The 41,887-nt window shown below is 42.6% G+C and carries 40 protein-coding genes, 1 pseudogene and 1 riboswitch (1 of these 42 only partly in view); of the genes and pseudogenes, 14 read left to right on the top strand and 27 right to left on the bottom strand.

Annotation, left to right across the window (positions count from 1 at the left end):
• Positions 1 to 290, top strand: a pseudogene (locus LPA49_RS11355) (IS4 family transposase); the annotation flags it as partial.
• A gap of 84 nt (positions 291 to 374) precedes the next feature.
• Here LPA49_RS11355 and rpoS read toward each other — a convergent pair.
• The 11 genes from rpoS to LPA49_RS11300 are packed head-to-tail and all read right to left on the bottom strand — an operon-like array spanning position 375 to position 7,947.
• The gene (gene rpoS / locus LPA49_RS11350; protein WP_036970803.1) at positions 375 to 1,358 is read right to left on the bottom strand and encodes an RNA polymerase sigma factor RpoS; all 984 of its coding nucleotides are present in this window, start codon (positions 1,356 to 1,358) and stop codon (positions 375 to 377) included.
• 57 nt (positions 1,359 to 1,415) lie between these two features.
• The gene (locus LPA49_RS11345) at positions 1,416 to 2,240 is read right to left on the bottom strand and encodes a peptidoglycan DD-metalloendopeptidase family protein (RefSeq protein WP_036970808.1); all 825 of its coding nucleotides are present in this window, start codon (positions 2,238 to 2,240) and stop codon (positions 1,416 to 1,418) included.
• A gap of 41 nt (positions 2,241 to 2,281) precedes the next feature.
• Positions 2,282 to 2,860 (bottom strand): YqaA family protein, encoded by a 579-nt coding sequence (locus tag LPA49_RS11340; protein ID WP_065978037.1) that lies wholly within the window; start codon positions 2,858 to 2,860, stop codon positions 2,282 to 2,284.
• A gap of 11 nt (positions 2,861 to 2,871) precedes the next feature.
• Positions 2,872 to 3,510, bottom strand: coding sequence for a protein-L-isoaspartate(D-aspartate) O-methyltransferase (locus LPA49_RS11335; protein WP_036970812.1), 639 nt, complete (start codon positions 3,508 to 3,510; stop codon positions 2,872 to 2,874).
• Positions 3,500 to 4,264 carry a 5'/3'-nucleotidase SurE gene (surE, locus tag LPA49_RS11330; protein WP_036970815.1) on the bottom strand — a complete coding sequence of 255 codons (765 nt, stop codon included), beginning with the start codon at positions 4,262 to 4,264 and terminating at the stop codon, positions 3,500 to 3,502. Before surE ends, LPA49_RS11335 begins: the two co-directional genes overlap by 11 nt.
• Entirely contained in the window at positions 4,265 to 5,293 is a 1,029-nt protein-coding gene (truD, locus tag LPA49_RS11325; RefSeq protein ID WP_230236554.1) for a tRNA pseudouridine(13) synthase TruD, read from the bottom strand.
• Positions 5,290 to 5,772, bottom strand: coding sequence for a 2-C-methyl-D-erythritol 2,4-cyclodiphosphate synthase (gene ispF, locus LPA49_RS11320; RefSeq protein WP_036970817.1), 483 nt, complete (start codon positions 5,770 to 5,772; stop codon positions 5,290 to 5,292). The genes truD and ispF overlap by 4 nt, the downstream gene beginning before the upstream one ends.
• On the bottom strand, positions 5,769 to 6,470 hold the full coding sequence (gene ispD, locus LPA49_RS11315; protein WP_230236552.1) for a 2-C-methyl-D-erythritol 4-phosphate cytidylyltransferase: 702 nt from the start codon (positions 6,468 to 6,470) through the stop codon (positions 5,769 to 5,771). The genes ispF and ispD overlap by 4 nt, the downstream gene beginning before the upstream one ends.
• Complete coding sequence (ftsB, locus tag LPA49_RS11310; RefSeq protein ID WP_036970819.1) at positions 6,460 to 6,750, bottom strand: cell division protein FtsB; 291 nt, start codon at positions 6,748 to 6,750, stop codon at positions 6,460 to 6,462. The genes ispD and ftsB overlap by 11 nt, the downstream gene beginning before the upstream one ends.
• A gap of 22 nt (positions 6,751 to 6,772) precedes the next feature.
• Positions 6,773 to 7,405 (bottom strand): hypothetical protein, encoded by a 633-nt coding sequence (locus LPA49_RS11305; RefSeq protein ID WP_051501825.1) that lies wholly within the window; start codon positions 7,403 to 7,405, stop codon positions 6,773 to 6,775.
• A 59-nt stretch (positions 7,406 to 7,464) separates the two neighbouring features.
• Positions 7,465 to 7,947 (bottom strand): DUF2947 domain-containing protein, encoded by a 483-nt coding sequence (locus LPA49_RS11300; RefSeq protein WP_036970820.1) that lies wholly within the window; start codon positions 7,945 to 7,947, stop codon positions 7,465 to 7,467.
• A gap of 61 nt (positions 7,948 to 8,008) precedes the next feature.
• On the opposite strand from LPA49_RS11300, the gene LPA49_RS11295 reads away from it, so the two are divergent.
• The 3 genes from LPA49_RS11295 to LPA49_RS11285 are packed head-to-tail and all read left to right on the top strand — an operon-like array spanning position 8,009 to position 10,338.
• The gene (locus tag LPA49_RS11295; protein ID WP_065978071.1) at positions 8,009 to 8,248 is read left to right on the top strand and encodes a DUF1653 domain-containing protein; all 240 of its coding nucleotides are present in this window, start codon (positions 8,009 to 8,011) and stop codon (positions 8,246 to 8,248) included.
• Positions 8,249 to 8,300: 52 nt separating this feature from the next.
• Entirely contained in the window at positions 8,301 to 9,149 is an 849-nt protein-coding gene (locus tag LPA49_RS11290) for a MoxR family ATPase (protein WP_036970821.1), read from the top strand.
• 1 nt (position 9,150) lies between these two features.
• The gene (locus LPA49_RS11285) at positions 9,151 to 10,338 is read left to right on the top strand and encodes a VWA domain-containing protein (RefSeq protein ID WP_036970823.1); all 1,188 of its coding nucleotides are present in this window, start codon (positions 9,151 to 9,153) and stop codon (positions 10,336 to 10,338) included.
• A gap of 105 nt (positions 10,339 to 10,443) precedes the next feature.
• Here LPA49_RS11285 and LPA49_RS11280 read toward each other — a convergent pair whose 3' ends face one another.
• From LPA49_RS11280 to tkt, 4 genes are all read right to left on the bottom strand, one after another.
• A complete protein-coding gene (locus LPA49_RS11280) occupies positions 10,444 to 11,616 on the bottom strand; it encodes an NRAMP family divalent metal transporter (RefSeq protein WP_230236556.1) in 1,173 nt (390 codons plus the stop codon).
• A gap of 258 nt (positions 11,617 to 11,874) precedes the next feature.
• Entirely contained in the window at positions 11,875 to 12,231 is a 357-nt protein-coding gene (raiA, locus tag LPA49_RS11275; RefSeq protein ID WP_036970825.1) for a ribosome-associated translation inhibitor RaiA, read from the bottom strand.
• 182 nt (positions 12,232 to 12,413) lie between these two features.
• Complete coding sequence (locus tag LPA49_RS11270) at positions 12,414 to 12,725, bottom strand: pyrimidine/purine nucleoside phosphorylase (protein WP_036970827.1); 312 nt, start codon at positions 12,723 to 12,725, stop codon at positions 12,414 to 12,416.
• Positions 12,726 to 13,054: 329 nt separating this feature from the next.
• On the bottom strand, positions 13,055 to 15,046 hold the full coding sequence (gene tkt / locus LPA49_RS11265; protein WP_036970828.1) for a transketolase: 1,992 nt from the start codon (positions 15,044 to 15,046) through the stop codon (positions 13,055 to 13,057).
• Between the two features lie 267 nt (positions 15,047 to 15,313).
• Here tkt and metK point away from each other — a divergent pair, with 267 nt between their 5' ends.
• Positions 15,314 to 16,465, top strand: coding sequence for a methionine adenosyltransferase (gene metK, locus LPA49_RS11260; RefSeq protein ID WP_036970829.1), 1,152 nt, complete (start codon positions 15,314 to 15,316; stop codon positions 16,463 to 16,465).
• Positions 16,466 to 16,746: 281 nt separating this feature from the next.
• Here the strand turns inward: metK and LPA49_RS11255 are convergent, their stop codons facing one another.
• The 3 genes from LPA49_RS11255 to LPA49_RS11245 form a co-directional block, all read right to left on the bottom strand.
• The gene (locus LPA49_RS11255; protein WP_230236550.1) at positions 16,747 to 17,151 is read right to left on the bottom strand and encodes a diacylglycerol kinase; all 405 of its coding nucleotides are present in this window, start codon (positions 17,149 to 17,151) and stop codon (positions 16,747 to 16,749) included.
• Between the two features lie 68 nt (positions 17,152 to 17,219).
• Positions 17,220 to 17,906, bottom strand: coding sequence for an START domain-containing protein (locus tag LPA49_RS11250; RefSeq protein WP_230236548.1), 687 nt, complete (start codon positions 17,904 to 17,906; stop codon positions 17,220 to 17,222).
• Positions 17,872 to 19,392: a CYTH and CHAD domain-containing protein gene (locus LPA49_RS11245; protein ID WP_036970831.1), complete on the bottom strand. Its 1,521-nt coding sequence runs from the start codon at positions 19,390 to 19,392 to the stop codon at positions 17,872 to 17,874. The genes LPA49_RS11250 and LPA49_RS11245 overlap by 35 nt, the downstream gene beginning before the upstream one ends.
• A 213-nt stretch (positions 19,393 to 19,605) precedes the next feature.
• Between LPA49_RS11245 and LPA49_RS11240 the strand changes: the two genes are divergently transcribed.
• Positions 19,606 to 20,205 carry a TIGR04211 family SH3 domain-containing protein gene (locus LPA49_RS11240; protein ID WP_036970833.1) on the top strand — a complete coding sequence of 200 codons (600 nt, stop codon included), beginning with the start codon at positions 19,606 to 19,608 and terminating at the stop codon, positions 20,203 to 20,205.
• Between the two features lie 110 nt (positions 20,206 to 20,315).
• Here the strand turns inward: LPA49_RS11240 and LPA49_RS11235 are convergent, their stop codons facing one another.
• On the bottom strand, positions 20,316 to 20,798 hold the full coding sequence (locus LPA49_RS11235; RefSeq protein WP_036970835.1) for a winged helix-turn-helix transcriptional regulator: 483 nt from the start codon (positions 20,796 to 20,798) through the stop codon (positions 20,316 to 20,318).
• A 166-nt stretch (positions 20,799 to 20,964) separates the two neighbouring features.
• On the opposite strand from LPA49_RS11235, the gene putA reads away from it, so the two are divergent.
• Positions 20,965 to 24,768 (top strand): bifunctional proline dehydrogenase/L-glutamate gamma-semialdehyde dehydrogenase PutA, encoded by a 3,804-nt coding sequence (gene putA / locus LPA49_RS11230; RefSeq protein WP_036970837.1) that lies wholly within the window; start codon positions 20,965 to 20,967, stop codon positions 24,766 to 24,768.
• 225 nt (positions 24,769 to 24,993) lie between these two features.
• Positions 24,994 to 26,202 carry an HD-GYP domain-containing protein gene (locus LPA49_RS11225; RefSeq protein WP_230236547.1) on the top strand — a complete coding sequence of 403 codons (1,209 nt, stop codon included), beginning with the start codon at positions 24,994 to 24,996 and terminating at the stop codon, positions 26,200 to 26,202.
• Between the two features lie 25 nt (positions 26,203 to 26,227).
• Here the strand turns inward: LPA49_RS11225 and LPA49_RS11220 are convergent, their stop codons facing one another.
• The gene (locus tag LPA49_RS11220; protein WP_230236545.1) at positions 26,228 to 27,307 is read right to left on the bottom strand and encodes a general secretion pathway protein GspB; all 1,080 of its coding nucleotides are present in this window, start codon (positions 27,305 to 27,307) and stop codon (positions 26,228 to 26,230) included.
• Positions 27,308 to 27,320: 13 nt separating this feature from the next.
• On the bottom strand, positions 27,321 to 28,241 hold the full coding sequence (locus LPA49_RS11215; protein ID WP_036970843.1) for an ExeA family protein: 921 nt from the start codon (positions 28,239 to 28,241) through the stop codon (positions 27,321 to 27,323).
• Between the two features lie 195 nt (positions 28,242 to 28,436).
• Between LPA49_RS11215 and LPA49_RS11210 the strand changes: the two genes are divergently transcribed.
• Positions 28,437 to 29,546: a tRNA nucleotidyltransferase gene (locus tag LPA49_RS11210; RefSeq protein ID WP_036970846.1), complete on the top strand. Its 1,110-nt coding sequence runs from the start codon at positions 28,437 to 28,439 to the stop codon at positions 29,544 to 29,546.
• Here LPA49_RS11210 and LPA49_RS11205 read toward each other — a convergent pair.
• From LPA49_RS11205 to LPA49_RS11190, 4 genes are all read right to left on the bottom strand, one after another.
• The gene (locus tag LPA49_RS11205; RefSeq protein ID WP_227006851.1) at positions 29,534 to 29,995 is read right to left on the bottom strand and encodes a DUF1566 domain-containing protein; all 462 of its coding nucleotides are present in this window, start codon (positions 29,993 to 29,995) and stop codon (positions 29,534 to 29,536) included. The two genes, LPA49_RS11210 and LPA49_RS11205, sit on opposite strands and share 13 nt — an antisense overlap.
• 61 nt (positions 29,996 to 30,056) lie before the next feature.
• A complete protein-coding gene (locus LPA49_RS11200) occupies positions 30,057 to 31,733 on the bottom strand; it encodes a DUF1566 domain-containing protein (RefSeq protein WP_036970850.1) in 1,677 nt (558 codons plus the stop codon).
• An 89-nt stretch (positions 31,734 to 31,822) separates the two neighbouring features.
• Positions 31,823 to 32,155: a hypothetical protein gene (locus LPA49_RS11195; protein WP_074988863.1), complete on the bottom strand. Its 333-nt coding sequence runs from the start codon at positions 32,153 to 32,155 to the stop codon at positions 31,823 to 31,825.
• Positions 32,156 to 32,178: 23 nt separating this feature from the next.
• Positions 32,179 to 32,895 carry a DUF2982 domain-containing protein gene (locus LPA49_RS11190; RefSeq protein ID WP_036970855.1) on the bottom strand — a complete coding sequence of 239 codons (717 nt, stop codon included), beginning with the start codon at positions 32,893 to 32,895 and terminating at the stop codon, positions 32,179 to 32,181.
• A gap of 241 nt (positions 32,896 to 33,136) precedes the next feature.
• On the opposite strand from LPA49_RS11190, the gene LPA49_RS11185 reads away from it, so the two are divergent.
• From LPA49_RS11185 to msrA, 3 genes are all read left to right on the top strand, one after another.
• Positions 33,137 to 34,189, top strand: a complete 1,053-nt coding sequence (locus LPA49_RS11185) for an efflux RND transporter periplasmic adaptor subunit (RefSeq protein WP_036971758.1) — start codon at positions 33,137 to 33,139, stop codon at positions 34,187 to 34,189.
• Between the two features lie 3 nt (positions 34,190 to 34,192).
• Positions 34,193 to 37,291 carry an efflux RND transporter permease subunit gene (locus tag LPA49_RS11180; RefSeq protein ID WP_065978026.1) on the top strand — a complete coding sequence of 1,033 codons (3,099 nt, stop codon included), beginning with the start codon at positions 34,193 to 34,195 and terminating at the stop codon, positions 37,289 to 37,291.
• A gap of 85 nt (positions 37,292 to 37,376) precedes the next feature.
• A complete protein-coding gene (gene msrA / locus LPA49_RS11175) occupies positions 37,377 to 37,910 on the top strand; it encodes a peptide-methionine (S)-S-oxide reductase MsrA (protein WP_036970858.1) in 534 nt (177 codons plus the stop codon).
• A gap of 60 nt (positions 37,911 to 37,970) precedes the next feature.
• Here the strand turns inward: msrA and LPA49_RS11170 are convergent, their stop codons facing one another.
• Positions 37,971 to 39,824 carry a TonB-dependent receptor gene (locus LPA49_RS11170; RefSeq protein WP_036970860.1) on the bottom strand — a complete coding sequence of 618 codons (1,854 nt, stop codon included), beginning with the start codon at positions 39,822 to 39,824 and terminating at the stop codon, positions 37,971 to 37,973.
• A gap of 33 nt (positions 39,825 to 39,857) precedes the next feature.
• Positions 39,858 to 40,013: riboswitch (cobalamin riboswitch) on the bottom strand.
• A gap of 217 nt (positions 40,014 to 40,230) precedes the next feature.
• A complete protein-coding gene (locus tag LPA49_RS11165) occupies positions 40,231 to 40,713 on the bottom strand; it encodes a YajQ family cyclic di-GMP-binding protein (RefSeq protein WP_074988861.1) in 483 nt (160 codons plus the stop codon).
• A 154-nt stretch (positions 40,714 to 40,867) separates the two neighbouring features.
• On the opposite strand from LPA49_RS11165, the gene LPA49_RS11160 reads away from it, so the two are divergent.
• A complete protein-coding gene (locus LPA49_RS11160; RefSeq protein ID WP_036970865.1) occupies positions 40,868 to 41,218 on the top strand; it encodes a VanZ family protein in 351 nt (116 codons plus the stop codon).
• Positions 41,211 to 41,887 carry the 5' portion of a ketopantoate reductase family protein gene (locus LPA49_RS11155; RefSeq protein WP_065978023.1) on the top strand. It continues 226 nt past the right edge of the window, so 677 of the gene's 903 nt are visible here — the first part of the coding sequence; the start codon lies at positions 41,211 to 41,213; its stop codon lies beyond the right edge, outside the window. Before LPA49_RS11160 ends, LPA49_RS11155 begins: the two co-directional genes overlap by 8 nt.

The following is a 41,887-nucleotide window of genomic DNA, read 5'->3' as shown; positions in this document are numbered from 1 at the left end:
TACTCGCTTACAACTTAATACGCATAATCATGCTTGATGCAACTAAAGAAGAAGATATCTTGCCTACTCAATTAAGCTTTAGCCAATCTATGCGGCAGGTAATCGCTTTCTTCATGTTTACGCCAATACATAGTGCAAGTAAGTTACCTGTTCATTATGATGAGTTACTGACAACACTTAGGTTGTTTATCTTACCCGATAGGCTACCAGACAGGCATTATCCAAGGGTGATAAGAAGGAAACCAAATAAGTATCCTTACAAAAGAAAATGCCAGTCAGCTCTTAACTGACTGGCATTAGACAATATGTCAGCTTTTTTGTGTGTTCTAGAGACCCAAAGGCCTCATACCTGAGTCAGGTATATTGTTGTCAACTCAAGTAAATTGGTCAAACAGGCTATCTGTACTTAAGCCTTCGTGTTGCAAAATATCTTTTAAACGACGTAATGCTTCCACTTGAATTTGTCTTACACGTTCACGCGTTAAGCCAATTTCACGACCGACATCTTCAAGCGTTGAAGGCTCGTAGCCAAGTAAACCGAAACGACGTGCAAGTACTTCGCGTTGTTTTGGGTTTAATTCACCAAGCCAATCAACAATGTGTTTGTTGATGTCATTATTTTGTACTTCGCCCTCAGGACCAGAGCCTTTTTCGTCAGCAATGATATCGAGTAAGGCTTTGTCGTTTTCGCCTCCAATTGGCGTATCAACCGACGTGATTTTTTCGTTTAAACGTAGCATTTTAGTCACGTCTTCAACGGGTTTATCCAGACACTCTGCAATTTCTTCTGCGGTTGGTTCGTGGTCAAGTTTTTGTGTTAGTTCGCGAGCCGTTCTTAGATAAACGTTCAGTTCTTTTACAACATGAATAGGTAAACGAATTGTTCGTGTTTGGTTCATTATGGCACGTTCAATCGTTTGACGGATCCACCAGGTTGCATAAGTTGAAAAACGAAAACCACGTTCTGGGTCAAATTTTTCAACAGCGCGAATCAGGCCAAGGTTACCTTCTTCGATAAGATCTAGCAGCGCAAGACCTCGGTTGTTATAGCGGCGAGCAATTTTCACCACTAAACGTAAATTACTTTCTATCATTCGTTTGCGAGAGGCTTCACAGCCTTTCAATGCTTTACGCGCAAAAAATACTTCTTCTTCTGCACTTAAAAGAGGAGAAAAACCAATTTCACCCAGGTATAACTGTGTCGCGTCTAGGTTTTTGACGACTTCGTCTTTTGTAAAAATTTCATCATCGTTGTCGACTTCTTCGAGTAACTCAGATGAATCATCTTCAACCATCGTGTCATCAAATTTATCATCAACTGTTTCAGTTGTTTTCTCAAGTTTTGCTGTGTGACCCATAAGCGTCCTCCCGAGCAAATATGTGATTGAGCTAAATCACTTTATCAATACCTTTGGCTAAGGTAGATACTTAGCAGGATTGACTGCTTGACCTCGGTAACGAATTTCAAATCTTAAAGCCGTAACCGACGAATCTGAACTGCCAATTTCTGCTATTTTCTGCCCCGCCTTTACTTCCTGTTTTTCCTTTACAAGCAACTTTGAGTTGTGTGCATAAGCACTTAGGTAATCATCATTATGTTTCAATATGATTAAATTACCGTAGCCCCTCAATGCGTTACCCGCGTATACCACAGTTCCTTGTGCAGCAGCTAAAACAGATGCCCCCTGTTTATTAGCGATTTGTAACCCTTTATAGCCATTTTCTTTTGTAGAGAAACGGCGCGTGACCTTACCCTTAGCGGGCCAGCTCCATATGACTTTTGTATTAGGATTACTATTTTTTGCACTAACTTTCTTGTTGGCTTGTTTTTGAACATACTCTCGTTGTTTTGGCTGATCAAGCTCTTTTTTTAATTTTTTGTTATTTTTTTGTATCAAAACGGTAGACTTTTTACTCGAATTCGTATATTTTTTCGTCTTTTTTTGTTTTTGTGCCGATTTTGTGAGCAAAATGCGTTGCCCAGGATAAATCGTATAAGGTGCTGGAATATCGTTTAATTTTGCTAAAGTACGAAAGTCTTTTTGAGCACTAAACGCGATTGAGTATAAAGTATCGCCTTTGTTAACCTTGTAACTTGAGCCAGAAATATTAACTTTGCGGGTAATTTGTTTTGTATGATTATCTAAACTACTAACAGGAGCGGGAGCATTACGGGAGGAGCAACCAAAGAGCAAAATACTAATAAACAAAGTAACATACACTGCTAACTGTCTGTTCATCGTAAAATGCTCCTTATAATACTAACTGTGAGTTTTAGGGGTTATCGTAGTAAAAAGTACGCAACAACAACTAAAATAACTAATCCCCAGCCAAGCGCTTCAACATATTGACGTAATTTTTGCTCCATTTTCACGCCCCCCCACTTCATTAAAGCCGACACTAAAAAGAACCGAGCCCCACGTCCAATTGCAGACGCAATTAAGAAAGGTAAAAATGCCATCTGCATTAAGCCTGCCCCAATAGTAAAAACTTTATAAGGAATAGGCGAAAACCCAGCAAGAAATACAACCCACACGCCGTATGTTTCAAACCAGCCTAGCGCAGTATCAAACTTTGCTTGCCAGCCCATTTGAGCAATTAGCGGCTCAACGACGGGCTCAAATAGCCAAAAGCCAAGCAAGTAACCTAAAATACCACCAATAACTGACGCAATAGTAGTAAAGCTGGCAAATCGCCATGCTTTATCTGGCTGAGCGAGTGACATAGGAGCTAACATCACATCTGGCGGAACAGGGAAAAAAACAGATTCAGCAAAGCTCATCCCTGCTAAATAACGCTCTGCGTGACGATGCTTAGCCCACACAAGCGCCATATCATATAACTTAGTAAACAACTTCAAAGTGTAACGTCCTATTCAATATCACCAGGTACTAAAGGTACAAATCGTACTGGTGCAACTTTATGTTCTGTGAATGTGTCGCCATTTCTGACAACCATCATTAATTGCTGATCTTGCTCGCCCACGGGGGCTATCATCACACCGCCATCAGCAAGTTGTGCTAGTAACCCTTGCGGCATCGTTGCTGCCGCGGCAGTCACGATAATCCCTTCAAATGGTGCTTGCGATTGCCACCCTTGCCATCCATCACCATGTTTCATCGTTACATTGTATAAATCAAGCTTATGTAAACGGCGCTTTGCTTGCCACTGCAACGCTTTAATGCGTTCAACTGAACACACTTTAGTGAACGTTTTTGCAAGAATCGCGGTTTGATACCCTGATCCCGTACCAATTTCAAGTACCTTATCGCGTACTCCTGCAAGTCGCAGTAACTCTGTCATTCGCGCAACGATATAAGGCTGCGAAATTGTTTGCCCTTGACCAATAGGTAAAGCGGTATTCTGATACGCTTTATGCTGTAAAACATCATCAACAAACACATGCCGCGGGGTCGTCGCAATCGCCTCAAGTACAGCGGCATCTTCTACGCCATCCCGTTTTAATAATTCAGCCAATGCCAATGCACTGCGATTATAATTAGTCAGCACTATTAATCTCCATCTTCGCTAACCAGCTATCGACGGCTTGAAGACTCTCCTTCGCTGTCATATCAACACTTAACGGTGTTACTGAGGCATACCCATTATTAATGGCGTAAAAGTCAGTCCCTTCTCCTGCGTCACTTTCAGCGCCGAGCGTGCCATACCAAAAAATATCACGCCCCCACGGGTCTTGTTGCTTGGTCATGGTTTCAGCTTTATGACGTGCGCCAAGGCGTGTTACTTTTACTCCTTTGAGCTCTGAAAGAGGAATATCTGGCACATTTAAGTTAATGATCTGATCTTTCGGTAGAGGGTGTGATGCAAGCTCTTTAATGATACCGACAGCCACTGCTGCTGCCGTTTCAAAATGATTCCCTTCTTTAGAACAGAGTGAGACAGCGATCGCTGGCAGCCCTAAGTGGCGGCCTTCGGTTGCGGCTGCAACCGTACCAGAATAGAGCGTGTCATCACCTAAGTTAGCCCCATGATTAATACCAGCCACAACTAAGTCAGGCTGCTCATCGGTTAGCTCATTCACGCCAAGGTGAACACAATCCGTGGGGGTGCCATTAATAGAAATAAAGCCATTATCTAGCGTGGTCGCACGTAACGGGTTCATTAAGGTTAATGAATTACTGGCGCCACTGCAGTTACGGTCAGGGGCAACCAGCGTCACATCGGCAATTTGCGTTAACGCATGATATAAAACGGCAATCCCTTTTGCATGCACTCCATCATCATTGCTTAATAAGATTTTCATTTACGCATCCTTTTGTTTTTGTTCTCTTGGGCTGGCGTCTTTATAGTCCACCAGCTCTCGCAAAAGCGCGGTTGCAAAGCAGCCTTTTGGTAAACCAAAACTCAGTTTTAACGTTGTCTCATCAAGTGTTTCAACAGTTAAAGACTCGGGAATTAAGCGCAGCATTCTGCGCTCATTCTTAAGCCCAAGTTCAGCTAATCCCTCTATCCAAGACTGATAAGGGAGCAACCATTGCTTTTCGGTTTCGGTTAAGCCTTTTTCGCCTTTGCCCACCATTGGTGCCGACATAACAATATCGCCAGAGGCTAAACGTGCAATATTGTCATCGCTTATATTGTCTTCAAAAAAGGCATTACTGCCGCTAAGCATAAACACTTCGCGGTGAATGGTTTTCGCAAGACCATGCTCAGCTACACGCATACTTACTATTTCATTGAACACATAAGAACGGGCCGCTGAAATCACTAAACCACGCAGCTTTTTATCGCGAATACGCTCTCCTGCAAACATCCGTTTAGCCATTTCAAGGTTATGCCCTCCATGACCAAAGCGCTGTTCGCCAAAGTAATTTGGCACCCCAGCACGCACTGCATTAATACGACACAAAATATCTAAAGGCTCGGTCACATTACGCAGGGTAATCGTAAATCGATTGCCCTTATGGCAGCCTGTTCTTAATTTACGATTGTGGCGCTGCTGCGCGATAATAAAGAATTGCTCGTTATTCAGTTCACTAAATTCAATGTGCTTTTTAATCGGCACAGGCACACTAAACCATTGTGTACAAACACCGTGGCGATCTTTTAAACCCGCATAGCTTACATCACGCGGTGATACGCCCGCTTTTTCGGCAATTCGCTTGGCTATAAACTGGGTGTTTTCACCTTTTTTGACGACCTGCAAGCACACATGCTCGCCGCTGCCAGTGAATTCAATACCGAGGTCTTCGTCAACCATAAAGTCTTCAGCAAACGTTTTAAAGTCGGCTTTTGATAGTGGTTTTCCGTATAAATAATTCAATTCACTCATGAATTTTGTTTACTCATAATAACCACTGCGTGGCTTGAAATGCCCTCTTTACGACCTTCAAAGCCCAGCTTTTCGGTGGTAGTGGCTTTCACATTCACTTGCGAAATATCGGCTTCTAAATCAGCAGCTAAATTTTTACGCATGGCTTGAATATGAGGCAGCATTTTTGGTGCTTGAGCTACAATGGTTACATCTGCATTGCCAAGTTCATAGCCTTGCTCTTTTGCAAGCTTAACCACATGACGCAATAATATACGGCTGTCGATGTTTTCGTATTCACTCGCAGTATCTGGGAAGTGCTTACCAATGTCGCCCATTGCCAGTGATCCTAATATAGCATCACATAATGCATGAATAGCCACATCGCCATCTGAATGCGCTAAAAAACCTTGTGGGTAATCAATTTTTTCACCACAAATAACCAACGGGCCTTCGCCGCCAAATTTGTGAACATCAAAGCCATGGCCAATTCGAATCATGGGGTTCTCTCGTTTTGTTGTTTTTGCAGTAGAAACGCTGCTAAATCTAAATCTTCTGGGGTGGTTATTTTAATGTTGTCACTGCGCCCAGCGACTAATTTTACTGGCTGCTTTGCCCACTCAATCGCCGAAGCTTCATCGGTGATAGTCACGCCGTTCTCTAGGGCATTTGAAAGTGCATCTACAAGCGCCTGATAAGGGAAAAATTGAGGGGTAAGCGCTTGCCATAAATCATCACGTGGCACAGTTTGCTCACTATGAGTACGGCCGCGTTTAATGGTATCTTTGACTTTAGAGGCTAAAATACCGCCCTCGTTAGCTGCTAGGCAATCATCGACCAAACGAGTTATATCGCTTAAACACACTAACGGTCTTGCTGCATCATGCACCAGTACCCAGTCTGGCGGGTTATCAGAAAGTGACAGCAAAGCATTAAGGACTGAGTCGGCACGCTCTTTGCCGCCCGACACTCGTTCTATGCGGCTATCGATTTGAGGTATCGCGTCAAAGTAACCATCGTCGTCACTTATTGCCACTTTTATCGTGTGAATAAAATCTAATTCTGCAAGCTTGCTAAGGGTATGCTCTAAAATGGTTTTACCCGCCAGTTCGATGTACTGTTTTGGCGCAGAATGTTGCATTCGGCTGCCAACACCGGCTGCGGGAACTATTGCAGTGATTTTCTGTTTAGTTTTCATTTTGTTGTTGGCCTGGCAATACACGAATAAACGTTTCACCAGGTTTAATCATTCCTAATTCATTACGCGCACGTTCTTCTATGCCTTCTTGGCCGAGTTTTAAATCTTTAATATCGGCTTTCAGCACTTTGTTACGTTTTAATAATTTAGCATTTGTATCTTGATGAGAGGCGACCGCTTGTTTTAGACGAGTGTAATCCTGCACACCATTATGGCCAAACCATAAACGATACTGGATAAATAAAGCCAAACATAACAAGGCGAATTGAAACACCCGCATTGAACACTCCTTCGCGGTTAAATTAAGTCAAAGGGCGTTTTAAATTACGCCAATTTATATTGCTTGCTAGTAGCATTTCTCTTAATGACAAACGCTTAGGTGTAATCCGTTTATTAAGTTGCCATTGATGGCCACAACAGGCTGCTGCCATCACTGCTTTTGACGGTTTTAATAACTGCGCTGGCGCGTGTTCTAATGACTCACCGGATAACGTAAACCAACCAAGCTCATTACAATGTACCTTATTGTCGCTTACTTGATCTAAGCTGTCTATGCGCACGGTGGTACATTGCCCGTCATTAATTAGCACGGGGACAATTAACCCACGCTTAGCATATTGACTATAAAAGTCTTCTGATTCACTTTTGCTATATACAGGCGGCGTAGTTTTTTGTTTTTCGAGCCAGCTGCCATTTTGTGAATCAAGCTGTAAAGGCGCATCACCACTGACTATCCGTATTGCTAGTCGCTCTATGTAATAAGGCAAACTTGCCAATAAGCGTCTAAGCCTTGCCGCATCAGGTTCATCGACCAAACGCGGGATTTCTCGAGCATAAAACGCATTACATAACTGTGCATACAAAGCCCGTTCGGCATCAGTTTGCCAAATTTCGGCTTGTGGCGACGGTTCGCTCTGTGGATTAGAAATAGACAATGCCCGCTCTTATAAAACAATTGCTTGACTGTTTTATAGCATAGAGCGTTAATTGAGCGCTACTTTACTGCGCCTTTTTTACCCAGTTTAGCATTACCCGTTTCTAAAAACTGCACAACTGCATCGCGTTTTTTGCCCATTAACAAACTGCCATCGGCTAAAAACATAAAGTTTTGCCAGCAACGTTTAAACACTGCAAAGCTAGTTTCAATAATATTGTCGCGCGCCATACAAAAATACACGGTGGTGTTGGCTTCCCAATCAAGGTGCGCCAAGATTGCCTCGGGGAGTTGTTCTTCGCCAGCTTCCCACGCATTTTCCCAATTAATGGTTTCGGTAAAGCTGTCTTCTTTGCCACACCAATCTGTTTTATCGAAAAAATCTGGGTGATCATGCTCGCGGCTCACCATGGTAGACCAAAGTACAGCGGCACGTTCGCTGGTCATTGGTTTAATTTGCTGCGCATCTGCTGCGTTAATTGGCATGTCTTTATGGCGAAAAACCCATGCTTTTTTGTATTCATCTAACGAAATATAATTCATAGTGTTGACAGTTTATTTAGCATTAAAAAGTGCAAAACGTAATTATACAAGAGATCAAAACATGACTACAGCAATAAAACCTCATCCTCTCAAATCAGGCATATACCAGCATTACAAAGGCCCAAAATACAAAGTAGAGTATGTCGCCACTCACAGTGAAACCGAAGAGCCACTCGTTATTTATCAAGCACTGTATGGTGAGTTTGGTATGTGGGCACGCCCACTCAGCATGTTTTTAGAAACCGTTGAGGTAAACGGCAAAACAGTCCCACGCTTTGCATACCTTTCAGACGCAGAATAACTATGGCATCATAGCATTATTAATCACTGCTCAGACCAGATAAGGTGACATCGTGCTTTTTAATTCAACCGACAACTACATTGCCAGTAACTCATTAAAACAAGCGGTTAACGCAGCCATCTTGCTCGAAAAACCTCTGCTTATAAAAGGGGAGCCCGGCACAGGTAAAACCATGTTAGCCGAGGAGCTTGCAAAAAGCTTAGACACCACGCTTATTCAATGGCATATCAAATCGACCACCAAAGCACAGCAAGGCCTATACGAATATGATGCAGTGTCACGGTTGCGCGACAGCCAGTTAGGTGATGAGCGCGTTCACGACATTAGTAACTACATTGTAAAAGGTAAATTATGGCAAGCCTTCACCTATGGAGAGCAACATAATAAACGCCCCGTATTGCTGATTGACGAAATCGACAAAGCCGATATCGAGTTTCCAAACGACTTATTGTTAGAACTCGATAAAATGGAGTTTCATGTTTATGAAACCGGTGAGCGCGTTATTGCCAAGCACCGCCCTATTGTTATTATTACCTCAAACAACGAAAAAGAGCTGCCTGATGCCTTTTTACGTCGTTGTTTTTTCCACTACATCGACTTTCCATCGAGCGACGAAATGGCGCAAATTATCGATGTACATCACCCGCATGTTAAGCAAGACTTGGTACGCGAAGCACTTGAAGTATTCTTTAACCTGCGCGATGTAAATGGCATAAAGAAAAAGCCCTCAACCAGCGAGTTACTCGATTGGTTAAAATTATTGATGGCTGAAGATATCGATGCCAAAACACTGCATGATAAAAGCCAAAAAGGCGGCCTAATGCCAATGTTTGGTGCGCTATTAAAGAACGAGCAAGACATTAGCCTCATCGAAAAACTTGCTTTTATGAGTCGTCGTTAAGATGTTAATTGCGTTTTTCTTTAAGTTACGTGAATACCGCTTACCCGTGAGTCTGCGTGAGTTACTTGATTTGATCAACGCGCTCAAGCAAGGGGTCATTTTTGCCGACGTAGACGCGTTTTATTACTTAGCGCGTACCATCATGGTCAAAGACGAAACTCACTTTGACCGGTTTGATAAAGCCTTTGCCGATTACTTTAGCGGGGTTGCTGACCTTGATTTACTCGAAAGCTTAAAACAACAGCATAACCTGCCTAACGACTGGTTGCGCAAAGAGTTTGAAAAACACTTAACAGACGAAGAAAAAGCACAGTTAAAAGCGATGGGTGGCCTCGATAAACTTATGGAAGCCCTGAAACAGCGCCTTGAAGAACAGCAAAAACGCCATGCTGGCGGCAACAAATGGGTTGGCACTGGCGGCACCTCGCCGTTTGGCGCGTATGGCTTTAACCCAGAAGGCGTGCGTATTGGTCAAGACGGTAATCGTAACCGCCGTGCTGTAAAAGTATGGGATAAACGGACATACCGCAACCTCGACAGTGACCGCGAAATTGGCTCTCGCACCATTAAGCTCGCGCTTAAAAAACTGCGTAAATTTGCCCGCACCGGGGCTAGCGACACTCTCGATTTAACCGAAACCATTCGTGCTACTGCAAAGCAAGGTGGCATGCTCGATGTAAAAATGGCACCCGAGCGCCACAATGCTGTAAAAGTGCTGATGTTGTTTGATATTGGCGGCTCAATGGATGATTACATTCATACCTGTGAGGAGTTATTTAGTGCTGCACACAGCGAATTTAAGCACCTCGAGTTTTACTATTTTCATAATTGTTTATACGAACATGTTTGGCAAGACAACGAGCGCCGCCATTCAAACGTGATTGATACCATGACCTTGATTAACAAGTTCACCAGTGACTACAAGGTCATTTTTGTTGGCGATGCCACCATGGGTCCTTACGAAATCGCCTACCCTGGTGGCAGTGTAGAACATTGGAATGAGGAACCCGGCAGCGCCTGGCTAAACCGCATAACAAATCACTTTGATAAAGTCGCTTGGCTCAACCCACAACCCGTTGAGCACTGGCGTTACTATCAATCGATTGATTTTATAAAACAGTTAATGAACAACCGTATGTATCCACTCACCTTAGATGGCATAAGTAATGCGATTAGGGAATTGAGTTAGCCTAGATTGTAGGCGCGATTTTATATCGCGCAATACTAAAAATTGACTTGGGATCAACCCACTGCTGACACACAATGATGCTGGATTTCACTTCGTTCAGGCAAATTAGGTAAACTTCCAAACCAAAAACACCAACGCAAAGCCCACTAAATAAACCAAACCTAGCCAGCTTAGAGTCCGAATTAAGGGGGAATGCACAATACTTGGCTCTGAGCGCACTAAACTAAAGTTAAGCCATGCAAATACTGGGGTGGTAACAAAGGCGAGAGTCATGGCAAACGTAAGCATTGGGCCAAGTGCCGATTTAAAGAATAAAATGATTGCCATACCAGAAAATGCTTGCAGTAAAAGCCACATATTTAAACTGTGTTTAGACTGTTTTACAGGCAGTAATTTGTGCGATTCATTTAAGGTTCTGGCGTAGCCGTCAAGCACAGTAAGCGTGGTGCCAAACATACATAAAAAAGCGATACCCGACACCAATGGCCTTGCCCACTCTCCCATTGTAAGGGCGTACATATCAATAAGCTGTTTAGCAAACGCCACCCCACCTAATTGCACGGCTTGTACGTGTCCGTATTGCACTAATACACCTAGCGAGAAAAACACCAAAGCTAGGGCTGCGGTAAGCCAGTAGCCTAAATTAAAATCAAATAAACCTTGCTGCTTAGTAATAACTTGTTGCTGCTGCTTTTCTTTTAGCCAAAGTGAACTAATCGCTGAGATTTCAATAGGAGCTGGCATCCAGCCCATTAGCGCCACCATAAAGCCAAGCATTGCAAGCTCATACGGCGACGGGCCCACGTAGTCAACTGGAGCCATAAGACCATTATTAATTGCCACCACCAAAGCAGCCACAGTTGTAACAGTAAGCAGCCCCATAATGATTTTAGACACGTTATCGAGCGTCTTAAAATGCCCCAACAACAAAATAAGTAAACAAACAGCCAAAATAATCCAACACAACAAGGTAACCGAAATGGTGACTGGCAGTGCGTAATGTAATAGGCTGGCTGTTAAAAGTAGTACCCCTGCGGTATTCACTACTGCAGCCACAATATTTAACGCAATAAAACTGTAAAAGTAACCCGGCCCTTTTTGCTTGTAGCCCTCAACTAAACTTTGTTTAGTTGCAAGGGTGTATTCCATACCAAATCGAAAGAATGGGTACTTAAGTACATTCACAACAATGATTAGCCAAAATAGTTGCCAGCCAAATAACGAGCCAGCCTGCGTCGACGCCACCAAATGTGAGCCACCAATCGCCGCTGTGGCCATTAATATGCCAGGGCCAAGTGCATTAAGTTTAGATTGCCAATGTGATACTGCTGATTGCATATGCTTTATGTGTTTTATTCTTAGTTACAAGCAACTTACAGCGTTTTAGATGAGATTGGAAGACACTCTTTGCTTCTGAGTTCTAGGGTTAAGTTGTCAGTTTATAAAACCAAAAAAGCCAAACATATTTATGTTTGGCTTTCTCTTGTTCGAGGTTTTGCGCTAAATTTTTGTGGCTAACACTTAGCGTCTAATTTATTAGCTTAAATTCATTTCTTGAATAATCTCATGGGCGATTTCCGGCGTTGTGCTCACCGGTTTTTCATGTAGTTTAGCTTTCATTTGCCCTTTACGATGTTTTAGCGATGCATCGAGTTTTTTAGCTGCATTTGCAAGTGCTGGGTACATCACTTCATCTTCTCCTTTAACTGATAAACGTGCACCTTCATAAATAGTGCTGATCTCAGCTTGATACTTGTGATGTTCTTTTGAAAGAATAATATCGAGAGATATTAACGATGGAAAATGGCTAGCAATTTTTGAGAATTTCTCGTTGATATGAGCTCTAACAGCCTCAGTAACGTCAACATGATGACCAGAAATATTAATCTTCATAGGGTATCCTTTTTTCTTGTTACCTCATAGTTAGTATTGGGGGCGATTTGAATTAACACAAGCGAAAATCAAAGATAATTAGTAATTGATTGTAACCACACATGATTTAGATCATGCTCTGCGGATAAAATATGCAAAAGCCCGTATTACACGGGCTTTATAGAAAGGTTATCAACTGCTCATTAAGTGTACGAGCAACAATAATCAGCAAAGTCAGTTACCTTTACGCGGAAGGTAACGTTGGCGTCTACATTAAACGAATCTCCAGCCTTCATGGCTTGCCACTCAGTTTCGCCTGGCAGTAACACTTGCCACTCTCCCGCAAGTAACTCCATGTGCTCTTTTTGATTTGTGCCAAACTCAAATTCTCCTGGTTGCATAAAACCTAATGTTTTAGTACTGCCATCGGCAAAAAGCACAACACGGCTCGAAACTTTACCATCAAAATAGACATTCGCTTTTTTTACAACACTTACACTGTCAAACTGAGTCATACTCACTCCTGTTATGTTTTATACTCTTCTTTATTTCAGCCTGCCCGAATTTTAAGTAAGCAGCAACTGAAGATTATTCAATTAACCTCTATATGTGAGCTGATTTTTTATTATCTTTTATACACTGAGCAATTAAAAAACAAAGAGAGTGCCTATGTGTTCACCAAAACACTAAAAACGCCCCTACGGTATAAAGTACCCAAGTAGCAGTGATAATTATTGCTGATCTGTCGGGTACGTATCGAATCTTTTGACTGGCAGCAAAAATCCATAAAAAAGCCCGCGCAGTGCTAAGACCGCGCGGGCTTTTAAATTTTAGCGACTAAAGCTTAGAACAAAGCGTTTGCTTTGTTTACGATGTTTTCAACCGTGAAACCAAAGTGCTTGAATAACTCACCAGCAGGTGCTGACTCACCAAATGTCGTCATACCTACTACTGCGCCATTTAGGCCTACGTATTTGTACCAGTAGTCTGCAATGCCCGCTTCGATAGCTACGCGGCGTGTTACGCTTGCTGGTAATACGCTTTCTTTGTAGGCTGCGTCTTGCTCATCAAACAAGTCAGTTGAAGGCATAGAAACCACACGTACTTTTTTGCCTTGTGAACGAAGCTCTGCAGCGGCGTCTTGTGCAAGCTGTACTTCTGAGCCCGTTGCAATAAGGATAAGCTCAGGCTCACCATCGCAACTCAGTACGTAACCACCTTTTTTCACATCGCTTAACTGTTGTGCAGTACGCGTTTGTTGCTCAAGACCTTGACGTGTGAAGATCAATGACGTTGGGCCATCTTTACGCTCAATCGCTTGTTGCCATGCAATTGCAGACTCAACTTGGTCACACGGACGCCAGTTAACAAGGTTAGGCGTTAAACGCATGCTTGCAATTTGCTCTACTGGTTGGTGCGTAGGGCCATCTTCACCCAGACCAATTGAATCGTGCGTGTATACAAAAATGCTTGGTTGCTTCATTAATGCAGCCATGCGAACCGCATTACGCGCGTATTCCATAAACATTAAGAATGTTGCGCCGTAAGGAATAAAGCCTTTGTGCAGTGCAATACCATTCATAATTGCCGACATACCAAACTCACGGACACCGTAGTAGATGTAGTTACCGCTTGCGTCGTCTGCTGTTACGCCTTTTGAACCATCCCAAATTGTTAAATTTGAACCAGCAAGGTCAGCTGAGCCGCCCATAAACTCTGGTAATAATGGACCAAATGCATTCAGTGCATTTTGTGAAGCTTTACGTGTTGCAGGGTTTGCAGGGTTTGCTTGCAGCTCTTCGATGTACGCTTGTGACTTTTCAGCCCAATCTGCTGGCAATTCGCCATTTGTACGACGCTTAAATTCTGCTGCTAGCTCTGGGTGTGCATTTGCGTATGCCGCAAACTTTTCGTCCCAGTTTGATTCTAGCTGTTGGCCCTTTTCTTTTGCGTCCCATTCGCTGTAGATATCAGCTGGGATTTCAAATGCTTCGCCTGTCCAGCCTAAGAACTCACGTGCCGCTTTGATCTCATCATGACCAAGTGGAGCACCATGACAGTCATGACTACCCGACTTATTAGGTGAACCGTAACCAATCACTGTTTTACAACAAATTAATGATGGCTTGTCGGTAATGCTACGTGCTTCTTCGATTGCTGCGCGGATGGCCTCTGGGTTGTGACCATCAACATCACTCACCACGTGCCAGCCATATGCTTTAAAACGTGCAGGTGTGTCGTCGCTGAACCAACCTTCTACTTCACCGTCGATAGAGATGCCGTTGTCATCCCAAAACGCAACAAGTTTACCCAGGCCTAATGTGCCCGCTAATGAACAGGCTTCGTGAGAGATACCTTCCATTAAACAGCCATCACCCATAAACGCGTAGGTAAAGTGATCAACGATGTCGTGGCCTTCACGGTTAAATTGAGCAGCAAGCGCTTTTTCAGCAATTGCCATACCTACCGCATTTGTGATCCCTTGGCCTAATGGGCCCGTAGTGGTCTCAATACCTGGTGCATAGCCATACTCTGGATGCCCTGGTGTTTTTGAATGCATTTGACGGAAGTTTTTAATTTCTTCAAGTGGTAAGTCGTAACCACTTAAATGTAGTAGAGAATAAATCAGCATCGAACCGTGGCCATTTGAAAGAATAAAGCGATCACGGTCTGCCCACTCTGGGTTCGTCGGGTTGTGCTTTAGATAATCGCGCCATAGTACTTCTGCGATATCTGCCATGCCCATAGGGGCTCCAGGGTGGCCAGAGTTGGCCTGTTGTACTGCGTCCATTGATAAGACGCGAATAGCATTTGCAAGTTCTTTGCGAGATGGCATGAATTCTCCTACCTTTAATGTATTTGCGCTGGTTGTTTGTTAAGCCCCATTCTTACTTATTGTATGGGTGCAGTGCAATTAAAAATCCGTATTAAATGGGTCTATTACCACTGTTTATTAAGAACGAAATGTTATTAGTAATTTAAAATAGACGTCTAGGCGTAAAATAACTATGCAAACATAATTGTTTTAGATAAAATACGCCCCTTAATTTTTTAGCGCTATTACCGACGTTAGTGAAGCGCAATATTTGTGAGCAGAAATACAATGGCAAAACATTTATTTACTTCTGAATCTGTATCTGAAGGTCATCCGGATAAAATCGCGGACCAAATCTCTGACGCGGTTCTAGATGCTATCTTAGAGCAAGATTCTCATGCCCGTGTTGCATGTGAGACTTACGTTAAAACTGGTATGGTTATGGTGGGTGGTGAAATCACTACTAGCGCGTGGGTTGATATCGAAGAAATTACACGTAAAACTGTACGTGAAATCGGTTACACGCATTCAGACATGGGTTTTGATGCTGACTCGTGCGCAATCCTAAACACTATCGGTAAACAATCTCCAGACATCAACCAAGGTGTTGACCGTGCACGTCCAGAAGACCAAGGCGCGGGTGACCAAGGTTTAATGTTTGGTTATGCATGTAACGAAACAGACGTTTTAATGCCTGCACCAATCACGTATTCACACCGTTTAGTTCAGCGTCAAGCGCAAGTTCGTAAAAGCGGTGAGCTTAACTGGTTACGCCCAGATGCAAAATCACAAGTAACATTTGCATATGAAAATGGTAAGCCGGTAGGTATTGATGCTGTTGTTCTTTCAACGCAACACTGTGATTCAATCTCACAAAACGACCTAGTAGAAGCGGTAATGGAAACCATCATTAAGCCGGTTCTTCCAGCAGAGCTTATCTCTAGCGCAACGAAATTCTTCATCAACCCAACTGGCCGTTTCGTTATCGGTGGCCCAATGGGTGACTGTGGTCTGACTGGTCGTAAAATCATCGTTGATACATACGGTGGTATGGCGCGTCACGGTGGTGGTGCTTTCTCAGGTAAAGATCCATCAAAAGTTGACCGTAGCGCTGCATACGCGGCACGTTACGTTGCTAAAAACATGGTTGCTGCGGGTCTTGCTGACAAGTGTGAACTTCAAGTTTCTTACGCTATCGGTGTTGCAGAGCCAACATCTATCAGCATCGAGACATTTGGTACAGGTAAATTAGAAGAAGCACGTCTAATCGAATTAGTGCGTGAGCACTTCGACCTACGTCCTTACGGCTTAATCCAAATGCTTGATCTTGAGCGTCCTATCTATCAACCGACTGCCGCTTATGGTCACTTCGGTCGTGAAGAGTTCCCTTGGGAGCGTACAGACAAAGCAGACGCACTTCGCGCAGCTGCTGGCCTGTAATAGGGTATACAGACTGAAAAAGCGCCATTTTGGCGCTTTTTTTGTGTTTAATTTTTTACTCTAAATTTTTATACCATTGCGCTTAAATAAGTGGTCTATTTTGAGGCAATAAAACCGCATTGATAACAAGGCAAAAATTTAGTTATTTAGTTGTTCTCGGCAATTGCTCCTGCATTGCTCTACCTCCTGCATCCATGCTGTCGTAAACCAAATATTTTTAACGCAGATAGCGACTGGTTTAATCTCTCAAAATGATTAAGTATTATTGCGCTTGGTATTAATTACAGTAACGCCATTATCTTTTCATACACCGCCACCAGCCAAACCAGTGCTAAAATAACCAATGACAAGGTCACCGCTGCCGAGGCCATATCCTTTGCGCGCCCAGACAGTACATGATATTCAATCCCCACTCTGTCAGTCAGCGCTTCGATGGCCGAATTGAGTAGTTCAACAATCAACAGTAATAAATACGGAATAAACAACACGAGCCAATGAGTCAGTGACTGCGCCAGAAAAACCGATAACGGTAATAAACACACCCCTAAATAAATTTCTGAGCGAAAAGCTGACTCTTCTTTAAATGCGGCCTTAAAACCTTTAATTGAGCACCTTGTGGCTTTTAAAATACGTCCAATACCAATGCCGTTGGGTTTATTGACCAAGGGGATTTTGGGTTCTTTCATGCTGTTCCTAGTACGAATAAACTTCGCAGATAATATTCATAAATACCTAAAATGTCATCTTCGCTTTACTAAGATAAGCACTTTCCTGGCACACTTGGGGGATTTGTCCGTGAAAACGCATTCTTTTTTAGCTGTTCACGCAATGCTTGTAATGACTTAAACACACTTTTTAAAGATACTTTATTACTTAACCAATGCGGAATAGCACCGCTTGGATCTGCATACGCTTGGTGGGTAATCAGTAAGTTATTTTGCTGTTGCTCTAAGCGCCAATAAGCGGTGAGCTCTTTAATACGCACCACCCCTTTTACCAAGGGTTTAACGTAGGGCTGGCTGGTAATTTTAAGCTCGGTTTTATTATCGCTTAAGGTGTGATAGCAAGAGTAGCTCACTAAATCACGATCAGAAACCGGCCAAGGCGAGTTAAAGCGCGTATAAACGAGCGTCTCTGCGGGGCTAAGCCGCTCTATTAAGGTTACACTTTGAACATTTTCGAGCCAATTTGGCGCGTTGTCGGTGTCGCTTAGTAAGGCCATAAAGTCATCTGCCTTGGTATCTTCAACAACCACAGATGCATTAATTTCGATAATGCCGCTGTCATGTTTTTGATACGTGACCTTTATACCTTCTTGCTGCTTGTAAGTATGCCATTCTATTGGGGTCGCGACAGTTGAACAACTAAACCACGCTAACCCAATGAATAGCCAACGATTCACAGATTTATAACCAGTAGGGATCAGTATTGAATGAGGCATGACGACTTTGTTCCATGGCGCTCACTAAAAATTCTGACTTTTGCTCGAGCCACGTTTGAATCTTTGCTAATTCCTGATCGTCTTGTCCTGCACACAACTGCTTTAAATACTCAAGAGTACTGAGCTCGTAAATACCATGCGAAATATCTAACCAAGGAATACGAAACTCGCTTCTGTCGTCTTTATTGAATAATGCCCCCAAACAGTTACCACTTAAAAGAGAGTTTTCTAGACGAGTACGCAACGATAAATAGTCTTTATCACTCAGTGCTTGTTGTTCAGGAATAAGCTCATGCATATCGTGCCAATCTTTTGCAAATAAGCGCTTGGCTATATCTGCTACTGGTTTTTCTGCAGCTTGGAACTCTGCCTGCCCCCACGACTTACGCCATTGCTTTTCAATCAACCAGGTGGTCAATTGCAACAGCAAACGGTTGTAACGGGTGCTGTGAAATAACGCTTTTACATCGTCAATACTCGGCTGAAGCTCTTTTAGGTCGTTAATCACTTGAGTTAGCTCTGGTGCGCTATTAATTTTTTTATAATAGGCGTGACGTTTTGAGGTATAGGTTTTTAACTGAATGGCGTTTTCTACCCACGCCAACTCACTCAGCAACCACTTTAACTCAGTACGTAATGACTCTGTATCATCCTTACTAACAATATCATCGAACAGCCAAAAGGTGTGGCGAATTAATCGAATGCCATCAGTGACTCGTTTTAAGGTTTTTAAGCTCGGCTTGATGAAGTAACAGGCTTCATGCTTTTGTACAAAGCGAATCGCGTAATTTATCCCTGCGACCAAAGCTTGTTCTTGTGTGGCCTCTTTTTTAAGAGGCACAAACCCAATCGATTTACTTGCTTTTAGTGGGGTGTTATCGGCTAAGCCATAACCTCGTGCAGCTTTCGAATATAGCCCAAGACGTACATTACATTCGCTAACCAGTTTATCTGCAAGGGCAAATAACTCGTGGCGACTGCCTTCAATTAATTCCACTTCAAGCTCAGAGATCAGCTCAACTTTACCTGACGCTGCAATTTCACCTTTATCAAGTACAACCTCAATTTTAGCCCCACTGTTGGTTTCGATTAACCACGTGCGACGAATAAAGTTAGTACTAAAAATAGGATACAGGTTGTCGGCAATCGCATTAACTTGCATGCCATGCGGCCAAATTGTGGCATCAAAAGCCATTAAATCTGGGCGACCACCCTCTAAAGGTAAGTTATATTCTGGGCGTTGATGTAATCCACCTACAACTTCGCCAGCGAGTTTAATCGTTTGCTCGCACTGGTTATCACAGCAGCGGGTACGCAAACCAATATCCAGTGCGCGTAACTCACGACTTGGCGTATCATAGTAAGCATTTTGTAAGCTGCGTGACGGTTTATTTGTAACGGTTTTTGCAAATTGAGTAATTAATGCGGGGATCAGTGGAACAACGGCATCTGACACCAAAAACTTCAGTTCTATCTCAGTATCCATTCGTTTTGCGGAGTACATTTAAAATAAATAAGTGCTCAAAATAAACAAAGCAGCTACTTAATGCAAACTTTTTCCTGATTTTTACCCTCAAACCCTGTCTTGGATTACAATATCAGCCTTGCTATTAATAGTTGAAATCCCTACTATCTCTATACATTACGTATTTAAAAATTTGACCATTTTTGGGCAAGGTTACATTAACAAGGTAGATTGATGTTAAAACAGTGTATTTTTGGGCTGCTCCTATCAGCCGCCACTTTCATTAGCTATGCAGAAGAAGCGCCTACAAGCGACAACGGAAACACCGCATACATAGTCGACAACCTCTATACCTTTATGCATTCAGGCCCGAGTAAAAACTACCGTATTTTGGGGTCAGTTGATGCAGGTACTCAAATTACCTTGTTATCAGAAGAAGATAATGGTTATTTTAAAATTCGCGACGACAAAGACCGCGAAGGCTGGGTAGAAACGAAGTTTATCAGCGAGAACGCCGGTATCCATCAGCAATTTCAAGCTCTGAATAACGACATGACCTTGATGCAAGAGCAATTACGCCAAGCAGAAATTGAACTACCGCAATTACAAGAACAAAACAGAACCCTCACTGAGCAAAACCAAGCGCTAAGCGAACAAATTGAAAAACTAAAAAGCACCATAGAATCTGAGCGCAACGTGAAACAATTAGCCAGTGCCAAAGAAAAACGCCAACTATTAACTTACGGCGGCGCTATTGCATTTATTGGTTTATTACTTGGTATTATTTTAACGATTATGCTTTCACGCCGAAAACGTTATGATGGTTGGGCGTAATAATAGCAACCCGCAATAATAGTTAATCATTTTTAGGGATTGATTAAGCGAGTGGGTATAACCCAGCAAAAAATCTTCATAAAAAAAGCACCGTTTGGTGCTTTTTTTGTTTAGATATCGAATCTTAAACCGCTATCTTGTTTTATCTTTTCGATCACCATATAGGTGTGGTGCGTACCAACACCGGGAATATCAACCAAATCACCCAAAACTTGGCGATATTCGTCCATATCAGAGACTCGCACTTTTAATAGGTAATCGTATCCGCCTGCCACCATGTCGCACTCGACCACTTGTGGAATATTTAAAATATATTCTCTGAACACTTTAAACACTGAGGTATTTGAGGTCACTAACGACACTTGCACATGAGCCAACAAACTTTGATTAAGCTTGGCTTCGCTTAACTTTGCATAATACCCCTCAATGTAGCCCTCTTGCTCTAAGCGCTTAACACGGTCAAGGCATGGACTCGGACTCAAATTGACCTGTTTTGCCAGGTTTACGTTTGATATTCTGCCATTTTTTTGCAGAGCGTCTAAAATTGCTAAATCGATACGATCTAACATGCGTAATCTATTCGGGTTAGTCATAACAGAATTTTATGCGGCTAAGTTAACGGTATGCCCTGTAAATTATCGTAAATCGAAAAATATAACCAGCATATTCTGCTGGATTTTAATTAGAATGCACGGATTATATCAATGGTAAGAAATACTTTTAGTTTATTTCTAGACTCCACATACCAGAGGGTTACATATGCTATTTAATGGCGATTTGACAACTGAATGTCCAATTAGACAAAAGATCCGCGACTTTTACCGTATAGATGAAAATGCGGTTATCGATCACATTTTGCCTTTGGCTGAAGTAGGCGTTAAAGCCCGTAGCCGAGCGTGGGAACGTGCTCGTCAAATGGTTTTAAATATCCGTCGCGACCAAGATGGTCAAAGCGGTGTCGATGCACTGTTAAACGAATTCTCACTATCGAGTGAAGAAGGCGTTGTTTTAATGTGTTTAGCAGAAGCATTACTACGTGTTCCAGATAAGGCAACGCAAGACTCGCTTATCCGTGACAAGCTTGCCAAGGGTGATTGGAGTTCGCATTTAGGTAGCAGTGACTCTTTATTCGTAAACGCCTCATCTTGGGGTCTGTTAGTAACGGGTAAAATGGTTAACTACAGCGACAAATCTAAAGAGCAACAATTTGGTGTGCTTAAGAAAACCATTGGTCGTTTAGGTGAACCGGTTATTCGTAAATCTGTGAACTTCGCGATGAAGATCATGGGTAAGCAGTTCGTAATGGGTCGTACCATTGACGAAGCAATTGAACGTGCTGCTGATAAAGAACAAAAAGGCTACGTATACTCATACGATATGCTAGGTGAAGGCGCGCGCACCATGAAAGATGCTGAGCGTTATTTCCAAAGCTACATGACAGCCATTCATGCAATTGGTAAAGCTGCAAATGGTCGCGGTCCAATAAAGAGCCCGGGTATTTCAGTGAAAATTTCTGCGATTCATCCACGTTACGAGTTCACGCATCGTGAACGTGTTATGGCTGAAATCGTACCAAAACTAAAAGAACTTGCACTTGCAGCTAAAAGCTACGATATCGGCTTTACGGTTGATGCTGAAGAAGCTGACCGTTTAGATATCTCTTTAGATATTATCGAAGCGGTATTCAGTGATGAAGAATTGGGTAACTGGCAAGGTTTCGGTTTAGCAGTTCAAGCCTACCAAAAACGCGCTATTTTCGTTGTTGAGTGGGTTGCAGACCTTGCACGCCGTGTTGGCCGCAAATTAATGGTTCGTCTTGTAAAAGGCGCATACTGGGATACCGAAATCAAAACCACACAACAAGATGGTTTAGATCACTACCCTGTATTTACCCGTAAAGCGACTACCGACGTATCATACAAAGCCTGTGCGATTAAACTGCTTGAAGCACGCGATGTTCTGTATCCGCAATTTGCAACACACAATGCTTATACAGCAGCGACGATTTTAGAAGTTGCAAAAGGCGATCACGAAGGCTTCGAATTCCAACGTTTACACGGTATGGGTGAATCACTGTTCGACCAAATCGTTGAACAAGAAAAAATTCAGTGTCGTGTATACGCACCCGTAGGTCAGCATGAAGACTTACTTGCATACTTAGTACGTCGTTTATTAGAAAACGGCGCTAACTCATCGTTTGTTAACGCGATTGTTGATACCACTCAACCAGTTGAAGCACTGTTACCTGACCCAGTTGAAACACTGCAAGGGTTGCGTAATAAGTACAACACGCAAATCAAGATGCCTATCGATTTATACGGTGACGAGCGAGCGAACTCAAAAGGCATGGATTTAACTGACATCAATGCCATTACACCATTTAAAGAAAACCTAGACACCTGGTTTGCAGAAAATCGCATTGAGTTAAATGATGTACCAGAAGGTTCAATTGCAGTTAAAAACCCTGCGAACCACAAAGAAATCATTGGTCATGTGAAACTACAATCATCTGACGAGATGACTGCGCTTCTTGAAAATGCTGAAAAAGCGTTTGAATCATGGTCACAAACACCGGTTAAAGAACGCGCTAACTTACTTCGCCGCATCGCTGATATTTTAGAGCGTCACCACGATGAACTCGTCGCTCTTTGTATTAAAGAAGCGGGTAAAGTGGCGCAAGATGGCATTGATGAAGTGCGTGAAGCCGTTGATTTCTGCCGTTATTACGCTGCTCGTGCTGAAGAGTTATCTGAAGATGAGCGTTTTGAAGCGCGTGGCGTGATCTTATGTATCAGCCCATGGAACTTCCCGCTTGCTATCTTCTTAGGCCAAGTTGCTGCTGCTATCGTAACGGGTAACACGGTGATTGCAAAACCAGCTGAGCAAACAAGTTTAATTGCGCTTCGTACAATTGACCTTATGTTATCTGTTGGCTTACCTGAGCATGTTGTACAACCTGTTATTGCACGTGGTAGCGAAGTAGGTAAGACAATTGTACCTGATGAGCGTATTCAAGCTGTGATGTTCACAGGTTCAACTGAAACAGGCACAATCATCTCGCAAACACTGGCTGCACGTAACGACATTCAAGTGCCGTTAATTGCAGAAACAGGTGGTCAAAACTGTATGATCGTTGACTCAACAGCGCTTCCTGAGCAAGTTGTTGATGATGTGATCAGCTCTGGCTTCCAAAGTGCGGGTCAACGTTGTTCTGCATTACGTGTTTTATTCTTACAAGAAGATATTGCTGATGGCATCATTGAGATGATCAAAGGCGCATTAAAAGAGCTTCATGTTGGCGACCCTTCATTACTTTCGACTGACATTGGTCCTGTAATTGACGAAAAAGCACTGAAAAACTTAAACGAACACGTTGAATACTTAAAAGGTAATGCAACACTTCATTACGAGTGTGCAATTCCTGATAACAACGAAAATGGCGCTTATTTCTTCGCACCGCGTTTATATGAAATTAAAGACCTTTCAGTACTTAAACGCGAAGTATTTGGTCCATGTGTGCACATTATTCGTTTCAAAGGCTCAGAGCTTGATAATGTGATTGATCAAATCAATGGCACTGGCTTCGGTCTAACAATGGGTATTCACTCACGTATTGAAGAGCGTTGTGAATACTTAGCAAAAATGTCTCGTGCAGGTAATGTGTACGTAAACCGTAACATGATTGGTGCAATTGTTGGTGTGCAACCATTTGGTGGTCGTGGCCTTTCAGGTACTGGCCCTAAAGCAGGTGGTCCTAACTACTTACAACGTCTTGTGAAAGAAAAAGCGTCACCTGATAACGTACAAATGACGAACCTATCACCTGATGAGCTAGACACTCACCATTATTCAGGTGCGGCTGAGCAAGTTGCTAAGCTAATGGAAAACTCATTACGCGATGAAAAAATCTGGCGTGCAACACCGTTAAACGACCGCGTTTCTGCGGTACGTCAGTTGTTAGCAAAAGTCGCTACTGTCGAAATTATCGATGAGCTTGCTGATGACTTAGCATTAACATTAGCCGATGCACGTGCGCAGCTTAACCGCCTTGAAAAGCACATGCGTAAACACACTGTATTACCTGGACCAACAGGTGAATCAAATACGCTTCACCTTGAGCCTCGTGGTTGTGTTGTGTGTTATGCCGATAAGAGTACTTCATTTAACTTCTGGGCGATTTCAATTATCACAGCACTTGCTGCGGGTAATACAGTAATCACCGTTGCATCTGAACTGTTCTACGAAGAAGCGGTTGCTTTCAAAGACAAGTTTATTTCAACAGGTATCGCCGAAGGTGTATTCCAAGTTGCTAAGCCTAACCAGTTACAAGCTATCTTGGCACACCCTCACCTTGCCGGTGCGGTTGTAGCAGCTCGCTCATCACGTTTAGGCTATTTCAGCCAACAGTTAGCACAACGTAAAGGGGCGATTCTGCCAGTGATTAGCTCTGAGTACTACGATACGTTAATCAAGCGCTTACTGACGGAAAAAACAATCAGTATCGATACAACAGCGTCAGGTGGTAATACATCACTGATGACGCTTGTTGAAGATGATGAGTAAACAGCGCATAAAAGTTAACTAACTTTGCTGTTATAAAATCTAAAAGCCCCTGTACCTAACAGGGGCTTTTTTATACCCAGATAAAATAGTCTAACATTAAGAAAAACAACCACTTTATAGACGAAAAGCTGCACCAATTTCAAAATTATCACCTTTATTATTATTTACTAGAAGACAAATTATCTGCTAGGTTAAAGGTAATGTATTTAACTTGAAGTAAAGGCCTTGAAAACTCTCCCTATTAATCAACTTAAGCCCGGTATGTTTGTACAAAGCGTTACAAAACAGACAGGCAAAATCCGCATTAAAAACCAAGGATGGGTGAAGACTCAGGGAGGTATCGATAAACTAGCTAAAGCGGGTATCTTAGAAGTCGTTATCGACCCCGATAAAACGCTCACAATGAGCAGTGACAATAAAGTGGAAGAGCAGCAAAACACTTCGCCGCCAGAGCCGCAAACCGTCGCCCATAACCCCTGGCATACATCGCATAGCGTGTCTGCAGAAATGGCCAAAGCGAATAGTTTATACAACGAAGCAAAGTCACTCCAAAGCAAAGCATTTAATGATATTCGTACTGGTAATAAAATTGATATTGCGCCATTTCAAGAATTGGCCAGTGGCTTTATGGACTCTGTTTTCCGTAATCAAGATGCCCTTGCCTGCATTACCAGAATGCGCGAAAAAGACGCCTATTTACTCGAACACTCAATTAACGTTTCAATTCTTATTAGTATTTTTGCCAAACACTTAGGCATCGATAAAAGCATCATTCAAGAAATAGCGACAGGTGCCCTACTGCATGATATTGGCAAAATAAAAATACCTGATGAAATACTCAATAAGCCAGGTAAGTTAACAGACGAAGAATATCAAATCATTCAAGACCATGCCCGTTTCAGCAAAGAAATATTAGAACAATCAGGCCTCAGTGGCATCGCAGTTGAAATTGCGGGTTTCCACCATGAGCGATTAGATGGCAGCGGCTACCCATTCGGTAAGCATGGTGATGAATTAAGCCTGTACGTTCGTATGGCGTCGATTGTTGATGTATATGACGCACTCACCGCAGAGCGAGTCTATAAAGCCGGTATGGAGCCAATTAAAGCATTTAAAATTCTAAAAGATGGCTGCCCAGATAGTTTTGATGGCGACCTTGTGACGAAATTTATTCAATGTATCGGTATTCACCCTGTCGGCACCTTGGTGAAACTTGAAAGCCAAAAGCTTGCCGTGGTTACACGAAGTAACCCAAGCAGCCCATTAAAACCCGTGGTAAAAGTGTTTTATAACGCCAAGCATGCACACTATACCGAAGTGCAAGATATTGATTTAACAAATAACCGTTGTCACGATAGCTTAGAAGCAGCAGTCAGACCCAATGACTTTAATGTCGATCTGATCCGCTTCTTCAAAAACTCAATTTTGCCATAACCACTATTTTTAAATATAAGACTGGCTACTCAGGCCAGTCTTGCAGTGCTTTTAACGTAAACTCGTAACCGTCGTAACTAAATAAACTTTGCTCAGGTGTGATTTCTATCACATTGAGTACGCCAATGTTATCGCCTTCATACAATTCACGACCATTTATCTTTATCCAACGTTTAGAGGCTTCAGAGGCATAAATATGCGCCTGATACTTAATTGTTGGGATCAAGCTTTGCAACGAGTCAGGCAGCAGTTCGACAGGCTCTGCGTATGATGAGTTTTTAGTACTGCGCGTTATATCAGCCACATGCTTATTATCGACATCTTGTACTGCTCTCTCGAAGGCACTTTTTAAGTTATTAGGCACGTCGTTAAATTCGTCATCAACCACGGTTTGGTTGACTTGCGATGGGCTTTGATCATTTAGCGGCTTACCCAGCACCTTGTATTTGCTCATGTCAATGTCTCGACTGCTCATTTGCTGCGGTGTCATTTGTTGCATTTGCATTGGCTGCGAAAATTGCGGCTGCTGAGGCTGATAAATAGGCTGATTTTGATACACAGGCTGTTGATAAACAGGTTGCCCTTGATAACCTTGATTAGCATAAACAGGCACGGTATTAACGGGTACTTGTACCCATTGATATTGCTGCCCTTGCACAGGAACTTGCTGCATCATTTGCTGCTGAGGTGCGACTGTAACAGGCACTTGGCCCACATTATTCGCAGTATTGTTAACAGGTGGATTAGCCTGTGTATTGGCAGCTTGCGGAACAGCTGTTGCGGGTGCTTCCTCTTTTACAGGTACATTATTTGTATCTGTTGTCGCTAAAGTCTCTGTTGCTTGTGAAGAACTTTGTGTCTCTTCAGCACTGTTACTAGTAACTTGCTTTTGCGCAAAAGGTTCATTTTTTTGCAGCCATTTACCAATAGAAAAGCCTGCCATCAGCGTTAAAATAACCGCTAGTAATAACCCAAACGAAAAAGCAAGACGGCGATAACGGGTTAATTCTTGTTGTTGTTTAAGCTGCAGAGCAGCGTGGTCATGATCAATCGCTGTTTGCTCGTGTTGACCAGATTGTTTAATTGCATCTAAAAGTAATGACATAAATGATCACTCGTTATATTAGGTAAGATAAACCAATACCCATACCCAATACGGCTAAAAATGAAACAGGATAAAGCCAAACATAACTTGGCTCTTTGTTCGCAGTTGACGAAATAGGCGCACTGCTTGGCGGTAAAGCTTCAACTGCTGAGCGCATGACAAGCTCACTATCAATGCTCAGCTTTTGCTGTGAAAAAGCCCCGACTAAGCAGCGCTCACACAATAAATTAATAAGCCTTGGCACCCCTTCTGTTACTTGGTAAATCGCTTTTAAGGCATCAGCAGAAAAGAGCGCTTGTTCAGTGCCTGCTTTGAGTAAACGGTGTTTAACATAAGCAAACACTTGGCCTTCGCTAAGCGGTAATAAGTGGTAACGCGCCGTTATACGTTGAGCAAGTTGTCTAAGTTCGGTGCGTTTTAATAGCTCTTGTAGCTCAGGCTGCCCAACTAACACTATTTGTAGTAACTTTTTATGGTCTGTTTCTATATTCGTCAATAAGCGTAATTGCTCAAGCACATCGGGAGCCAGCAATTGTGCTTCATCGATAATTAAGATGGTATGACCGCCTGCTAAATTATTCGCCTCAAGATGCTTTTTAATCACATCTGTTAAGGTTTTTAATGTGGCATTTTCGCTGTCATAGTCAATCTTAAGTTCGTCGCAAATACTGGCTAGCAATTCAAGTTGAGACAATGCCGGGTTGTGAATTTGTGCGACTTGCGTGTTTTCAGGTAACTGCTCTTGCAGACTTCTGGTTAATGTTGTTTTACCTGTTCCCACTTCGCCGGTTAAAAGTACAAAACCGCCGGCTTCACCTAGTCCATAAGTAAGGTGCGCTAAGGCCTCTTTATGACGCTCACTAAGAAATAAATATTCAGGATTAGGGGCAATCGAAAAAGGTTTTTCTGACAAGCCAAAATAGCTTAAATACACCGTGATGTTCCTTGCGTTTAAAATCACGGCCTATAATGGCAAAAAACTACGCGACTTAAAACCTTGTTCGTACGTTATACTAAAATTACTTTAAGATAAAAAACACGGCCCCGAATAAAGCGCCTGTTTTTTGGAGTTTGGGTATCGCTGGCAAATAACGTAAAATACCGAAAAGGTAAAAATAATAGGTGTACTATGCAGGTTTATTTGGTCGGTGGCGCTGTAAGAGACGCACTGTTAGGTCGTGAAGTAAAAGAACGCGACTACGTTGTCGTAGGTGCAACTCCCGAGCAACTAATTAAACAAGGCTACCAACAAGTCGGCAAAGACTTTCCTGTTTTTTTGCACCCAAAAACAAAAGAAGAATATGCACTTGCCCGAACTGAGCGGAAACAAGGCCAAGGTTATACGGGATTTATCTGCGATTTCACGCCCGATGTCACTTTAGAACAAGACTTAATCCGCCGAGACCTAACTGTTAATGCGATAGCGCAAGCCGAAGATGGCACATTAGTTGACCCTTTTGGTGGGCAAAGCGATATCGAGAACCGTTTATTACGCCATGTTTCAGATGCGTTTTCTGAAGATCCGTTACGTATTTTACGAGTCGCCCGATTTGCTGCTCGTTATCATTACTTAGGCTTTTCTATTGCGCCAGAAACAGAACGTTTGCTTATTGCGATGGTAAAAGCAGGCGAGCTTGAAACACTCACAGCGGAACGAGTTTGGTTAGAATGCGAAAAATCTCTTAGTGATGGCGCATTTGCAGAGTTTTTAAATACTCTCTTTAAAATTGGAGGCTTACATGTGATCAGCCCCACGTTAGAATCGCAGTGGAGTGATGCATTGTATCAAACGATGCAAGCGCGCTTTGATTATGCCAACAAGCACTCTATTACAGACACAGCATTACTTTTTAGCCAAGTGACACTCTCGCTAACAGAATCTGATATTCACACAATCGCACAGCAGATCCGTCTACCAAATGAAGTGCGTGATGTTGCTCTTAACACTGTTGCTCATCGTTCAATATTGTCTGACAAGCAGCCGGATTGTGACGCACTGCTAGGCTGTTTTAACCGACTTGATTTATGGCGTCGTCCTGAGCGTTTAAACGCCGTACTCAAGGCGTTAGAAATAAGTGAACAAAAGCCAGTGGCATGTATAACACAACTACACCAAGTGACTGAACAGGCAAGCGCTGTCGATCCACAGCAATTTATCGCCCAAGGAATTAAAGGGGCCGACATAAAAACCGCGCTTGAAAACGCGCGGCTATCTATCATTAAAAATTATTTTTCATAACGTACGAGTCGCAGAAATACATCGGATTCTTTAGCGTGAAGACTGTTTATGCCTTTATCAAACTGATAAACCCAAGCAAGGTCTGTTCGCTCTTTTCCTGATGTACTGCTCCAGTAATTTTGCAGCTTAGTAGCAAGAAAGACACTTTCGTTAATACTCGGCTGCACGCATCGATGCTCTAAAATGCTGGCTAACTCTTTTACATTAGGCACATGCCAATCAGAAAAACCGGCAAGACGCGTATTCTTTGCACCGCGTAATGCTTCACCCCAGGTTAGCTGCTGGCTGGTGCCTTCACATGTTGCCGTTGCACTATTGTAAGTTTGTCCAAAGCTACAACGTTGCCACATTAAGCCTGTTTCTACATCACTTACCGTGCCATTTTCGTTAATGACAAAGCGGCTGTCTGGGGTCGTTTGCGTTACCGCATCGTAGCAAACCTGCGCCATAGCAAATGTAGGCTGTGTTGCCAGTAAGGCAACCGATGCATAGAAAGATAGTTTACGCATATTATTCTCCCGGTGTTCTTACTAAACGGACAAAGGCGGTTTTCCCTTTCGGATAGGCCAAGTCGTTTGCGCTACTCATATCAATAATATATGCCTGCGACAAACTGGTACCATCCACAGCGGTTTGTGATGTCCAATACGGCATAAACGGGTTGCCATCATCGCTTAGCTGAATATTGCTTGGCTGATTTGGAAAAAACTCACTGTTGAGTAAGCTTACTTCACCTTGTTTAGCGTAATCCAGTATTCCCAGAAGTTCGGTATAGGTAGGAACACGCCAATTAGTGCCGCCGCAAAAATCAATCGCATTCACTTCATTCACATACGTTTGTAAACCACACGCGGTGTTACTTGGGCATGTTGAGTTTGCTGCACCTTGAACACTGCCCGTTTGTACCCCGTTATTACTATTTAAATACCACGTATAATGATTTGTTGCTGCACGGTTAGTGGTTGCCGGTGGCAGTGTGGCACTTGCCGCTTTTACTTCCCAAATTAAGCCTGTCACGTTATCGCGTACACAACTAAAGTTTGCTGCGTCGTCTGGCAGCTCATCCGCAAATTCATTTAATTTTGTAAAATCAAATGCCAAGTCACCTTGGCCTACTTTATCAAGTTGATTAGCAACACTGTCACGCCCTAAATCTGCATCTTGAGCTGGGAAGTTATCACTTTTGCAGTTAATTTTTTGCGTGTTGTTATAGCAGTCGCTCATGCCCGTATCATTTATAAGGCCGAGGGGTTTAGGGCTGATACCAATCACTACCGTATCTGTATCACTGCGCGATTTACTGTCGGTGACGGTAACCTCAAAACTAAGTTCTGTGTCGGTATCAACATCAGGGGCAATGAATGTGGTGATACATTGATTTTGATTTGCAAGGGTGACTATTTCACCCGTTAGTTGTTCCCAATAGCACTGCTTGGTTGCAGTCACAATTTCACTGTTACTTGCATCAAGCGTAACGGTATCAAACTCTATAACTTGCTGATCTTCCCCAGCGTTAGCAATGATTACTTCAAGGGTTTTATTAAGCGTAAATGACTGTTCAGAGCTTGCAGAGCCCCCTTCATCATCGGTCACTGTTAGTCGCCATGTCATTGACGTGTTTGATTCTAGCAGCGGGTGAGTAAAGCTAATCGTTTGATTATTAAAGCTATCAACGGTTAAATCTGGGCCCGAAAGCTGAGTCCATAAGTAACTGTCTATCGAACCATTTTCATCAATATCGACAGACTCTTCACCACTGAGCACAATAGTATCATTGTATTTTGAGGGCAGTTCTTGCGGTGCAGTTTGCGTGATCACGGCAACAGGCAGCTGGTTATTAGAGGTAATGAATATGCTTACTTCATCACTGACTAACTGACCATCACCCGTTTGATAATTAACTTTAAGTACGAGCTCTGAGTCTCGCTTAATATCAGGGGCAGTGAGAGTTTGCTCAGCACCTTCTGCTGGGAACCCCTCTACAACAGGGCCACTTACTCGTTGCCACGTAAATGTTCCATCAGCAGGCGAGCCCTTAGCCAATAATGTAAACTCGCTTTTTTCAATAATTTGCTGATCAGCTCCAGCATTAACTGTCGCAGCGATTGGTGTTGTGTCACTCGACCCACCGCCCCCACAGGCTGTGAGTGTCGTTAATGCAACAACTACAAGAGGCACTAATCTCATGTTTACCACCTTAAAATGCAACGTTGGCTTTATAACCAACTGCCAAATAAGAAGATAACTAGCAAGTAAAGTGCCAAGAACACCCTAAATTATAAGTAACTTTCTTGATGAATACGCACAAACAATTTAGTGCCAATTTTACTGTAATCTATCTTATATTCTCGGCCATCAAGGGCTTGAATGAACAATAGACGTTTTTCTTCTGCAAAAACATCAGGGCTGGTGATGTAAACCATTTCGAGGTAACGCTCTTTTGCTTCACGACGGTTTTTTGGCAGATCTTCTTTAAACGGTTCAAGACCATTTTGTGTCACTTTTATACGTGGGTGGTTTTCGCCATTCACAATTACTAAGTCGAGTTTTTTATCTTTATGAATAATTGTGTTTCGACCACTTTTAATAAAAGAACGTTCTTGACTCATAGCCTTTTCCTACTTACTGCCACCTAATTACTTACATCTTTCTGTAAACGAGTATTGATAAATTCACTAGGGTTTAATTTCCAACGATTCAAATCTGCACTGAATTGCCAAATATCAGTATCAAGTGCATTGGCAGGCAACAATAAATCGTACCCTGTCAATTGCCTCAAATGCTGCGTACGATTAGCAAACATGGCAATCAATCCTTTGTAAAGCTGACCACTAGGGGCAGTGTAGTCCGTCTCTTCAACTAACCATTCTGATGGGCAATTGCCATTTTTGCAATGTTTTTGAACAACTTGCATAAATATATGACGTTGTTCTATTAATAATCGCCCTGCAATTCGTGGGTGAATCTGAGTTAAAAATTCATCTATGTTATTGAGTTTAATACCAACTGCGTTTAACTCAAGGTATTCTAAGCCTTGTTCCACTTTCGGGACACCACTGTGGTGAAAGTTTTCTCGTTTTAATTGCCAATGCCCAACTTTATGATGATATATAAGCAACTGATTAGTATAGGTAAAGCTATAATAAGGCTCTTGTGTTTTTAAAAAGCCGACAAATATAGCAGCAAGGCAGCTACTGACTAAAAAAATTTCCACTATACTAATCTCACCGGGACGTAGCAGGTTAAACAGCATAATGAATACAAGCCCAATGCCTCCGACCAATAAAAACTCAATACCATGTCGCGAAGCCTGTGCCCGTACCTTTAAAATCGCGTTTTTGTTATCCATACACTGAAAAGTAAAAAATAAACATTACAATTGTGACCAAAACAATCTTTCTAAGCGTTAAACAATACGGACACTTGGTTTGTTTACTCATACTTACACCTCTCTTCTCATAACAATTAAGGAACAAATGCGCTGAACTTTTAACTTTTACGCCAAATGCACAAATATATGAGATACCTGACATACGGGGCACGTACTAATTTTGTACACTACACTCAACTAATTTTCTGGTAACACGATGATGTATTCGACACAATCTGGTAAAGCGCTTTTTCCTTTTATTATTACCCTTTTGCTAGGGTTATGTATTTATTTATATTTACCTTCAAGCCAAGGCGAGCAAAGCAACTTTGGAGACCGTTCAACCCAGGTTGTCGCACATACCGTCACGGCTGAAGAAAATGCCGTTTTAATCGAAGCGATAGGCAGCGCGCGCGCGAATCAAGCGATCTTCATTCGCAGTGCACAAAACGACTATGTGACTGATATATTTTTCAATGATGGCGATTTAGTAAGTAAAGGTCAAAAACTAGTTCAGTTACAAGCACAACAAGAAGAATTAGCAGTAAAAGAATTAAGTATCAATTTACGTGAAGAAAAACGCCAACTAGACCGCTTAACCGAACTATCACGTTCGCAAGCAACCGCTAAATCGTTACTTGAAGAGCAATTGTCTCGTGTAGATGCCACCGAAGCTCAGCTTGAAAGCGCCAAAACTAAACTAGCAGAAATGACCATTAAAGCGCCTTTTTCAGGCTTATTAGGTAAGCGTGAAATCTCGATAGGTACTTATGTTAATAGCACCACCAATATTACCACTCTCGATGATATCAGTATTATAAAAGTGGACTTTAAAGTTCCTGAAAAATACCTTGCGCAACTGCAGCTAGGCATGAAAGTCATGACTCAAAATGATGCTTACCCAGGAAAAACCTTTAACGGCAAAGTCACGCACATCAGCTCACGCATTGACTCGGTTACTCGCAGTGTTGAAGTGACGGCCAGTTTTACCAATTCAAGCGGTTTATTACGCCCTGGTATGCTGTTAAACACCGCATTACAACTGAGTTCAAACCAAGCACTCATGGTGCCTGAAAAAGCGGTAATCCCTCAGCAAGATAAACACTATGTATTCAAAATTGAAGACGGGGTTGCCAATAAAGTTGAAGTACATGTAGCGGGACGTCATAACGGGTGGGTTGCCATCGATAAGGGTCTAACAGATGGTCAACAAGTCGTGACTGAAGGCATTATCAAAATTCGCACTGGCAGCAAAGTTAGTATCAAGGGCTAAACCATGAAAATTACAGATACTAGCGTTAAACGTCCGGTCTTTGCGATCGTAATAAACTTACTGTTACTTACCTTTGGTCTCGTCGCTTTTTCGATGCTTCCACTGCGTGAATACCCAGATATTGAAACCCCGATTGTGAGTGTAAGCACATCGTATACTGGGGCCAGTGCAGAAATTATTGAAACCAAAATAACCCAAGTGCTCGAAAATCGTATTTCGGGTATTGAAGGGATTAAAAGCATTAATTCGTCAAGCCGTAATGGCCGCTCAAACATCACCATTGAGTTTAATATCAGTCGCGATATCGATGCCGCATCAAACGATGTGCGTGAGCGTGTAGCACGTGCGCTTGATAGCCTACCAGAACAAGTACGCCCACCTGAGGTGTCAAAATCGAACAGCGATGAAAGTCCAATCGCTTGGTTTGTCCTTAATAGTTCGACAATGGATTCGTTGCAACTTTCTGACTACGCACAGCGTTTTATTGTTGACCGTTTAGCCGTAGTTGATGGTGTGTCGAATGTACGTGTCGGTGGTGAGCGTAAGTACGCCATGAAAATTTGGCTAAACCGCAAGGCCATGGCGGCGCGCGGGATTACCAGCAGCGATATCGAGAATACCTTACGCACAGAAAACGTTGAACTGCCCGCTGGTGAGATTGAATCGATTGACCGTGATTTTACTGTGCGTACAGCACGCAGCTATAAGGATCAACGCGACTTTAGAAACTTGGTTATTAAACGGGGCGACGACGGCTACTTAGTGCGCCTAGGTGAAGTGGCCGATGTGCATTTAGAAGCCGCTGACGACGAAAGTTTATTCCGTGGTAATGGCCGTAACATGATTGGTTTAGGCATTGTAAAACAAGCAAAAGCGAATACCCTTACGGTGGTAGACAATGCCCGCGCCGAACTTGAGAAAATAAAACGTAACCTACCTGAAGGCACCACGATTCAAGACAGCTACGACTCGTCAGTGTTCATCAAAGAATCGATTAACGAAGTGTACCGCACACTCGCTATTTCAATGGCCTTGGTTGTCTTAGTTATCTACTTATTCTTGGGGAGTATTCGCGCGACTTTAGTGCCCGCAGTTACTGTTCCTGTGGCACTCGTTGGTAGCTTTATGTTCTTGCTTGCCATGGGATACTCAATCAACTTGCTTACCCTACTCGCTTTAGTGTTAGCCATTGGTTTAGTGGTCGACGATGCCATTGTAATGCTTGAAAACATTCACCGCCGTATAGAGCTTGGTGAGCCACCTTTACTTGCTGCCTTTCGTGGGGCACGTGAAGTAGGCTTTGCCATTATTGCCACCACGCTGGTGCTTATTTCAGTGTTTGTGCCACTGGTCTTTATGGATGGCCGTATTGGCGCATTGTTCACAGAATTTGCCATGGCAGTGAGTGCGGCTGTGTTTTTCTCAAGTATTACCGCGCTAACCTTGTCACCAGCGTTGTGCTCAAAGGTACTTAAAGCCTCTGAAAAAGAAAGTAAATTTAGCCAATGGATGGATAAAACATTTGCCAAAATTGAACAGGCGTATCGTAATTCACTAGCATCAAACATGAGTCGAAAATGGAGCTTGTTGCTCACCATGATCATGACAGGCGTTGCCAGCTTCATGCTATTTCAGCAAATTCCTTCGGAACTGACGCCAAAAGAAGACCGCGGTACTTTCTTTATCATGATGAGCGGCCCTGAAGGGGCAAGTTACGAAAATAACGCCGCTAATATGGCTAAAATCGAAGAGCGTTTAATGCCATATTCAGAGTCTGGTGAGTTGAGCCGTGTGCTCATTCGTGTACCTGGCTGGGGCGGCCAAGGGGGTGTTGCAATCGTTGGTATGGCCGATTGGGATAAACGAAAACGCTCAACATGGGAAGTGATCGATGAAATTAGTGGAAAAATGCAAGAAGTGACTGACATTCGTGCCTTTGCTATTATGCGCAGTGGTATTGGTGGCGGTGGCTCATCACGCCCAATTGAGTTCGTATTACAAGGTAACGATTACGACCAATTAGCCGATTGGCGTGATCGCATTATTAAGCGTGCTGAGAAAAACCCAGGCCTTGTGCGCATTGACCACGACTATAAAGAGACATTCCCACAGTTTTTAATCAATATCGATAAAAACAAAGCCGCTGATTTAGGCGTGTCTGTATCCGATGTAGGCCGCACTCTTGAAACCATGCTAGGTCAACGTCGAGTGACAACCTTTATCGACCGTGGTGAAGAGTACGATGTGATCCTAAAAGGGACCAAAGAAGACTTTGCTAACCCAACGGATATCTCAAACATCTACCTAAAATCACGTAGTGGTGAACTCGTGCCGCTAGATAGCCTCATTACGCTAAAAGAAGAAGCGACTGCATCACGTTTAAATCGCTACAACCGTATGCGTGCGATTACTCTTAGCGCCAACTTAGCTGATGGCTACACCTTAGAAGAAGCACTGAACTTTTTAAATCAGGTTGCCGCTGAAGAGAACGACATTGATGGCGCCATTGATTACAAAGGTGAGTCTCAGCTGTTTTACGAAGGTGCATCAGCGATGACCTATGTGTTCATCCTTGCACTGACAGTGACGTTCTTAGTGCTTGCAGCCCAGTTTGAAAGTTTTATTCACCCACTGGTGATCATGCTAACCGTGCCACTCGGTCTAGTTGGGGCCTTATTTGGTTTATGGTACACAGACTTAACGCTAAATATTTACAGCCAGATTGGTATTGTGATGCTAATAGGTTTAAGTGCTAAAAATGGTATCTTGATTGTTGAATTTGCAAACCAGCTACGAGATAAAGGCGTTGAGTTTAACGAAGCCATTACACAAGCCGCTACGCAGCGTTTACGTCCCATCATTATGACCTCATTAACAACCGTAATGAGCTCTGTACCGCTAGTACTCGCAAGTGGTCCGGGTGCAGAAAGCCGTATGGTAATTGGTGTTGTGGTATTCACCGGCGTAATTGTGGCAACCTTACTCACCTTGTTTGTTGTGCCCGCTGCGTATACTGCCTTTGCGCGTAATACACAGTCACCAGAGTACTTACAAAGTAAACTGGAACAGCAAGCGAAAGACAAACCGTTAGAAGAAATTTAGACGCTCTGTAGCTTTTAACAAAACGCCGTCTTTACGGCGTTTTGTTTTTTCAGCTATAGTCAGCAAAACAGTGAGGGAGTAAAACATGAATAACAACATACAAATAGCCACATTGGGTGGTGGCTGCTTTTGGTGTATTGATGCCGCATTCAGACGCGTCAAAGGCGTATTAAATGTAAGCTCTGGTTATGCTGGCGGCGAGATTGAAAACCCCAGTTATCAGCAGATTTGTACGGGGTTAACCGGACACGCCGAGGTCGTACAACTGGACTTTGATAGCAGCATTATTAGCTACAATACCTTACTTGAAATGTTTTTTACGCTGCACGATGCGACACAATTAAACCGCCAAGGTAATGATGTTGGCACACAATACCGCAGTGTCATTTATTATCATGATGAACAGCAAAAAGATGAAGCAGAGGCGATGATAGCAGCCTTACAAAAACAAATTCGTGAGCCGATTGTCACCGAGCTGAGCCCGCTTACACACTTTTACCCAGCAGAGCAATACCATCAAGATTACTATAACGAAAACCCGAACCAAGGTTATTGCAGTATTCTTATTGCCCCTAAACTTGAAAAGTTCGCTCGTTATTACGCCGATAAATTAAAATGAAAAAAGCCCGCTAAGTAGGTAGCGAGCTTTTAGACGCAGAACTAATAATTTCCTTTATTATTAGAACTGATAACGGGCACCTACAAATAAGCGACGCTCTGGCGTATTGTAGTAATAAAATTCGTCGTTGATGAAATCACCATCGAGATCTTTCCCATACGCATCAACGGCGTTATATTCTCTATCGAATAGATTTTCTACGCGAAGTGACACGGTCAGGTTATCGGTTGCTTGGTAATGGCCCACAAGGTTCCATAACGTGTATGAAGGTAAGTGTGTCAGTTTGCCATCTCGATCACCGCGATATTGCATATCAATACCAGCATCAAAGTCGCCCCATGCTTTATGTAATGACCAATTCACGCTGTGTTTAGATACATAGGTCAATGCATTACCTGTTTCAGTATCCTCTGCTGATAGGTAGGTAAAATTGAAGCTGTGATCAAAACCTAGCACTTGGTTTTTAAAGCTAAATTCAACCCCTTCGTGGCGAGCTTGATTGATATTCGTTGGTTGCCAAGCGCCGGATGCATTTGGTGCCCAGGCAATTTTGTTATCTATTTCACTGCGGAAAATAGCGATATCTAGGCTGATATCATTCACATTAAGTGATAAACCTAACTCTTGGTTATCTGATGTTTCAGGATTGAGTTCTGGGTTACCAGAGCCGGGATAATACAGATCATTAAAGGTTGGTGACTTAAAGCCGGTGCTTTGGCTTAAGCGGAATGTCGCGATATCATTTAGATGATAACCGACCGCTGCCGTATAGGTTGTTTCGTCACCAAATTGTTGGTCATCATCTTGTCGTACAGTCAGATTTGCCAGCACGTGCTCATCATCGTAGTAAGCCCCAACAAACGCAGCGAATACCTCACGACTGTCTTTTAGATAAGTGCCAGAATTAGTATTTACTTCATCTTTATACCAGTTTAAACCACCGCTAATTGTTAAACTTTGATTTAAAAAATATTGGCCGTTGTAATCGATTTGCTCACGTTCTGTCTCAAACTTATCAACCACCGTTGCACCGGTGTAGTCGATACGCGAGTCATCTGAACTGTCGCTAGAGATTGCAATATCAATCGCATGGGCGTGTTTTTCGAATGCTTTTTTCCAACCTAATGAAGCTTGGTAGTTTTCGAACTCACCTTTTTCTACTGTACTATCAGCAGGACTAAAAGAGCTATCGTATTGCGCTTCACCTTCTGAGTACTGACCCTGTAATAAAAGCTCCCCTAGTCGCTCATTTTGATAGCCTAGGTTAAAACCAAGGTTTTTATTTTCATAGCCATCTTCATCAGGTGCTACACCTTGCAATACATCAAAGCCGTCTGTTTTTTCGTAACCTGCATTAACAGAAATATCGACATCTGCAATCTGACCACCAGTAGCCACTTGGTACTCTTGGTAAGAATCTGAACCAAAGGTGACATCCAAAGTGGTATTTTGTGCTTTACGAGTAATAATATTGATCACACCCGCTAACGCATCTGAGCCATACACAGCAGCACGAGAACCCTTAATGACCTCAACGCGTTCAATACTGTTTAACGGAATATTGCTAATACTTTTATAGCCCAGCGTTGCCGAACCTGTGCGTACACCATCAATTAAAATAAGCGTATGACGTGAGCTGGCACCCCGAAGTGAAACACCTGAACTTTGCCCAAAACCACCATTAGCATTAATTTGGAAACCGGCTTGTGTTGCCAGTAAACTAGGTAAGTCGCGAACATAGCTTGCATCGATATCAGCACGGTCAATGACTGTAACGCTCGCTAAGACTTCATTAATAGATTGTTCGAATTTATTGGCAGTCACTGTGATGTGCTCGATTGATTGCTCATCCGCAGACACAGAAAAAGACAACGCAGCAGCAACCGCTACGCCTAACGTAGATTTATTTAGCATGATATCCCCTAGCCTGTGCCCACCGCACACGCAAATAGTAAGTTAATTCAAGGCCGGTCTCCGGACTCTGCATATACTGAGCATACGCATTACCGTTGCGGGGGCAGTGTTGGCATTGTTTTCTCCTTGAAAACGCACCAGCTTCCCGATTATCTTGCTGTTATTTCAGCCTTTGAAATAGCATGTATCTAAGCAGATACAGCAAGCACCTTGAAAATAGGCTGCTATTGTGATGATTTTAGGAATAAATGTCAATGGACGTCTAAACTTCTAAACAAAGCTAGATAGAAAGTAAAATAAAAAAGCCAAACACGTTTATGTTTGGCTTTAGATTAGTCACAACTTCACCGCTCTTCTAGTAGAGCTGTGCGTTCGTAGTCAGACAGTGCTTTCGCAATAAAATTAATTAATCGCGGAAGTTTTTGAATTGGAATGGTTGACCTAAATCAGCAGTACGAACAACCTGCATTGCTTCTTGTAAATCATCACGCTTTTTACCCGTTACACGTAACTCTTCACCTTGAATAGCGGCTTGTACTTTAATTTTTGAGTCTTTAATCAACTTGACGATTTTCTTTGCAACGTCTTTTTCAATACCTTGCTTAAGTGCCACATCACGCATGACGTATTTACCGCTGCGCGACTCATCTCTAAGCTCTAAACTAGACACGTCTAAACCGCGCTTTGAAATTTTCGCAGCAAGAATATCGAATAATTGCATAACTTGCTGTGGTGCTTCGGCTTTTAGCTTAATGACTTTGTCGTTTAATTCGATTGATGCATCAACACCACGAAAGTCAAAACGTGTTTCTAATTCACGCTTAGCATTATCCACTGCATTCTGCGCTTCGTTCATTTCTACTTCAGAAACAATATCAAATGAAGGCATGGGGTTCTCCTAACAAGATTTTTAAAATAAATATGCCTAGGATTATAACGTCAATTTTATAAATCTTTACATTTTTCTGCACACCGTTCAGGTGCGATACGAAAATTGTTTGATATACTGCCCATTCATTTTTTAGGCAGTTTAAAGGTTTATTGTGACTAGGCGCATATACCAAATTATATTTTTAGTCAGCATTATTGGCTTCACTATTCTTTTCGCCAAAGAAATTAAAGGCGTAAGTAACCTATTCCCACATGTTGATAAAGTCGCGCATTTTGGCATTTTCTTCGTACTGGCTATGGTGATGGATAAAGCGTTTAAATTACCCCTTATAGTGCAAATATTATTGCTTGCAGGGTACGGTGCTGCCATTGAGTTTATGCAAGATATGCTGCCTTATCGTCAAGCTTCAGTTGCCGATTTTGTTGCCGATTTTATAGGTGCTTCGAGCTACTTTATTATTAAACTTGGTTTTCATTTAGGTAATAAACAGCGCAATGGCTAATATTTTAATTGTAGGTGATGGTGCTATTGGCTTGTTATTCAGTCATTTTTTATCAGCTCAACATACTGTTACCTTATTAACGCGCAAGCCCACTTTGACCACCCGTTTTTATCAACCTTCAAATGGTAAATCACAACCTATTAACGCACGCCTAATTAATCATAAAGAACTTAACCAGTTTGCCCCATTCGAGTGGGTGTTATTTACGGTGAAAGCCTTTCAGGTTGAAGCTGCATTTAAGCAACTTCAACCTTATCTAGCTGAGCACTGCCAAGTTATCTTGTCTCATAATGGCATGGGCAATGTGGATGAACTTAACGCCGCGCTTTCGGCCCATCAAGGTCTATCATTTTTAACCACTCAGCAGGCGGGGTTCAAAGCAACTCAATACAGCGTGAATCATACTGGTGACGGTGCCAGTCTTTTAGGTACGTGTAATGATGCGGCGCGCAAAGTGCTAAAGCAGATCGAGCAGCACTTTAGCAGCTTACCTAATTTTAGTGTTACCGATGATATTCATACCCTTCGTTGGCAAAAACTGTTGGTGAATATCGCTATTAATCCGTTGAGCGCTATTCATAATGTAAAAAACGGTCAACTTCGTACGCCGCACTTTAGCTCGCGAATTATTAATTTACTCAGTGAGGCGTGCTTAGTTGCTAACAAACA

The organism is Pseudoalteromonas sp. MB41 (assembly GCF_020966275.1).
In the GTDB taxonomy this organism is placed as follows: Bacteria; Pseudomonadota; Gammaproteobacteria; order Enterobacterales; family Alteromonadaceae; genus Pseudoalteromonas; species Pseudoalteromonas lipolytica.
This window is presented reverse-complemented; position numbering and strand designations above follow the sequence as displayed.

Coding starts and splice junctions, on each gene's coding strand:
- rpoS (WP_036970803.1), bottom strand. CDS start 1,358: ATGGGTCACACAGCAAAACTTGAGAAAACAACTGAAACAGTTGATGAT.
- LPA49_RS11345 (WP_036970808.1), bottom strand. CDS start 2,240: ATGAACAGACAGTTAGCAGTGTATGTTACTTTGTTTATTAGTATTTTG.
- surE (WP_036970815.1), bottom strand. CDS start 4,264: ATGAAAATCTTATTAAGCAATGATGATGGAGTGCATGCAAAAGGGATT.
- truD (WP_230236554.1), bottom strand. CDS start 5,293: ATGAGTGAATTGAATTATTTATACGGAAAACCACTATCAAAAGCCGAC.
- ispF (WP_036970817.1), bottom strand. CDS start 5,772: ATGATTCGAATTGGCCATGGCTTTGATGTTCACAAATTTGGCGGCGAA.
- ispD (WP_230236552.1), bottom strand. CDS start 6,470: ATGAAAACTAAACAGAAAATCACTGCAATAGTTCCCGCAGCCGGTGTT.
- ftsB (WP_036970819.1), bottom strand. CDS start 6,750: ATGCGGGTGTTTCAATTCGCCTTGTTATGTTTGGCTTTATTTATCCAG.
- LPA49_RS11300 (WP_036970820.1), bottom strand. CDS start 7,947: ATGAATTATATTTCGTTAGATGAATACAAAAAAGCATGGGTTTTTCGC.
- LPA49_RS11295 (WP_065978071.1), top strand. CDS start 8,009: ATGACTACAGCAATAAAACCTCATCCTCTCAAATCAGGCATATACCAG.
- LPA49_RS11285 (WP_036970823.1), top strand. CDS start 9,151: ATGTTAATTGCGTTTTTCTTTAAGTTACGTGAATACCGCTTACCCGTG.
- LPA49_RS11280 (WP_230236556.1), bottom strand. CDS start 11,616: ATGGCCACAGCGGCGATTGGTGGCTCACATTTGGTGGCGTCGACGCAG.
- raiA (WP_036970825.1), bottom strand. CDS start 12,231: ATGAAGATTAATATTTCTGGTCATCATGTTGACGTTACTGAGGCTGTT.
- LPA49_RS11270 (WP_036970827.1), bottom strand. CDS start 12,725: ATGACTCAGTTTGACAGTGTAAGTGTTGTAAAAAAAGCGAATGTCTAT.
- tkt (WP_036970828.1), bottom strand. CDS start 15,046: ATGCCATCTCGCAAAGAACTTGCAAATGCTATTCGCGTCTTATCAATG.
- metK (WP_036970829.1), top strand. CDS start 15,314: ATGGCAAAACATTTATTTACTTCTGAATCTGTATCTGAAGGTCATCCG.
- LPA49_RS11255 (WP_230236550.1), bottom strand. CDS start 17,151: ATGAAAGAACCCAAAATCCCCTTGGTCAATAAACCCAACGGCATTGGT.
- LPA49_RS11250 (WP_230236548.1), bottom strand. CDS start 17,906: ATGCCTCATTCAATACTGATCCCTACTGGTTATAAATCTGTGAATCGT.
- LPA49_RS11245 (WP_036970831.1), bottom strand. CDS start 19,392: ATGGATACTGAGATAGAACTGAAGTTTTTGGTGTCAGATGCCGTTGTT.
- LPA49_RS11240 (WP_036970833.1), top strand. CDS start 19,606: ATGTTAAAACAGTGTATTTTTGGGCTGCTCCTATCAGCCGCCACTTTC.
- LPA49_RS11235 (WP_036970835.1), bottom strand. CDS start 20,798: ATGACTAACCCGAATAGATTACGCATGTTAGATCGTATCGATTTAGCA.
- putA (WP_036970837.1), top strand. CDS start 20,965: ATGCTATTTAATGGCGATTTGACAACTGAATGTCCAATTAGACAAAAG.
- LPA49_RS11220 (WP_230236545.1), bottom strand. CDS start 27,307: ATGTCATTACTTTTAGATGCAATTAAACAATCTGGTCAACACGAGCAA.
- LPA49_RS11210 (WP_036970846.1), top strand. CDS start 28,437: ATGCAGGTTTATTTGGTCGGTGGCGCTGTAAGAGACGCACTGTTAGGT.
- LPA49_RS11205 (WP_227006851.1), bottom strand. CDS start 29,995: ATGGCGCAGGTTTGCTACGATGCGGTAACGCAAACGACCCCAGACAGC.
- LPA49_RS11200 (WP_036970850.1), bottom strand. CDS start 31,733: ATGAGATTAGTGCCTCTTGTAGTTGTTGCATTAACGACACTCACAGCC.
- LPA49_RS11195 (WP_074988863.1), bottom strand. CDS start 32,155: ATGAGTCAAGAACGTTCTTTTATTAAAAGTGGTCGAAACACAATTATT.
- LPA49_RS11190 (WP_036970855.1), bottom strand. CDS start 32,895: ATGGATAACAAAAACGCGATTTTAAAGGTACGGGCACAGGCTTCGCGA.
- LPA49_RS11185 (WP_036971758.1), top strand. CDS start 33,137: ATGTATTCGACACAATCTGGTAAAGCGCTTTTTCCTTTTATTATTACC.
- LPA49_RS11180 (WP_065978026.1), top strand. CDS start 34,193: ATGAAAATTACAGATACTAGCGTTAAACGTCCGGTCTTTGCGATCGTA.
- msrA (WP_036970858.1), top strand. CDS start 37,377: ATGAATAACAACATACAAATAGCCACATTGGGTGGTGGCTGCTTTTGG.
- LPA49_RS11170 (WP_036970860.1), bottom strand. CDS start 39,824: ATGCTAAATAAATCTACGTTAGGCGTAGCGGTTGCTGCTGCGTTGTCT.
- LPA49_RS11165 (WP_074988861.1), bottom strand. CDS start 40,713: ATGCCTTCATTTGATATTGTTTCTGAAGTAGAAATGAACGAAGCGCAG.